Below are 57,671 nucleotides of genomic sequence, written 5' to 3'. Positions count from 1 at the left end.
AATCCATAATGGCTTGTTGATGGAGTTTGTCCGTCATGTCGAGCCCTTCCCCTGTATAAACCAGGTTCAGCATCGTAAGAGGGACACCCAGCTCATCCCGCAGTTGAATTAGGCCACGATCGGACTCACTTCCTTTAGGCGTAAAGCCGTTGTCTTTGAGCATACTCGGTGTTTTCTGTGCAAAAATAGCAAAGCTGAGAAGCAGAAGCACGCCAATAACTAGTACGAGCCATCGGAAACGATGCATCGCATATCCCCATCTCCAAAACTTCCCTTTCACAGCTGTTTCTCTCACTTGCATCCCCCTAATTTGCAAAAAGAACCTGGATGCCCAGGTTCTTCATGCTTGTTATCTATATTTTATCTTAAAATATGGTCGGCATACTTTCATCTGGATCAAATTCGTCTACATTAATTTCCCCAATTTCAGAAATTAATGTAGAAAGCTTCGTTGACAGGTCAATTTCGTACGGTTCCTTTAGCTCTTGACCAGCTTGATCCTGCAGTACGCGAACGATCGGCCTATGAGGCACGGTTACGTTTAACTTAGATACGATGCCAAACTCCCCGGTATTCAATCGAACGGTTATGCCTAATGGGTAAATCGCGATTTTATCACGAAATAAGGCAATCTGACTTTGATCATACATTGTGCCCGAGCCCGCGAACAATCGTTCCATAGCTTCATGCGGCAATAAAGGTCTTCTATATACTCTTGTAGTCGTCATAGCATCATAAGAATCGACTAACCCAACCCATTTGGCAAATTCGTTGATTTCTGTACCTTGAATCCCACGCGGATAACCGCTTCCGTTAATTCGCTCATGGTGCTGAAGAGCACAATGTGCAGATAGAAGAGGAATGTTCGGTTCGTCTTTCAAAATGTTAAAACCGTATGTCGTATGATTCTTCATCTCGGTAAACTCTTGCTCGGTCAATTGCGAAGGCTTGCGAAGAATACCAAGTGGTACTTTCGTCTTACCAATATCGTGAAGCAAAGCGCCTAATCCGAGTGTTTCAAGGTTCTCACGACTGTACCCAAAGCTAATTCCCAGCATGATGGCATAAATACTTACATTCACAGAATGTTGAAATAAGTAATTATCTTTCACATTCATATTATTGAGCATAACCATAGCCCCTTGATGAGCGCTTAGATCGTCAATAATCATTTTCATCACATCACGGAAATTACGTCCGATATCATAATAATTAACGGCTCCGCGTTTGTTCGAATCTTCCATTACCTTCTTAAAAGTATTACGGATTTCGAGAACAGCCTTCGTTCTCGTTTCATCTTGAATAATATCCTCTTGAATGATGTCATTGGTTCTAGAATCTTGAATATATATGTAGTCGATTCCGTATGTAAAAAGTCGATCAATGAGTCTCTGAGAAAGCTCAACATTAACGGCCAGCAGGACCATACCATCGTCGTTGTAAATATTCTTGGCCAACCTCATTCCAGGATGACACATGTTGATCGGCATTAACAGCATTTCAGGACCCCCGAATAGGTGAGCGTTACTTTCTATCTAAATGTAATAGATTTCACAAAAAAGTTCAATATAAAAAACCGCATCATTCGACGCGGTTCGATAAATGAAACAGTTATTGTTACTTTAAGAACATATAAAGAGCGAAAATGATGGCTACCGCAAACCGATAGTAAGCAAAATACGTTAATTTCATATTTTGAACAAACTTGATGAAAGAAACAACAGCCAACAAAGCAACGATGAATGCAACGATAAAACCGACTACAAAGAAACCTAAGTCACTCGAAGAAAGTGCTTCGTAGTTTTTAAGAAAGTAGACACCTGAAGCTCCAAACATAATTGGGATCGCCATAATGAACGTGAAGTCAGCAGATGCAGCGCGGCTTACGCCGGACAGCATTCCACCCGCAATTGTCGATCCAGACCGGGAGAAACCTGGCCAAATGGATACCAATTGCCACAAACCGATGAAGAACGCTTGACGATAAGTCAAATCATCCAGAACTACAGCACTCGGCTGTTCCTTCTTCTTCTCTGCAATGATTAATAGGATACCTCCTAAAACAAGTCCAATCAACACGGTGGTTGCGTTAAAAAGCTTCTCGTCGACGATATCATTAAACAAGACGCCGATGATCCCTGCTGGTATGATCCCAATAAGAATATGCAGCAAGTTCAGTTTCTTTCCTGTCCTACTCTCGCTTTTCCTTTTCACTAACCCGAATAAAGATAAAATCCGTTTCCAATAAATGAGGACGACGGCCATAATGGCGCCAAGTTGGATGACAAAATCAAAGGTTTTCATTACTTCATCATTTTGGGTATTTAATAGGCTTTGTGCTAGAATCATATGCCCAGTAGAAGAAACCGGTAAAAACTCGGTCAATCCCTCTACGATCCCAATGATGATCGCTTCAAAAATAGTATGCATGGTTTCCCCCTATGAGTTGAGAGTTTATAGATGTACTCCTGTCCAATTATCTATTCTACCTGTAACTTGGTAGATCTGACAACTCCTTCGACAAAGGTCGTGGTTGTTCGACTTATTCGTTATTTGCATTAGGTCTTCTTTCCGTAAATCTTAGGAAATGACTGCTTACTATCGCGTCTTCATCGCGAAGCTCAGAAGCTAGTACATCACGGATAAATTCAGGCAGCATGTACGTTACCTGCTTACCGCGACCAAGTGATAAATAACCTGAGCCGAAAGTAAACATGTCGATCGTGCCAACTACATAATCACGGCTAAGGTCTAAAGGCTCATCGCCAACATTCACAGCGATGATACGTTCGTAAGGTGCACGAGTGCTGTCGGTCATGACGGTCAATCCGTCGACACACAGCACGCCCAGCACCTCGCCACGGAAGCCGAAGCCGCGGATCGGCTTCTCCATGAACTCGCCAAGCAGCGACTCTTCGAGCGCTTGGAGCAGGTCCGACCCGCTGAGCAGCTGCCGGCAGGGGTTGATCGGACCCGGGCAGATTTCTAGCAATCTGCCGCGTGTCAAGCGCCCCTCCTTCAGTCCCTGAAGGAGCTGGCCGCTATTGACCAGCCCGATCTCGGCGCTGGTCCAGCGGCGAATCCCTGCGGCAAGCAAGTTGCCGAGCGGGGATTCGCCGTACCAATCGAGGCGCAGCGGCTCCCGCAGCTGCGCCACCTCCGCATTCAGCGCCGCTGCGCTGGCGATGCGGTAGTGCTCCAGCAGCTCGGTAACGCTGCTGTCTTCTTCACTTGCGTCCGTCATAGGGACGACGCGGCCTTGGAGCTCCACGATCCGGCGCTTCGCCGGATCATAGGCAAGTTCAATATGACCGGCATACTGACCGAACTTGCCGGCCGCGCAAATATAGGTGCCGCTGAGCAGAAGCGGCTCCTCAAGTACATGATGCGTATGGCCGCCGAGGATCACATCGATGCCTTCCAGCTCCTCAGCCATACGTTGATCCGAACGTAATCCCAAGTGGGACATGACAATAATGATATCTACCTTTGGGCGAAGGAGCCTAGTATAGGCCTTTACAGCTTCGATGGGGTCCGTTACATGCCATCCAAGCAGTTCATAGTACGCTTGATAAGCCGCTGTTACCCCAATGATTCCTATGGTGAGACCCGATTTCTCAATCGTAAGTGTAGGAAGCATCCAATCCGGCGTCTTATTCGTCGCCACTTCTATAATATTGCTGCCGATAATTGGGAATTTGGCATGCTCCTTCACAACTGTTCTTAACAATTCCGGTGTAAACGTTAGCCCTTCATTATTACCCATGACCATCGCTTCGTAGCCGGTCGCGTTCATAATTTCCAAGTTAGCAGAAGCATTCGTGCCTTCCGTTTCAGGGCGCATCCGGTCCATATGATCGCCAATATCAAGTGTCAACACCTGATCAGCCGGCCACAGTCGACGTACGCGATCAAAGTACGCGCTAATTTTGGGCATCTGTTCAAAATGACTATGAATGTCATTCGTATGTAGAATAACGAGTCGTTGCAAGAGCTCGGACACACCGTTCACCTCTTTTCTTTGTAAGTCAGATCCGAAGCATGTCTAATCTTATGCAGCAGAATGTCCTCTCATTTCTTGAATTTCAGCTCATCAAGTGCCACTCTGTTTTTGAAGCCGAAAGTCGCTTCTTCCCCTAGCGTCTGATCATGAAGAAACCACACTTTGATAACACTTTTGACATTGAGACATTCACTGCTGCCATCTGGCACATAAAGACGAAGCGGATAACCTTTCTTGAGCGCCTGTCCATCTTGAGCATATAAAAATAAGGCGGAATCTAATTGTGACCAAGGCATCAGTGCTTCAAATTCGTCTACTGCCTCCACTTTCAGATGCGTAGGTTCTTCAACATGCTCCCCATTACGGCTGCTCTTCCAGCTCCGATACCACGATTTCAAATCAAAGGCATCTCCCTGCACATTCGGTACACGCTCCTGGAGCGATAACTGCTGCTCAGCAAGAGCAACCATCTCGGATATCGTGAATGCATCATTCTTTATATGTAGGTCTGACACTTGTATGCGCAAATCTTCTTGCATGAATACATTTCCCCTTTCATCCCTAGCGCCATTTGTCATCCAAATGCTCTACCCATTATACCATTTTCAGGTCAAAATATGATATGCTGTAAGGGATTCCAACAACTAAGCCATTAGGAGCAGAGCCGTGAACATACACATCCAACTCTTTGCAGGTTTGGTAGACCTATTCGGGACTTCCGTCCTAATTATAGATATCGAACAAGAATCCATTTCTATTGAGCAGCTCAAGAAGCAGATCACAGCAGCCTATCCGGCAGCTTCCACTCAACTTGCGACCTGTTTTTTTGCTAAAAATCAAGCCTATGCCGGAGATCAGGAAATCGTCACAGCTGCAGATGAAATTGCACTGATTCCCCCTGTGTCAGGCGGTCAACCATCTAAGTATGAAATCACCCACGATACGATTGATCCAGCCGAGGTAGCTTCTAAAGTCAACCACCCTAATCACGGCGCTTCGATTGCCTTCATAGGGACAACGAGAGAGATGACCTATGGGCAGCGGACCGTCCTTTTGGAATATGAAGCCTACATACCAATGGCACTCAAAACCATGGAAATCATCGGTGAAGAGATAGAAAATCAGTGGCCAGGCACGCTTTGTGCAATTACACACCGTTTGGGCAAGGTCGCTATTGCCGAAGCAAGCGTCGTTATTGCCGTTTCATCCCCGCATCGCGTCCATTGCTATGAAGCGAGTCGGTATGCGATTGAACGCCTGAAACAAATCGTACCCATTTGGAAAAAAGAGATATGGGAAGATGGTTCGGAGTGGAAAGGCAGCCAAACAGGTCCCTGGAACCCGCTCCAAACGCCACAATTCGAATAACCCAGACTGGAGATGACCACACTTGGACACACATTTACATATAGATCAAAATGATGACGTTGATACGCGCTATTCCAGACAAGTCCTGTTTTCCCCCATCGGCAAAGAAGGACAGCGCAAACTCGGAGGAAGTCGTGTTGCTATCGTAGGAATGGGTGCTTTAGGCACCGTTCTTGCCAACCATATGGTTCGTGCAGGGGTCGGTTACGTACGACTGATTGATCGTGATTTTGTCGATACTAGCAACTTACAACGACAAATGCTCTACGATGAAGAGGATGCAGCTTCCACCACACCCAAAGCGATTGCAGCTGCAAAACGGTTACAACTCGTGAATTCACAGGTAACGATTGAGCCTCATGTAACCGATCTGAATTCCTTGAATGCTGAACAGCTGTTAAGTGATGTAGATTTAATTCTAGATGGAACCGATAACTTTTCGGTTCGCTTCCTGATTAACGATGTGAGTATCAAACTAGGGATTCCTTGGATTTATGGCGGTGCGGTCGCCTCTAGAGGAGTCTCTTTGACGATCATTCCGGGACAAACACCATGCCTTCGCTGCCTTTTCACACAAGCCCCCGCTGCTGGCACGACTGAAACCTGCGATACTGCTGGCGTTATTGGCGGAATCATTCATGTTGTAGCTTCCTTTCAAGCAACGGAAGCTCTTAAATTGCTTGTTGGCGCGAACGAACAGCTTAATCTTAGAATGCAGCAATGGGACTTATGGTTCAATCAGAATTCAGCGATTAGTGTAGCTGGTGCGCTTAAATCAGACTGTCCCGCTTGCGCAAATAAGCAGTACGATTACTTAGAAGTCGGTGTAGAAAGTGACACGATTCAATCCTTATGTGGTCGTAATTCTGTCCAGATTCATCCGGTAATTCCTTCCGATAAACCGCTTGAATATTGGGAAGAACGATTAAAACCACTTGGTCCGGTAGAGAAAAACCGCTTCCTTTTGAAGTTCCAAGCAGCCCCGGATCTGCACATGATCATCTTTCCGGATGGCCGTGTTCTCATCCAAGGAACTGAAGATTTAATTCAGGCTAAAAGTCTTTACAGCCGATATATTGGGATGTAGTATAACTATATACCTACGGATTATAGGACTAGGAGAGGAGCTTCTATGCGTATACATGTGCTTCAACTTATTGTTGGTGATAAACTTATTTCTGATTCCTACAATATGGTAGGACTTCATCTTCTTTCATCAGGCACTGTCGTTGATAGCGGAGATATCTTGATGCTCAATCGCCACAATGTAGAATATGTAGATATACATCCTAGAGGGAATGAAGCCGTAAATGTGCTTGAAGAACCTACAATCCGACAAGCAAATAGCACGCAATTACACTCTTTTAACGATGCTATCACCGGTATAAAAGATTTATTTGCTGCCGTCGAAAACGGGGAATCTATTCATAATGAATTTATAGAATCCGCTTTCAATCCGATGATAGAGAGCTTTCAGGAGGAGAAAGACGTTGTTTCGTTGCTGCTTTCTTTGAACAGCAAAGATGATTATACGTATCAGCACAGTGTGCAAGTAGGTATGTTATCCTACTATATTGCCAAGTGGATGAATAAAAGTGAGAAAGAAGCCCTTCATATTGGAAAAGCAGGATATCTACACGATATCGGCAAAAGCAAAATCCATTCGGATATTCTACATAAACCCGCAAAGCTAACCAACGATGAGTACAATGAAATTCAGAAGCATACAATATATGGTTATGAAATCATCAAAAAATCCTTAAATGACAATACCCTTGCTCTCGTTGCTCTAGAGCACCATGAACGAATGGATGGTACAGGCTATCCTTTACGCAAAAAGAGTACAGAAATCCATTCGTACTCACTTATCATTTCGGTTGCAGACGTTTACAGTGCTATGATCTGCAACCGGGTTTACCAGCAAAAACGTGATCTACTGATCGTTCTGAAGGAACTACACCGCATGAGTTTTGGCCAGCTTGATCCGAAAATCACGCAAGTATTTATCCGCAACATGATTCCTAATTTTATCGGTAAGAAAGTGTCACTCAGTGACGGACGCGTCGGTACGATCGTCATGACAAATCCATCTGATTTCTTCCGACCGCTCATTAACATTGATAATCAATTCTTGGATTTATCACAGCTTGGCGACGTAGAAATAACGAAAATTGCGATTTAATTAAATAATAAGACTGCTGACTGCAATTGCGATTCCAATATAGACGGCAGCTAGCAGCGTGCCAACAGCTACATTCCCTTGCTTTAGTTGATCAGATAGCTTCACTCCGGGTGTAAGCCAATCAAAGATCCAATACGTAGCAAGCAAACATACATACCCTACCGCGAACCATAAGCTCATATGCCAAATCGAAGAATTCGTATAAGCCGCAATGCCTAATATTATCGCCGTAGCTACAAATTTACCACCCATGGTAATGCCTACGGCTACATTGCCGTTGTTTATTTCCTCCATATCGCGGTAGGGCGTCATTAAACTAAACACATACATACCTGCGAATTGCAGCAGGACAATCACAAATAAACTAATTACTATATCCAAAACTATCATTCTGCCCACCCCCGAAATTTCGCCATGGATTGATCAAAATTGCTGTAATCGTGTACTTCCTCTAGAATAACCTGTACTTCCTTCTTGTTTTTAAAGCTTACATAGCGTTCCTCTGGGATGGGCTGCTTCACTTTTTGTCCTGTTGGTAGATCAGCTACCGCGAAATAGCGGAATTTGCCATCCTGCTCCGTTTTGTAAACCCCCACTAATTTCACATCCGTCTTAATTTCTATTTTTAACTCCGCCAAATCTTTTTCAGCTTCTTCTTTCGTTTTAAATGTCTTAATTGGCTTCCATTGCGAAAGTGTCACATCGTTCTTCCCTTGATTGTCCGTTTTCATTGTTGCCTGCATATAGCTCAGAACCCACACTTGGTCCCCTGTAGCAAAATTCTGATCGTTCGAAATCCGTTCATTATTCGGCAGCAGGACCATATCCCCATCCAATAAATCCCCGACTTTTGCCTGCTGTACTTGATAATCCCACGGTACTTCACCACTCATATTGCTTGTGATTGACGGACTTCCAACTGTAGTCTTACTCAAAACAGCTGGTTTCTTATGAAGTGCACTGCTAATGGCCCAAATGATTAGGATGCATACAACAAAGCCACCTGCCATTAGCCAAAATCGTCCTTGTTTCAAGGTGCTTTCACTCCTATCGCTACAAATTGACTAGCATTTCCTGTAATTATCCCACCTGCTCTACCTAATAGCCCACACGGTGTTCCATTAAGGACAAAGAGACCTGTTAATAAATGTTTATTTCCATGAGCAAAAGGTAGCTCAGGCAAATCGGCTCGCTGCTGATAAACACGCTTGAAAAACACACTCGTATCAAAGCCAACTTCATCTTTGACCTCTAATTCCCCCTGCGTGTTATACAACTCAACCGAGCCGCCTTCCCTACCGAACATGGATTTGGACACATAATCACCTGTAAGATCAGGCGTCATATAAGTAGGCAGCATATAGGCCCTTATTGCCTCATGCTCATCTGAGGTGAACAATTCTGCGCCTTCCTCATGCAAGCCCCATATGATGGCTTGCAAGCCTTTTGACTGCAAGATGACCGCATGTAAGGGATTGAAAAGTTGTATGAATTGTTCTTCAATTGCATAAGAGAAGGCCTCTCCTCCATCATCAATGCCCATCCATTCCTTCGGATACAGCGCAAACATTTTGCTGATGATTTGGTTCTCTCCGACCTTAACGACGCCTTCGTCAATCCATAAATCCAAACAATCGACACAGGTCACCCTTCTTCCACTATGCGCTACAAGAGCATCTATGGTTCCTGTATCTTCAACATGCTTTCCATATGCGATGCAGGCAGCAAAGTCAGGCGCTTCGATCTCCCACGCCGAGCGAATTAGTTCTTTCATAGCACGGTTTGGCGTTTCTATTCCCATTTGATCACATAACCAGGGTGTAGCTATCGCTGCTTCTACATACCCTGTGGGTGTATCTGCGTTCAGCTCTAAAAGCTTAATTTCGCCTTTCTGATTCACGGTAAAATCAAATCTTGCATATCGGCTAATGAAGCCAGCGGCAGCCGGTTCGAGTCGATCTAACCCATCCCACAGCACTTCAGGAATAGACAAGAGCTCATATAACTCCCTCTTCCCTTTCACATAACGAACCGTCTTATCAAACACACGCCACAAAGCTCCAGCCGCATGGATAAGTTCTTCGTATGCATGTCGCTGCATGACCACAATTTGGTCAATCCAGTAAGCTTCCTCTTCCATATCTGCCCATGTAAAACCAAGGCTCGCCAGCTGCAGCACCCTGTGATCTCTGTCGGGAGAAGGCGTCCCTATGACTTCATATATCACAGAAATTAACCTCCTGAACTTGAGCTTGACGAAGAGCTGAAACCACTTGATTTACCGCCAATACTACCGGAAGAGGTTGAGGTCGATTTGGAGCTTGATGTTGTTCCGCCGCTCGTACTGTTTGACGATGACTTATTGGTTGTAAACGAGCCGGTTCCACTCGAGGTTGTTGGTGTCTTCGTTGTCGATCGATTCGAAAACGAACTCGGTTGATAGGTTTTCGTCACATATGGTGTATTGGAACGATAATAAGAGGAACGGTGATTGCTTCCCCAACTACTTGATGAATAAGGACTTACCGTATTAAAGATCAAATGGTACAGTAATAGATCATCCCACCCAAAACCACCGCCGCCGGTTACCTGGTTCACAATGATAGGGGTCGTACTTCCTCCAGAGCCTGTTGAACTCCCCCCTGCTACAGGCGTAGGAGACGGAGAAGGCGACGTCGCTTTATTATCCGATAGAACGGGTACGGGCAAACTCCAGTCAATTGAAGGGTCGTAATAAGCTTTGACGTCTTCTGATGACCATTCAACCAGCTTAGATGCTCCGGATCCAGCAGCACTCGGATTAGGAGACTCTACAGCATGCGCAGATAGCAGCAGCATATGACTAACCAGCATGATGCCTATAGAGGTTGAAAGCACTTTAAGCGGTCGTTTCACTACTTGTTCCCTCCCCCTCCTGAGCTTACCGTAACCAATAGAAGCTCAAAAACATTAAGATCTAAGTTTAATCTTCCTTCGATCATTTCATATTCTTTACCTCCAATAAGAACAAAGTTAGCTACATTTAAGGCTTGAATGAGCTGCTCATCCCATGGGCGTTCACTAATTTTTTGCAGTTGTCCGTCCACCAATTTTTCGAAGAGCGTAATATTCATCGATTCATCTTCCTCCATCCAAATCTGTATACTAGATAAAACGCGTGAACAGACCATTTGTTTCAATTTAGTGAAAATAAATAAAGCCTATCCCTAAGGATAGACTTTATTGGATTAATATGCGATGCGTTTTGCTCGTAGAAACGTTGATTTCCAATACGCTTTATCGATATTAGTAATCTGAACACCATCCTTTGGTTTAGGTGAAGCATGAAGCATTTGCATGTTGCCTATATAAATACCAACATGTCCAATTGTTTTATTGGTTTTGAATCGACCTGGTACATAGAAAAACATCAAATCACCTTTGCGCAAGGATTTTCGGCTAACCAATTGTCCTTGCGCCGCTTGTTGACGAGCAAGCCTCGGTAGCTTTACACCATATTTTCCATAGACATATTGGGTAAACGTCGAGCAATCAAATTTTCCTGTTTGCGGATAAGCTCCTGTACCGAATATATATCTCACACCTAAATATTGCTTGCCTTTGTTAATCATTGCATTAATATCAATGTTCCTAATAACTGGAATTACTTCTTCATGATTAGTGGATGCCCACACCTCAAGGTCACCCTCATCTTGTGGCATAGATGCCGGTTTAGCTCCCGTACCTTCACCTTTGAAAGGATCCGTTGGATCATCGCTAAACTCAAGCTCAGCTGTGTTACCGCGGGGGTCGTTGTCATCTTCATGTTCAATTGGAGCAACCGGAGCAGCATGAATCAACAATTGGCCATTCTTCACTTCATATGACATATCTTCTTGAAACAAATCTGCCAAAGCGGAGACTGGCAAGTAGGCCGAATTCCCCTCCTTGATAAAGGGTTCGCTAACTTGAATTTCTGAACCATCCTTCATGGCTTTCTTCGAATTCATGGTCACTTCGAAGTTTGCGTCATTATCGCCAATTAACAGCCTCTGATTACTTTCTTCCTTTGACTGGAACTTTAGGGTTTTGATGAGTTCACTTGCAGCTACATAATTTACATTGTTAATCACTTTAATGGGTACAACAGCGTTATCATTACCTAATGTCGTTCCTTGTCCTGGTTGTGACAAGCTCTGAGACTGCATATTGCCTGTACCTGACTGTGTGGTAGGATTCTTCGTTGGTGCCGCTTTATTCGGGCTGACATTACCCCTCCCACAAGCGGTTGTAGTTGCCATCATGACTACTATGCTACCAATTGCTACTACTTTCAGCCTTTTCCACATCGCTTCTATTCTCCTTTAGGGACACATAATTATCCTCTATAGATTGAGACAAGCGGCTTGCAAATATGCATAAAAGGCCATTTGAACTACTTGGATCATCTTGGAAGCTTCTAGATTAGAGCGTATACTAACTAAACCATCTCATATGGAGGGAGGGAGAAAAGAAGGTTATCCCATTTTATTTGTCGAATATGGGAATATATTGAATGAAGGAGTGATCGAGATGGCAGGCTTTTTGAATGGACTTTTAGGCAATTTTTCAGAGGTTTCCGTAGATGAGCTCACAAAGCAGTATGGCATCTATCTCATGCCCAGCGAAAAGGTGACAACAGGCTTTAAGTTAGTCAGAGATACATTTATCGTTACAGATGAAAGAATTATTCTTATTGATCATCAAGGTGTTACTGGCAAAAAAACTAGGATCGCTTCCATTGATCTTGACTCTATCTATGATGTTACGATGGAAACAGGCGGCACAGGCTTCGATGATAGTGAATTAACGATCCATTACATTACGTCTCCTTATTACAAAGCCAACAATGCTGTCACGACTTCCTATAAATTTGAGTTCGGTAAAAAATTCAACCTCCAACCTTTCTATGTTGCCATTCTGACTCTAGCAACACAGAATCGCAAACGTATTAACGCTTAATTAGAGAGACTTATTTGCTAGAAAAAAATTTACTAAAAAAAGCGTGCCCGAGAAACTCGGGCACGCTTTAAGTTGTGCATATCGATTAACCGATGGAACCTTCCATCTCAAACTTAATGAGACGATTCATTTCTACGGCATATTCCATTGGAAGTTCTTTCGTGAACGGCTCAATGAAGCCCATAACGATCATTTGTGTTGCTTCAGCCTCAGTAAGACCGCGGCTCATGAGGTAGAACAATTGATCCTCAGATACCTTGGATACTGTTGCTTCATGCTCAAGCGTAATGTTATCGTTCATGATTTCATTATATGGAATCGTATCTGACGTTGACTCGTTATCAAGAATCAACGTATCACATTTGATGTTCGCTTTGGAACCTTGGGAGTTGCGTCCGAAGGAAGCCAGACCACGGTACGTTACTTTACCACCGTGTTTGGAGATCGATTTGGATACGATCGTTGAAGTTGTGTCAGGCGCCAGATGCGTCATTTTCGCGCCAGCATCTTGGTGCTGCCCTTTACCAGCTACAGCGATGGAAAGAACCATCCCTTTAGCGCCGCGGCCTTTCAGCACAACAGCTGGGTACTTCATTGTCAGCTTGGAACCGATGTTACCATCGACCCATTCCATTGTAGCGCCTTCTTCTGCAACCGCACGTTTGGTAACGAGGTTGTAGATGTTCGGTGCCCAGTTTTGAATCGTTGTATAACGTGCACGGGAGTTTTTGAGACATACGATTTCAACTACCGCACTATGAAGGGAGTTTGTGCTGTAAATAGGAGCTGTACAGCCCTCTACGTAGTGCACGAAGCTTTCCTCATCGGTAATGATCAATGTACGCTCGAATTGTCCCATGTTCTCGGAGTTAATACGGAAGTAAGCCTGCAATGGAACTTCACATTTTACGCCTTTAGGCACATAGATGAATGAACCACCGGACCATACTGCACTGTTCAACGCAGCGAATTTATTGTCGCTAGGTGGAATAATGGTTCCGAAATATTGTCTAAACAGCTCTGGGTACTCACGAAGCGCCGAATCCGTATCTGTGAAGATAACGCCTTGGTCTTCGAGTTCCTTTTGCATGCTGTGGTAAACAACCTCAGATTCATACTGAGCGGATACACCAGCTAAGAATTTTTGTTCTGCTTCAGGAATACCGAGTTTATCGAAAGTTTCTTTAATTTCTGTAGGAACTTCTTCCCACGTTTTTCCTTGCTTTTCAGACGGTCTTACATAGTACTGGATATCATCAAAATCCAAGTCATCCATGTTTCCGCCCCAACGTGGCATTGGCATTTTGAAAAATTGCTCCAGGGATTTCAGACGAAACTCTAGCATCCACTCAGGTTCGCCTTTAATTCTGGAGATTTCTTCAACGATTTCACGAGTTAAGCCTTTACCCGATTGAAAAATCGATTTGTGCTCATCTCTAAAACCATATTTATAATCCTCGAGATCTGGCATTTGTTTAGCCATGGTTGATTCCTCCTTAGAATTTTTGTGCAATAAAAAACAGCTTTTCTAATCTATGCATCGCTTTTGCGTTAGTTATCGGTTTTTTGAGAATGTTCAATCCCTTTGCGAAGTGCGTTCCATGCCAGGGTTGCACATTTAATACGTGCTGGGAATTTATTTACGCCAGATAACGCCTCAATATCTTCGTATTCAAATTCAACAGGTTCGCCCTTCATCAAGCCAGAAAAACCATCAGCCATCTTCAGTGCCTCTTCGATGGTCTTACCTTTGACCGCATCCGTCATCATGGATGCAGAGGATAAGCTAATCGAACAACCTTCGCCTGTGAACTTAGCCATCTTCACGATTCCATCTTCAACCTGCATTTGCAGCGAGATTTTATCACCACATGTTGGGTTATTCAGATCAATCGTAACAGCTTCGCCAGACTCAAACTTCCCACGGTTGCGCGGTGTTTTATAGTGATCCATAATCACTCTACGGTATAAATCATCCAATTGCATGGCCGAAGTACTCCTTTGTTTTTTGTAAGGCCAACACAAGTCGGTCAATATCCGCTTCTGTATTGTATAGATAGAAGCTTGCACGAGCCGTAGAACTCACCTCAAGCCATCTCATTAAAGGCTGACAGCAATGGTGACCGGCACGCACAGCAACTCCTTCCGCATCCAGAACGGTTGCCACATCATGAGGATGCACATCGCCTAGATTAAACGTTACGAGTCCTGCACGGTTCGCAGTAGGTCCATAGACAACTAGATCTTCGATCTGGGTCATACGGTCCATTGCATAATTCGTGAGCTGAATATCGTGTTTATAAATATTGTCCATACCGACTTCTTGAAGAAAATCGATTGCCGCGCCGAGGCCAACAGCTCCTGCGATAATTGGTGTTCCACCTTCAAACTTCCAAGGCAGTTCTTTCCATGTTGACTCATAGAGATCCACATGATCAATCATCTCGCCGCCAAACTCAACGGGCTCCATATTCTCAAGCAAGGCCTTCTTTCCATACAATGCCCCGATTCCGGTAGGGCCACACATCTTGTGACCGGAAAGCGCGTAGAAGTCGCAATCCAAATCTTGTACATCCACCTTCATATGTGGTGTGCTTTGTGCGCCATCGACCATCATCTTCGCACCATGTTTATGGGCGATTTGGGCGATTTCTTTGATCGGATTTACGACACCCAGAACGTTGGAAACATATACAACCGAAACGATTTTCGTACGATTGGTTATCGTGTTTTCAACATCTGTAAGCGAAATCGAACCATCAGGCTGTAAAGGAATATATTTTAAAGTAGCACCTGTTGCCTTGGCAGCTTGCTGCCATGGAATCAGGTTGCTGTGATGCTCCATCGGTGTAAGGACGATTTCATCGCCTTCACGCAGTACAGATTTCGCATAACTGCTTGCTACAATATTGATTGCCGTTGTCGTGCCTCTAGTGAAAATGATTTCCTGCTCACTGGATGCACCAATGAACTTAGCCACTTTGGCTCTAGCTCCTTCGTATGCATCCGTTGCACGGGAACCTAGGGTATGAACCCCGCGGTGAACGTTCGCATTGTCCCACTCATAGTAGTGCTTCAGTGCTTCAATCACCTGAATAGGCTTCTGGGAAGTAGCAGCACTGTCCAAGTACACCAGCGGATGACCGTTCACTTCTTGCTTCAGAATGGGAAAAAGTTCACGTATCTCCGAGGTATTCATTGTCCCAGCTTCCTCTCCACTAATCTTTGTAGCTGTTCTTCAACGCTCTTAATTGGAATTTCGGAAACGACTGGCGCCAAGAATCCGTAAATAATTAAGCGCTGAGCTTCTTCCTTCGTAATCCCACGAGACATCAGATAGTGAACTTGCTCAGCATTGACTTGGCCAACACTCGCCGCATGACCAGCTTTAACATCATCCTCATCAATAAGAAGAATTGGATTCGCGTCGCCGCGTGCTTTCGGGCTGAGCATAAGTACTTTCTCTGTTTGTTGACCGTTACAGCCTGTTGCGCCTTTTTCGATCTTCGTAATCCCGTTGATGATCGCTGTTGAGCCATCTCTCATTACGGCACGAGTAATCATGTCGCTTGTCGAAGCCTTGCCCCAATGCACAGCGCGTGTTGTCAGGTTCAACTTCTGCTCCTGAGTTCCTACACAGATCACTTTAGCATCGGAGTCGGAACCTTTGCCTTTAAGGATCGATGTTGTATCAGAAAGTGTGTTGCCGTAGTTCATTTCACCAACTACCCACTGAATGCTCGCATCGTTATCGATGATCGCACGGCGGTAAGTCAAGTCCGTAACGGATTCTTCCAAGTTATGAACAGATGCATAGTTAACTCGCGCACCTGGCTTCACGAATACTTCAACGATCCCGTTCTGTACCATCGGAACACCTGATACGGAGGATACAAAATTATCTACATAAGTAACAGAGCTGAACTGCTCTGCAACAATCAAGACATGCGGTGCAAAAGTCGCTTCGGCATCATCTGTTACAAATAACGCTTGCAGCGGAAGGGTCACTCGAACGTCTTTCGGTACATAGATGAAAATACCGCCATTCCATAGAGCAGCATGTAAAGCTGTTAATTGATTTTCATTGGCTTCTACAGCTTTCATGAAGTATGGCTTCACCAAATCCGCATGATCGCGAATTGCTGTTTCCAAATCGGTGAAAATAACGCCTTGCTGTTTCAATTCCGCCGATACTTGATTGAACACGATACCGGAGTTGCGTTGTACGATCAAGTTTTCGGAATTAGCTAATCCTTTGGCAACTTCGGGTAAAGCATCGAGGGATGCCAAAGGAGCTTGCGTTTTATATGAACCATAGGAGGAGATGCTCCAACGGTCAATTCTCGTCTTTTCTAGTGCAGGTAATTCCAAAGAATTCGCTAACGCTAACCCTTCTGTACGAAGGGCAGTCACCCACTCCGGCTCTTGTTTGCTGCGGGAGAGCTCGATGACAGCATTAGTATCTATGGAAAGTGTTGTTTGACTACTCATGGTATTCCTCCTAATATATGGACCTTGGGTCGTAGACCAAAGTCTCTCCTCCTTTAGTACTTCGGTCCAGGCGTGTTCATTGGAACTTTAAATTCTTCCGTATCTTGGCCAACAGTTTCATCCACGATACCGAGTTCTTCTTTGATCCAATCGTAACCTTCCGCTTCCAGACGCTCTGCAAGCTCAGGGCCACCGGATTTCACAATACGACCTTGCATCATAACATGTACAAAATCAGGTTTAACGTAGTTCAGCAAACGTTGGTAATGCGTAATGATCAAGAAGCCGCGCTCTTCGCTGCGCATAGCATTAACACCTTCAGCTACGATGCGTAATGCATCGATGTCAAGACCGGAGTCAATTTCATCAAGAATGACAAACTTTGGCTCAAGCAAAAGCATTTGTAGAATCTCGTTACGTTTCTTCTCACCACCGGAGAAGCCTTCGTTCAGGTAACGGTGCATGAACTCTGGGTTCATTTCTAATTGCTTCATCTTCGCTTCCATTTGGCGAATGAACTTGATCAACGAGATTTCGTTGCCCTCACCGCGGCGAACATTCATTGCGCTGCGCAAGAAGTCAGCGTTTGTTACGCCTGTGATTTCGCTTGGATATTGCATAGCTAAGAACAAACCAGCGCGTGCTCTCTCGTCAACAGCCATTTCGAGAACATCTTCACCGTCTAATGTTACAGTACCCTCAGTTACTTCATATTTCGGGTGACCCATCAGAGCAGAAGCCAATGTACTTTTACCTGTACCATTTGGTCCCATGATGGCATGAATTTCGCCGCCTTTGATTTCCAGGCTAAGACCCTTCAAAATTTCCTTTCCTTCGACGTTCGCTTTTAGACCGTCTATTGTAAATGTTGATGAATTCGCCATTTCTTAAGCCTCCATAATGTGTTTGAATGTACAAGATAAACGACAACCATTTCAAATGATTATCATTGATTCTCATTAGAATAATTCTATTATAACTTACTATGCTAAATCAAGAAAGGGCATTTGTATGAAAAAGATGGTCATTTTCTGAAAATGCAACCTTTTAATTACGCCAAAGTATGCTTAATTTCAGCAACCCTCGCAGCAAACGCCTCATTACTCAACACTGGAACCAAGGAAGACTCTTCCGGTATAGCAGCCCCAAGCTCAATCCATGATTTGCAGCCTATGTAGGCTTGTTCGATCGGAATTTGCAAGGGCTGCACCAATGTATATACCCTTAACAGCATGATATGAAGCGGATTTTTGCGTTTCCACTTTAATCTTTCTTCCGTGAAATTTTCAGTCCAAATGTGATAAGGATACAGTTTATTCAACTGTTCTTGATCACTGACCTCAATATCTTCAACCATTCGAGCAAAGCTGCTAATCGTTACGTGTGTATCCTCTGCACGCCAGCCTATGAGGGATTCATCGATAACCCCGCGATAATCTTCCTTCAATAATTCTTTTCTCTGATGTTCATACGTCGGATAGAGAAAGAAATCAGCGGATTCCACTTGAAAATCTTTTGTTTCCTCAACAATTCCTCCCTTGCGCATAATAAAAATTTGCGTTCCATCTTCCAATGCTTTAACAGCCGATGCCCATTCCTTCAGGGCCTTTGGTTTCCCCATGACGCAAACACCTCGTTCTCCTCATTAATCTTATTTATTATAAGGAATATAAGGAAGCAAAACAATGTGACATAAGGAGGTGAAGCAATTTCGCTCTAGATTGAGGTGTATTAAATCAGATCAATCGTTTATATGCTCATTGGTTTGCTCAGGCGAGATTTAAGCAGCAATTGTTGCACTTTCTACAACATCATTCACCGCGAATGTGAATTTATTCAACATGGCAACCACTATAGCCCATCTACTATTTTCCAAGTCGCTCCATATAAGTGAACGCAGCATAAAAAAAAGGGATGGCCTTTACGAACCAGGGGCCATCCCTTTACTCTCACTTTTATTTCGAAGTTTCAGCGTAATACGTTGGTTGCATACGGGTAAACTGGTCTTGATTTTGCTTCATGGGATTAGGATCAGCAGTCACGCTAGGAGCATCAGCATCGAAAGCGATCAGGAGCAAGAAGAAGCAAGCAGCCACAACAAGCAGCAGATTCAGGATTTTCATCACAATGACATCCTCCAGAACTGTTTTGCTCCAAGTATAGCCAAGTTTCATCATCCACATGTTTGTTCAGGTTAAAGATTTTGTAAATATCGATTATCCTAGGAATGACTGAAGCATCCAGCGATGCTTTTCCAAGGAAGTTTGAATGGCTAGAAGCATGTCGGACGTCGTATCATCTTGAACTTCTTCACAAGCCAGCATACCCGCTTTTAATTCTTGCGTAAGGATCGTGAAATCTTCTATAACAGCTTCGACCATTTTTGTGGCGGTTTCTGTACCCAAAGCCTCTTTTAGGGACGATAATTCCATAAAAGCTTTCATTGTGGCCGCCGGCTGACCACCTATAGAAAGCAACCGTTCAGCCAGCTCGTCCACGTGAAGGGCAGCTTCATTATATAACTCTTCAAATTTAACATGCAGCGTGAAAAACTGATTGCCTTTCACATACCAATGAAAGTTGTGCAGCTTGACATAAAGTAAACCCCAGTTTGCAATTTGCTTATTCAGAACAACTTGGATAGATTGTGTTAAGGACGTTGTCACCATATTAAGCCTCCTCATCTTTATTAATCGGTTATATTCTGTTCATGTACGCGTTAATTTACGTAAGAAGCACTTATTTTATGTAATTTGTGCAACATTTCCAAAGTTAGTATTTCAAGCAGCTACATTTTGTCTTATACTAGGAAAAGACGATTAAAACATAGTAAGTTAGTTGGAATTAAATCCAATGAATCATAGGAGGTTACTACATGTCCACTTATCATCCTTTAAGTGAAGCCCAAGCCATTGAATACGCACGTAAAATTCCAAATCTGTTTCAACCGGGATCAGACTTAACTAGCCATGAAATCGGCGACGGCAACTTAAATCTCGTTTTTCGCATATCGGAAACAGCTACAGGAAAAAGTATTATTTTAAAACAAGCCCTTCCTTATGCCAAAGTTGTCGGCGAATCCTGGCCTTTAACACTGGACCGTGCACGAATTGAAAGTGAAGCGCTCTTGATTGAAGAAAGTTTGAATCCAGACCTTGTACCTCACGTTTATGCCTATGATGCTGATTTGGCGCTTACCGTGATGGAAGATCTGAGTGACCATGTCATTATGCGCAGAGGGTTGATTGAACGTAACCAATACCCACTCTTTGCTGAGCATATCGGTCGCTTTCTAGCAAATACGTTATTTTTCACTTCGGATCTAGGCAAAAACCAGCAAGAAAAGAAAATCCAACAGGGTCGATTCATCAACCCCGAGCTTTGCAAAATTACAGAAGACTTAATCTTCGATGATCCGTATCGCGATGCAGAAACGAACAATATCGAAGCGCACATCCGTGATGCGGCAGAACAGCTTTGGGCGGACAGCGAGCTTCACTTTGAGGTAGCTATCCTTCGCAACAAATTCCTTACGAGTGCACAAGCGCTCCTTCATGGTGATTTGCACACAGGAAGCATCTTTATCAAACCAGATTCCACGAAGGTGATTGATCCTGAGTTCGCTTACTATGGGCCGATGGGCTTCGATATTGGCGCTGTACTCGCGAATCTGCTCCTCAATTTCGCTGCTCAAGAGGGCTGGAGTAAAGATACTGAGAGCCGTGCTTCCTATCGCGCGTATTTATTACAAACCGTGAAGGATGTATGGACCCATTTCGAAACGAATTTCCGCGCGTTATGGAATGAGCATGGTGTAGATCGTGTATTCCAAACACCTGACTATCAAGACTACTTCCTATCCAATCTACTCCAAGATACTGTCGGATTCGCGGGAGCTAAAATGGTTCGCCGTATTGTCGGACTTGCACATGTGGCTGATATTGATAAAATCGAAGATGCAGCTGCAAGAGAGCGTGCACAGCGCTTGGCGTTAGCAATTGGCACTTCATTCATTCGTACCAATCGTCAAGTGAAATCCATCGATGAACTTATTGCCATCGCCACCCAAGAATCTGCTGCAGAAAGAGGATTTGTCCTATGACGAACACGAACAACAAAGATTTAGAAGTACAAAACCTTGAGAACCAAGGTGCCTTGCAATCCTTGCGTTGGAATGGCAAGCAGCTTGATCTGCTAGATCAACGGCTGCTGCCGGAAGAGATTGTGTATTTGCCGCTGGAAACACCGATAGAGGTGTGGGAAGCGATCCGACATTTGAAGGTTCGCGGCGCACCAGCGATAGGAATCGCCGCCGCGTATGGGGTATACCTCGGCATCCGTGAAGTGGATGCTCAGATGGAAGGGCTTCTGGCGGAAGTCCAGAAGCAAGCGGACTACCTGGCGACATCGCGTCCGACAGCTGTGAACTTGTTCTGGGCGCTCGATCGTATGAGAGCGCAGGCTGTTGCTTTGGCAGCAGCAGGCGTAAGCACAGCTGCCTTCAAGGAAGCCCTCCTGGACGAAGCGCAGAAGATTCAAGCAGAGGACGAGGAGACGAACCGCCTTATCGGCGAACATGCGCTAACGCTGTTCGAGGATGGATTCGGCGTGCTGACGCACTGCAACGCCGGGGGCTTAGCGACAGCCAAGTACGGCACGGCGTTAGCGCCGTTCTACTTGGCTAAGGAAAAAGGCATGAACATCAAAGTGTTCGCGGATGAGACCCGCCCGGTGCTGCAAGGCGCACGGCTGACGGCCTTTGAACTGCAGCAAGCAGGCGTTGATGTGACGCTGATCTGTGACAACATGGCCGGCGCGGTCATGTCGAAGGGTTGGATCCAGGCTGTCATCGTAGGAACAGACCGCGTAGCGGCTAACGGTGACGTTGCCAACAAAATCGGCACCTACAGCGTAGCCGTACTGGCGAAAGCGCACGGCATACCGTTCTACGTGGCGAGCCCGCTCTCCACGATCGATCTGAATACGCCTACGGGCGGAGACATCCCCATTGAAGAGCGTCATGAGGATGAGATTACACAAGGCTTCGGTAAACGCACAGCTCCTCTGGGTGTGAAAGTATTTAATCCCGCCTTCGACGTGACACCTAACGAATATGTGACAGCCATTATTACAGAAAAAGGCATTATTCAAGCTCCTTACACGGAAAACTTGCGGAAGCTGTTCGAATAAGAAAAAGGCTGTTCCCTGCGTAGTAGATCATCACTCTACGAGGGAACAGCCTTTTTATTTTATCCATGATTCAATAGTTGATCACGATATTGATTCGGAGTGACACCATGTGCTTTCTTAAAGACATAGTGCAAATAATTACTAGATGCAAAGCCATTGCTTTCCGCAATTTTGTCAAGGGTTAACGAGGTTTGAAGCAACTCGCTGCATACATGTTTCAATCGTACCTGTTCCAAGTATTCGCTGAACGAGATGTTCGCCTGCTCCTTAAAGATACGCTGAAGCTGTCTTGAACTGATCTGTAAGCGTTCAGCTACTCCTTCAAGCGTAAGTGGACGACGGAAGTTATCCTCAATAAATTGAATAGCAAGCTGATACCGATAGCTCTTCATATCACGCGCAGGCAGGTTCAACCCTTGCTGATCCGCCTTATAGGCCCCCACTGTCCTTAACAACATTTGCACAATGGATTGCTTAATAATCGTGTACTGCCCTAGCTGATTGCTTCGCCAAGCTTCATAAGCGATAAGAAAGCACTTCATGGCTTCCTGTCGGTCTAAAGCAGGGACATGAGGAAGCTCGCTCAGCTGCCTTAGGCATGCATCTGCCTCAGCAATCTCCCAAGCTTCTCCCCATGCTTCAGAGACTGGCACAGAACCTCGCTCAGCTTCACCTTGATCCAGCTTTACGATATCCACATGCAGACAAAGTTCGCCCATCGCTTCCCGCTCATCGGCTTCTTGGCGATGACTGACGCCTGGTGCCGTTACATAAAGCATGCCTTCATGAAGGGGATGCGTGACACCGTCCAGAATCACCCTGCCTTTGCCATAGGGGATATAATGAATTTCATACTCGGAATGTTGATGAAAATCTATGATCATTCCTGCAGGAAAAGAAGTCAGATGACAGCGCAATACTCGAAGTCCATAAGAACCCCATCGAAAGCTTAACTCCAAGCGATCCAATGCCATTGGATTCTCGACCATGGGTTCGAAGTAAAATGGCTGGCTCATCCGTAGACCCTCCTTTCATACCTGCTAAAATTATTGGTTTAGTGAATCAAGTCGCACTTGTTGTTTGGCTGCAACGGAACGATTAGAAGCCTCCATCAGCTTCGTTAAATCCACAGCAAGCCCAATATTTTCAACCGCTTTTGTCCCATTTTGAATATGAGCTACCCATTGATCGAACGCAGATGGCTTCGCTTCTGGACCGTTCTCATACGCTACCCATTGCGTGCTTGCATCTGCAAGCTTTTTCGTACGAAGTAAGACTCTTCCATCATGATCGGAATAAAGGACACTGCCATCCGTACCGTGAACTTCAATCACAAACGGTGAAGCTGCGTTCACAAAACCAGCTTCCACGATGCCTAATGCACCATTTGCATACTGAAGGGTTGCTACGGCATTATCTTCAACTTCTCTACCTGTTACATAGCCGTAAGAAGCGCTTACAGCTTCAGGCAGCCCCAATAATAAACGAGTTAAATACATAGGATGACAACCGAGATCAATTAGGGCGCCTCCGCCACATTGCTCTGCATTATAGAAGTGCTCTGGCAACCAACCGTTCGGATTTTCATTCGTGGAAATGCCGCCATTGTGTGATAAGCGTGTTCGAACGAGTGTAATCTGGCCCAATAATTCTTTCTGGACAATTTCTTGAATCGCTAACGTATAAGTTGGATTCAGACGAGGCAATGAAACTGTCAATGTCACACCTGCTTCATTAACAGCGTTCAGAATCTCATTAACTTCATGTAAGGTTGGTGCAATTACTTTTTCTGTGAAAATATGTTTACCTGCCTTCGCAGCAGCGATCATTACGTCTCGGTGTAGGTTGGTCGGTGTATCCACAACAACAGCATCAATTTCCTTATTTGCTAATAACTCCGCTAGATCTGTGTAAAAGCTCACTCCGCGCTTAGCCGCTTCCGCTTGCCCACGTTCTGGAAGCTCATCCCAAACCGCAACAATCTGAGTATCTGGATGCCCCTCTACTTGTTTTGCATAGTCATTTGCATGCACGTGCCAAAAACTTAACATCGCTACTTTAATCATGTTAACCTCCAAATAAGTGACTTGGCTTCATTGTAACATGCCATAACGTCTTGATAAATTTCGAATTAGCGACAGAATAAGGTGCAAAATAACGACATCTTTTATTACTTGGTTACAGGCACCGCATTATAATACTCTTCCATTGTCAAGCTTTTGCTTACTATTTCTTTCGCAACATCTATACCCACATAACGAATATGCCATGGCTCGTATTGATAACCGGTAATCGTTGTTTTCCCTTTGGGATAACGAATAATAAAACCGTACTCCGCCACATGTGTTTCAAGCCATTTCGCTTCCTTGGTCCCACCAAAGCAATCTTCCGCCGCACACTTCCCGTCACTTCCCGTTACATCTATGGCTAGTCCAGTTTCATGCTCACTCGTTCCAGGAACAGCACTGTACATTTTGGCTTTCTCTTCGCCATCTTTAAGTACATAGCGCTGGAAAATAGATTTCTGCGTCGCATAAGAGCGATATGCCGAAACTCCAGATAGGCGGATACCGTCCTTCTCAGCTCCAGCAAAGAGTTTTTCGATCGCACTGGCAGCGGCTTTACGCATTTTACGTTTTTCATTTTTCTCAGCAAAAATAAATGGAATATCAGGATATACCAAATCAGTCGGCTCGTAGCTCGAGGGCAGTGAATTTTGCTTATTTACTAGAACAGTTATACTCTCCGGTTTCGCAACAACTTGGATAGCTCCGCTCTTTGGCGGAACGGCAGAGGTTGATGGGGAAGCCGTAGGAACAATTGAGGGTTTCGGGGTTATGACAGGCGATGGAGAAGGGCTCGAAGAAGCTGTAGGACTTCCCAAACTAACCGGCGGAGTAGCCGTTGCAGTGGAACTACCTGAAGGAGCTACTTCCCCCTTGCTGCATCCTGTTGCTATGGATAACGCCAAGAGTATGGCGAGCGCATATTTCGACTTGTTGTTCATGATCTTCTAGTTGCCTCCTCAAATATGAAAAACTTACACAAGAAATAGACTTCTGATCTCATGCAAAAGTTGCATCGCAAATGAGAAAACCTCTATCGAGGCCTATCAAGGATGTGCGACCGCGTTTAGAGGTAGGTTTTATCGCCAATAAGAAAGCGGTTTTCGGGATCCGAAAACTTATACTTTCTTATGTGGACAAAAAGGCTGCAATTTTAGGTTTTAAGCCTAGATCACAGCCTTCTTATTTTATGCGTATTCGTGTATGGTTACAAGTTTAGAATTCGTAAAATAATTCCTTTGCTCTTCTAGCCTTGACTTGATGCAATCGCTTGTTCCAAATCATAGATAATATCTTCGATCGCTTCCGTACCAACGGACAATCGAATAAGTCCTGGTGACACACCGGCAGATACTTGTTCCTGCTCATTCAATTGTGCATGCGTCGTGCTTGCAGGATGAATAATCAATGACTTCGAATCACCGACATTCGCCAAATGAGAGAATAATTTAACGGAATGTATCAGCTTCTTGCCTGATTCAATTCCGCCTTTAATACCAAAGCTCAAAATAGCACCTTGCCCCTTCGGCAAATACTTCTGAGCAAGTTTATAGGAAGGATGGCTTTCTAAGCCAGCATAACTAACCCATTCTACGGAGTCATGAGACTCTAAAAATTGAGCAACCTTAAGGGCATTGGAACTGTGGCGCTCCAAACGCAGATGCAGTGTCTCAAGTCCTTGCAATAAAAGGAACGAACTGTTAGGAGATAACGAAGCCCCTAAATCTCGAAGCAGTTGAACCCTTGCTTTAATGATGTAGGCAATAGGACCGACAGCCTCAGTATAGACGACGCCGTTATAACTTGGATCAGGTTTCGTCAAACCAGGAAATTTACCGCTTGCAGCCCAATCAAATTTACCACTATCTACAATAACACCGCCAATCGTTGTTCCGTGTCCGCCAATGAATTTGGTTGCGGAGTGAACAACAATATCGGCCCCGTGCTCAATCGGTCTAAGCAGGTAAGGACTCGGGAATGTATTATCAATAATCAAAGGAATCCCATTTTCGTGTGCTATAGCCGCTACAGCCTCAATATCGAGAATATCCCCCCTAGGATTACCGATCGATTCCGCATAAATGGCTTTGGTCTTGTCGGTGATCGCACCTCGGAAATTTTCCGGATTGCTCGGATCAACGAATTTCACTATAATACCTAGTTTACGTAATGTATTTGAAAATAAATTATATGTACCGCCATATAAGGAAGAAGCTGAAACGATTTCATCTCCTACCTCAGCAATGTTCAGAATTGAGAAGGTAATGGCTGCCTGACCGGATGCTACAGCAAGAGCGGCTGGGGCACCTTCCAACGCGGCAATCCGTTTCTCAAATACATCGGTCGTAGGGTTCATTATACGCGTATAAATATTGCCAAATTCTTTAAGCGCAAATAAATTTGCAGCATGGTCCGTATCGTTAAACACATAGGAAGTCGTTTGATAAATCGGTACAGCCCTTGAATTGGTCGCCGGATCAACTTGTTGACCTGCATGAATTGCTAACGTTTCCGGTAAGTACTGGCGTTCTGAATCTGACATTGCACATGCCTCCTAGGATAAAAATAAATTGAATCAAAGAAATCATTTACTATAAATCTGATAATTCCCACTGGAATAGTATACAATCATTCTAATGGAAATATCTAGGTAAAGTCAATATAACACATTGAGATTTTTTTCTATAGTACATGCAAGCAAGAGCGGGCCTTTCTCAAGATTGGTCTGGTGGAAGAAGAACAATTCGACCATCCTCCATCGCAACGCGAACTTTATTCGTATTGGAAGCACCAATCGATTCGAGGAAGTTAGCAGGAATTTGCAGTCTACCCGCCTTGTCAACGACCGCATATTCCACATGAGAGTCACCATCAGCAGAAATGATGCCTTGCTCAAGCTCCAGCAATTCCTCTTGATACGATTTGCGCCGCAGTATCTCCGAAGAGGTTTTGCCATCACGAATGGCAACGACGCGGTCTACTTTCTTAGCTAGAAGCGGATCGTGTGTGACGATAACAACCGTTAAACCGAAGCTGCGGTTCAGCTCACGAAATAGATCGAGAATTTGATTCGCCATCTTTGTATCGACAGACCCTGTCGGTTCATCAGCGAGCAAGAGCCTCGGCTGATTAGCAAGCGCAATAGCAATAGCCACACGCTGCTGTTCTCCGCCAGAGAGCTCATTTAGCTTATTTTTTCTTCGGTGGCTCAAACCTACAGCTTCCAGTAAATCTAGTGCTCTATGGCGCTTACGTCGTCCCTGCAACAAGATTGGCAGCTCTACATTTTCTAAAGCTGTCAAATAGGGAATCAGGTTGCGGGCATTATTTTGCCAGACGAAGCCCACTGTTTCCCTTTTATACTTCACCAGATCCGATTCTTTAAATTTCAACAGATCCTTCCCATCTACATGGAGATTACCTGCTGAAGGTCGATCTAACCCTCCGAGCATATTCAACAGCGTTGATTTGCCACTGCCACTGTTGCCGATAATCGCCATCAGCTCTCCCTCCTCAATGTGGAGATCAAGCCCTTGTAAAGCGACGACTTCAATGTCAGCCGTTTTATAGATTTTAACTAGATTTTCACAGTGAATCATCCTTAATCCTCCCCAAGCTTAACGGCTTGATGAATCTTAATTCTGGACAGCATCGTGCCGAGTAGTAATAGACCCGTCCCTATCATCAAAGTGACAATGACGTACAAATGCAGCTGATCATTCGGATCAAAGCTCACTTGAAAAGGCGGTACTTGACTGGATGAATCGAATGTTAATTGGAATAACGGAACAAACAATCGGCTGGCCGTATTCCCCGTAATCATGCCTATTAGAACAGCTGCGCCAGAAGTTAATAATTGTTCAGCTATCAGCATTCCGATCAACTGAGCAAATGAAATTCCCATCGCCCGAAGCACACCGAATTGCAAGATCCGCCCGGACAACGAAAGCACCCAGTACAGGAGAAACCCAATAAAGCTTATGCCAATAGCAATCAGGAAGCCAAGCGTCATAACGCCATTCACAGCCAGTTGGAATGGATCATTCTTGGAAAGAACCAACATTTGCTTCGTATCCATTAAACTTGTGAGGGGAATATGTTTAAGCTCTAGCTCTTCATACAAAGCTTGACTGGTCATATCCGGTTTTAGCTTTAGCCAAACATCATACGGCTCTACAGCCATATTATTTTGAATGTAGGATAGATGACCAATAACTAACTTCGGTGCATCCACTTTACTTTGCTTCGTCGTGTCAGAACTGCTCCCTGTTTTGGTTCCAGCGGTTAGGATCGGATTGGGATTCCAACTCGGCCAGTAATCAATAATCCCATACACAACACAAGTGGCTCCCTCCACATCATTCCATCCTAAATGCACCACATCGCCCACTTTGGCTCCAGTTTCCTCGGCAATAGACTTGGAAATAAGTACGGCTTTGGAATCGGCAGCCAATAGGTTTAAGTACTCATAAAAGTGATGATCGAGCAAATGGTCACGGAGCCAGGCCGTTTGACCAAATTCATCGGTATCAATGCCCATGAACGCTGTTTTTTTCGTTTCTTTGCCAAGCGCGAAATAAGCATCTTTCTTATTAAACACTCGAGCCGCTGATTCCACACCTGCCATCTGTGTGAAGGGCAAGAACGGAGGCTCCGTATATTGGACTCGCTTCTTAATAACTGGTTGACTAGCATTGGAACTCGCTTCTGACTGAATGCCAGACGGACCTGACTCTGGGGGCGGAGCATCATTGTCCCATTTGGTTTGCAGAACAATATCGGCCCCATTCTTATAACGGATCTTCTCTTCTATATTTTTGTTCATCGTCCTTGCTGCGCTGGCACTAAACAACCCTGTTGCAAGTGTCATGATGATAAACAGCATAATGAATTGATATTGTGTGGTTGATCTGCCAACTTGGAGCAGCGTTGAATATAAATAGGGAGGCCACCATTTTCGGCCAATGAGATAGAATAATTGAATAACCCATGGATATATCCGCAGTAGGAATAGGCCCATGGCGAAAATGAATAAAGCCGGTACTACGAAAAGGAGTGGATCGACTTTCATATCCATAGAGTCCAGCCCTAAGGCTACGAGATCATTCATCCGTCGGTTAAAGCTTTGTAGTAAATAGATAGAAACTGCCAATAAGACAACATCGAGAAACATTTTATGTACAAAAGAGAGCTTGTTCTTCCTCGCCATGGTTTGTTTATGACTAACAATTGTAGCGCGAGTGGCGAGTACAGCGGGAATAAGAGTCATACAAACCGATGCGGTTACGGCAATTAAAGCGTATTGATAGGCCTCTTTATTCAGCTTGACTTCCATCGCTGTGCGCTGAACAAACGTTAGGAATCCATTCGATGCACCTAGTATTTTTGTTAATTGTAGGCCAATTAGAGGACCAACCAGAAGGGCAACTCCTCCTAATAAAATCCCTTCTAACACATAACCTAGCAGAATCTGAGTCCGGCTTGCTCCTCTGCTGCGAAGCACGGCAATCTCTGTTTTCTGTCGTTCTGTAATCAAATTGGCAACCATGAATAAATAGAAGGCTAGTAAAATACTAATGGGCACATTAAGCGACCACAGCATAATTCTGAGTTTTTTCTCTTTCTCACCATACAATTTCAATGTGGTAATCGCTGGATTTTTGACCGTGTACGTGTTGAAATGACTGCTTAAATAGCTTGTTATCCTTTCATGTGTGCTGGTGTAGGCTTCAAGCCCTTCCAACTTCAATTGATGATAATCCAGAATGTAATCCCAATAGGAAAATGTATTGGGAAAACTGTTGTTCTTCGTAAAATCTTTCTCAAATAAGGCAAAAGGAATGAAAAATTTTGTGCGCGAGTCGCTCGTATTATTCGTCCAATAAAGATCGGCATAATCTGTACGATCAATAACAGCAACAGGCTTTATTCGAATGTTTTGTTTTAAATCTTTGTCAGTGATGGTCAATTCATTACCTAGTACAATTTTTAATTGAGTTAGCAGTTCAGGGAATACCCACGCTTCATATACACCATCCACAGGATCCTTAGAAGGCATGACACCGTCAACAATGCGAATATGCTTCTCCAACTCCGACGTCGCTGTTAGTTCAGCTGAACGGTTCACTTTAGGGTCTACTTTACTTGGATCGCTAGGTGTAAGCTCGAAATTTACTGTACTTCGCGTTATCGTGGATAGGAGAATCGGTAAGCCGAACTGCTGGCTTTGTTCTGCCATAAATGCATCCGTTTCCGCTAAAAGTTGATCTCCGCTTTCTCCCATTAAGTAGGCAGAATTATAGGCATGCCCGGGGTATTGCTGCGTGTTGGTTTGTAGAACTTCCAAATCTTTGATCAGCATGCGCTGTAAAATGGCGTGTGTATAAATGGGCATTGAGCTGGCAAGTGCAACCGAAATAATTAGCCCCACAAGTAAACTAAGCTCTAGCCAGCGGTTTTTGACCATTTTACGGAGAATCATCAGAAATAAAGCCATTGCTATCCTCCTACAGATGCTAGTTATTTAAAATAACATTCTGACCTTCCTTTAGTCCGGTTCGTATTTCCACTTCTGTCGGTGTTACAAGCCCTTTCTCTACATCGACTTCCTTCCGACTTTCGCCAATCAACACCTGAACGTAATCCCTACCTAGGTAACTCCGAAGACCTGTTCTTGGTAGGACTATGACATTTTCTCGTTTCTCAACGATGATCGTTATGTCTCCGGATACACCGATCGCTGCACCTTCAGTTCCATCGGGAACCCCAACAATAATCGTTTTAGCATTTCTTTCAGCTTGCGCTTTGTTGTCTGATGGAGGTGAGCTTGATGGCGTTCGCAGCACTTTGCCTTGTATCTTATTTCCAGGGGAACCAATCTTCACTTCAACATCCATGCCAACTTCAATACCGGAAAGAGTGCTGGTATCTGAAGATTCGTAAGATAGCTGCAGCTTACTAGGATCAGCGATGACGACAAGCGTACTGAAGGCATCCACGACATTTCCCTGCTGTGCATCGGTTAAGTAAGTTACCACTCCTGCGGAATCAGCCGTGAGCCTCGTCTTGTCTAACTCAGATTGAAGGGATGCCAATTGAAGCTGCGCGGCTTCGACATCTATAGCCTTCAAACGATTCACTAGCACTTGATCGGGGTCAACCTGCCTCGTTTGCACACTAGCAATCTGGGCTTTCTCCAGATTCAGTTTTTGAAGGGCAATCCGCGTTTCTAAGTCGCCTTTTTCCAGTTCAGCAAGTACATCCCCCGGCTTAACGGTATCGCCTAGTTTAACGCGCAATCCAGCTAACCGATGACCTGACTCTTTAAAATAATAATTTGTCGTTTTACTAGACTTAAAGGTCCCAACAACGCTGACTTTCCTCGTTATACTGCCTTTCTTCACTTCGTAAAGGTCGAAATTTTCTTTCACGGGTTTGATTAAAGGCGGTTTAAGCGCTTCCTCTTCTTTGGGCAACAGAGAGCATCCTGCTAGTAAAAACACAGCACTTGTTAGTAGAACGAGCTGAGAAGCGAATTTATTAACCTTCATCGACAATGGTACCATCCTCCAATGCATACACTTCATCTACAATTTCCATAATAGCGAGATCATGCGTGGTCAAAATAATTGTCATTCCTTCTTGCACCAAATCTTTGAACAGTTTAAGCACCTGGAGGCCCATTCTGCTATCTAACTCAGCTGTAGGCTCATCTGCTAATATCAACTTAGGCTTATGCGCAATGGCCCTGGCAATCGCAACCCTCTGCTGTTCTCCGCCAGAAAGCTCGTAGGGACGATGCTTCATTCTCGGCTTCAATCCAACGAAATCTAGCGCTTCTTCTGCCAAACTCTTATATTGATTGGGGTGAATACCCGAAATGCGTAATCCAAACTCTACATTCTCGTAGGCTGACATATAAGGCACTAGGGCAAAAGATTGAAAAATAAGACCGATCTGCTTCCGTCTGACTTCATTGCGCTTGGACTCGGATAGACGGCTAATCTCCAAGCCTTCTAAATAAACGGTTCCTTCCGAAGGATGGTCGAGTGCCCCTAATATATTGAGCAGCGTTGTTTTACCAGATCCGGATCTTCCGCGCAAAGCAACCAGTCTGCCTCTGGGAATACTTAAATGAGCTCCCCGCAATGCGTGAACGGCTCCCGGCCCTTTCCCAAAAACACGCGTAACGCCAATAGCTTGCACCATGGGCATTTGATCTTCATACGTTTTCAAAGTTAGCACCTCTTCAGAAATGGAATCAAACTGACAAGCGTAAATATAGAGGAATACACCTCTTTGGAAGCGCTTAAACAAATGAGTAAAGCTATGGAATAAATCACCTTTATTTTCAATGTAAGATAGTTACCTTCATTATAAATCTATCTTTTGCCAAAAAGATACAAATAAAAAAACCAGCTCCCGCGCCATCGCTTGAGCTACTTCCACACCCGCAATAAAGTCTGAATATTAAAATATCTTGACATTCGGTGTCCCAGTGTCCCTATAACCGTCATACACAAACTTCTTGACGCTACCTTTTTACACCTTGAAAGCGGGAAATAGAGGCTCCTCGTTCCACGAAAATGTGAAATACGCTGTTTTGAGCAAAATAAAGCTTCTACGTTCCGCTAAAATCTGGTGATGCCGGGTGCGTGTTGAGTTTGGGATACAAATATAAGAGAATATGTTCACAGGTGGATGAACAATTATGGTTTGGCTACTTGGTAGAAGGAGCGGCTGGGAAGATCACCCTGACGGTCCTTTTAGGTTTTAGAAGATATCCGTAATTTGTATTCACGTCCCCGTGGGACTGCCTCTCCACATGTATCCTTTCCATTTCCGTTTTCATTTTACAACACTTATCCACAGATCGGCATTTATCATAATTTCCTATACAATAAAAAAGAGGATCAACATGTGATCCTCCCTGCTTACTTCTATGGCTTTTAAAAAGTGCTATAGCACTTTAGACAAAAATGATTTCGTCCGTTCCTGCTTGGCATTTTCAAAGATTTGCTCTGGCTTTCCTTCTTCTACAATAACGCCTTGTTCCATAAACATAACGCGGTCACCGACTTCGCGGGCGAAGCCCATTTCATGCGTTACGACAACCATGGTCATCCCTTCTTTGGCCAGTTGCTTCATTACAGCAAGCACTTCGCCGACCATTTCAGGATCAAGAGCCGATGTTGGCTCATCGAACAGCATGATCTTCGGCTCCATAGCCAGTGCTCTTGCAATAGCTACACGCTGTGCCTGACCGCCCGAAAGCGAGTCTGGAAGGGCATTGGCCTTATCTGCAAGCCCAACTTTATCTAGAAGCTCCAGCGCTTTCTTACGCGCCTTATCCTCTGACCATTTTCTCACTTGAAGAGGTGCTAACATGATATTATCAATGACTTTCATATGCGGGAACAAATGAAACCGTTGGAAGACCATACCCAGTTCCATACGGATCTCGTTGATCTTGTTCATCGGATCCATAATCGATTTGCCTTCAATCAAGATACTGCCGCTATCCGGCTGTTCTAACAGGTTCAGACAACGTAGGAATGTCGATTTCCCTGATCCGGATGGTCCTATCACAACAAGAACCTCTTGGTTCTGAATATCTGCACTAATATCTCGCAGGACGACATTATCCCCGAACGATTTTTTAAGATTTCTAACTTCGATCATAGCCGTCATATCTCTACACTTTCCTTTCCAGATAAGCAAGCAGCTTGCTTAAAGAGTAAGTGAGAATGAAATAAATAAGAGCAGCCGTTAAATAAGGTTCCCAGACTTTAAAGTATTGGCTGCGCATCGCATTGGACCAATACATCAATTCTGGTGCAGCAATTACAGCGAACAGGGAAGAGTCTTTAATCAGCACGATAAACTCATTGCCAAATGGAGGAATCATTCGTTTAATCGCCTGAGGCAAAATAACCGATTTCATGGTTTGGTAATGGGTCAAACCTAGCGAATGCGCGGCTTCTGTTTGGCCTTTATCGATGGATTGAATACCGGCCCTGAAGATTTCGGCCATGTAGCCTGCTGAATTCAGAGATAAAGCAACGATTGAAGCGATGATCGCATTCGTTGTTCCTATGAATAAGGGAACGATTCCAAAGTGGACGAGTAGTATTTGAACGAGCAGCGGTGTGCCGCGGAAGAAGTTTACATAAATACTAGTTGGCCATCTTAGGTAGCCACGGTGAGACATTTTACCCAACCCAACAGCCAACCCTAAAACCGAGCCAAAGAGGATGGAAAGAATGGATATGCCAATAGTCCAAAGCGTACCCTTGAGCAATAAAGGTAAATATTCAATAATGATGTCAAAACGAAAATCCATTCCACACTTCCTTTCTTCAATTATTTTGCTATTTAAAGAACAAAAGCATGCGCAAGGTTGAAGTCACGCATGCTGTTGACCTATTATTTTTGTTCAAGTAATTTCTTTGTATCAGGCTCTTGACCGAACCATTTTTTGTACACTTTTGCATAAGCACCGTTCTCAATAACTTTCTTGATCGCCGGGTCTAGCTTTGCTTTAAGCTCGCTGCCTTTAGGAAGCAGAATACCGTAGTATTCGGACTCAAAGTTTTTCGGATCAGAAATCGTGACGAATTTCTTGTTCGGATTATTTTTCACGTATTCGCGAACAATAGCAATATCAGCAACCACCGCGTCAACACCGTTACTTTCAAGCTCCATCAAAGCTAATGTGTTATTATCCAGACGTTTCAAAGATGGGTTCTTCTCACCCATAATTTTGCTCATCAGCGTATCCGCCGTTGTAGAAATTTGAACAGCAACTTTCTTGTCTTTCAAGTCTGCTGCGCTTTTGATCGGGCTGCCTTCTTTAACAAGAATCATGTTCGTAGATTCGAAGTAAGGGATGGAGTAATCGTAAGTCTGTTTACGCTCATCCGTAATCGAAACGCTGGAAATTCCTGCTTGAAACTCTTTACCTTGCTTCACACTTGTTAGCATAGTATCCCAGCCTGTATTCGTTACCTCGTAGGAAAGACCTGCTTCCTTCATCACTTCAGCAAGAAAATCGATATCAAAGCCAGTCATCTTATCTTTATCCATATATTCCATTGGTGCATAGGCAGCATCAGTAGCAAATTTGTACTTCGTGCCACCACTTTCCTTAGAACCACAACCTGCTAGCGCCACAACTAAAACTACAGTTAGTACAAAAAATAATAATTTTTTCAAAATAATTCCCCCCGTTCTATGTAATGGACGAATCATATTTTAACACTTGGTCAATAAAATAACAACGCCTTCATTGAGAAAATTCGCTAGAAATATATTGAAAATGGCTATTTTTTCACCTTTTTAGATATGTGCACAATGGACAGAAGGTTGGTTGGTCATCGTGCTCAAACAAATAAAAACGCCGAGATCCTAAGATCCCAAGCGTTCTAATTTCGTCATTCAAAATACCTTTACATCATTTTCAAAATGGCTTCCCGTCCCGTCATCCCAGCAACAATGCCCAAATCTTCTGCCGTGTGTGTCACCGATTCAAGCGGCGCTTCCAGAAGTTCTTCAATCGTACGAACCCCCGTTGCCCGTGCAGCTACTATATTCCTGTCTCTCAAGCGTTCATTGAGCAGCGCAACATCGAGTGCACCACACATAATGTAACCTTTATCCGTAGTCACAACCAGCAGCGTTGTTTTCGGCAGTTTAACCTCTATAGCGATTGCTGTATGTCCTTCAAGGAGAATGGGTTCTACGCGCATCATGCTCTGCACAGCTCCTCTTCGCAGTCTTACGGTAGTATATGCGCGGTCGGCTAGTACGGTGTGAGAAAGCTTTGAAAAACTTCAGCTAAATTTCCAGATTCGTGTAAAAAGCAAGCTATATTTGGGTATGATATCATGATATAGTATGTGCAAGAGCAGTATTTGGACAGCAAGGAGGCTATATGAGTCAAGGAAAAGCAGACACAAGTCCAAATGGACATTTATTTACCGTAGAAATTCTGATTGAAGAAGCCACAAATGGCCTTGCCATGGAAAAGCTCCTTCATCTTTTGAATGTGGATACAGTCAAGGATTACCAAATTATTAATGGCATTCAACTTGGCAAGTTGATTGAACTTAACACCAAAAAAGAGAGCCCCCCTCCGTTACAACCAAGCAAAATAACTGCTGTTGTCCCACCTTCAACTGTAACTGCGACGGCGAAAGCTACCACCAACAGTGGAGCTTCAGATAAAATTATTGAGCAATTGGAAAGTTTCAAAGTGAATAATACATTAATCCGTTTAACGGTTATCAAAAGTCAAGGAATCAAGCTTAATCTTCCGTGTCGTATTTTGAATTTTGATAGCAGTACTCAAAATGTATCGGTGTACCATGTAGATGAGAAGAAGGTCTACTTATTCAAATTGAATGAAATAGATGATTATGTCGCGTTCTAAGTAAAAGTAAGAGGGTATCCTTGAATAAGGATACCCTCTTACTTTTATTTGGCATGGACAGACGCAGCAGCTGAAGCATTCGGGATACCCGTTCTTAGCATTTTCTCTAGTTCATCCGCACTTACGGGTGGACTAAACCAAAAACCCTGCACCTCATTACAGCGATTCTGATGCAGAAAATGCAGTTGATCTTCGGTTTCTACGCCTTCAGCAATAACCTTCAAGTTCAGATGGTGCGTCATGGCAATAATCGTGGCCACGATGGCCGCGTCATTCGGATCCACCATGATGTCTCGAACAAAGGAACGATCGATCTTCAGCTTATCAATCGGAAATTTCTTTAAGTAGTACAGCGAACTGTAGCCTGTTCCAAAATCATCAATGCTTACATTCACACCTAGCTCCTTAAGCTCAAGTAAGGACTGAATAGCGTGATCAACATCCATCGTCATGCTTTCGGTGATTTCAAGTTCCAAGTACTGCGGATCAAGTCCTGTTTGTTCTAAAACATGTCTGATCTTGCCTTTGAGATTGTGCTGAAAAAACTGCCGCATAGACAAATTCACTGATATTGGCATCATCGAATACCCTTGGTTCTGCCATGCTTTATTTTGCTTACATGCAGCGCGCAGTACCCATTCACCGATTGGCACGATCAATCCGGACTCTTCAGCAAAGGGTATGAAATAGTTAGGGGAGATGAGGCCTTTCTCTGGATGATCCCAACGAATTAAGGCTTCGACACCGACAATTTTCCCCGTCTCAATGTCAACCTGTGGCTGATAGTATAAGACGAACTCATCCCCGACAATCGCCCTGCGAAGCTCACTCTCCAGCTTGAGTCGGTTTATTGAAACTGATTTCATGTCCGTATTGAAAATCTGAAAGTCGTTGCGCCCCTTCTCTTTGGCTCTGGCTAATGCAATATCAGCATATTTCATAAGTATATCCGCATCATCGGCATCATCCGAGGATATCGCAACGCCGATACTAGCTGTAATATGTAGTTCATACTGTTCTAAAAGAAACGGCTTTTCGAGGACACGATTAATCTCTGCGATAACCGCAATTACGTCATTAGAATCGGCTACATTCGTATAGAAAAAGGCAAATTCATCGCCTTCCGTGCGAGCCAAATAATCATTATCCGTTACACATCTCGTGAAACGCTCCGCGAGCTGCAGCAGCAGCATGTTTCCGTAATCATAACCGAAGCTGTCATTGACCAGCTTGAAGCGATCGATGTCCAAATAGAAAACGGCTACCTTTTGTCCAATGGATTTGGAAATACTAAGCCGCTCATTCAAGTTATCTCTGAACATGCGCCTATTCGGCAGCCCTGTCATATCATCATAATAAGCCATATAGCGAACTTGCTCATCGCCGCGCTTACGCTCTGTGATATCCTGGCAAATGAGAATATTGCCTTTGGAATTAGGCTGTAAATCAACAGGAACAGCTGTAACGTTCAAATCCACCCTGTAGCCGCTTTTATGTATAACGGCAGTTTCAAAGGTAACTGGGGTCCCGCTTCTCACTTGTTCAAGTTGGCTACCTGTCCGCTCCAGCTGCTCTTGTGTAACAAAGCTAATAAAAGGTTGATTGAGCAGTTCTGCTACGGAGTAACCGAGGATGGTTTCTGCCGCAAAATTAATCCGAATAAATTTGCCCTCTTGATCAAAAATACCAATCGCATTCGGATTGTGCTCGAATAAGGAATCAAGCACATTTAAATACGTGTGATCCCGCGGAATTTCCTTTATTAAGGACTGTGTACTTCCACCTTTTCTAAGCAGCACGATAAGCAGCACTAGTGAGGCAAGCAAACAAATCCATGCAGCATACGGCTTTACGTAAAAGCTTACGAATATGGCGACTAACAGATATCCGCCAATATAGAGCCGGTTTTTCACAAATTAGCCTCCTCTTACTGCTCACTCTAGGTACTAGGAAGCGTCACACTGACAACCGTTCCTTCTCCCACTTTACTCTCAACCACAAACTGGCCATGATGATCCTCAATGATTTTATTCGTAATCATAATACCAAGCCCTGTCCCTTTTTCCTTCGTTGTAAAGAAGGGCTCTCCCAGTCTAGCCAATGCATCTTGCGGTATCCCCTGCCCTCTATCTTGAAACAATACACGCACCGCTTTGTCTCCAACTGAAAATAGTTGAATATCGATTTGTCCGCCATCTGGCATTGCTTCCATCGCATTCTTGATCAAATTAATGAAGGATTGCTTCAGCTGGTTTTCCTCACAAAGAACAAGCGGCAAATGATGCTCCATTGCGACAACAAACTGAATGTTGTTAATAATGGCCTGTGTTTCAAGCAGGGTCATGACACTTTTGACAATATTCTCGATACTTTTGGGCTGGTAGTGTATGAATTGCGGCTTAGCGAGAACGAGCATTTCTGTAGTAATCAGTTCGATCCGCTCTAGTTCGGACATCATAATATCGTAGTATTCTTTCTTATTTACAGCACCTTGGTGCAGAAATTGCATGAATCCTTTGAGCGTAGTCAATGGATTGCGAATTTCGTGAGCAACCCCAGCAGCAAGCTGCCCGATAAGGGACATCTTATCTGACCTGTGGAGCAGCTCTTCCGTACGCTGCCGCTCAGTAATATCCTTGAATGATAGGACAACACCAATAATTTGATCTTGATCCAAGATCGGCGAAGTCATGTATTCAACCGGAAACGAGTCTCCATTTTTTTTGTAAAAGATCTCGTTCGAACAATCACAAACCCCTTTAAACATCATTCGATATAACACAGTTTCATTCTTGATTTGCAAATCATCATCGGTTCCACTAGCACGTGTCAAAACCAGATAAGGATCCTTCCCCACCATATCTTCATAGGTGTAACCCGTTAAGCTCTCCGCCGCTTTATTCCAAAACGTAGTGCCAAAATGCTCATCGATGCCAAACATACCATCTGAAACCGCATTTAGAATGTGATGATTTTGGTTATGATTCAGCAGGGATTGATAACCACGTCTACTTTCCTCAAGCTTGTGCTCCAAACGCTTTCTTTCTGATACATCTTGAATCTGAAGCACTGCAAGATGGGGATTGGCATCCGTATCACGAACGAAGGAAACTTGAACAATTCCCCATATTATGGAGCCATTCTTATGGACATAGCGATTCTCTTTTTGAGATGATTCCCGCTCACCACAAAGGATCTGTTCACATAGTTCTGCATAGGTCTCCACATCATCAAGATGCGAAAACTCCTGAATATGCAGACCAATCAATTCTTCTTCTGTGTAGCCTAAGAGGCGGCATAACGATGTATTCACCATAAGTAACCTGCCGTCCAGACTAACGATTGCCATTGCAATGACTGTGCAACCAAACAATTGATGATATAGCTCATGGCTTGTGAGTAGCTTTAGTTCCGAAGCAATTGGCTTACCCGTTTCTGATTGGTTCCCCATGAAATCAGCCATGCGCAACATCCCTTCAATTAAGGAAGAATGATCGTAAACGTCATGACTACTTTCTACATGATCCGAGCTTTTTCCTGCTAAGAAGACACAATACAATGAAAAAAGAGTCAGATTACCTGACTCTTTCCATTTTTTTATTTGTAAGCGGCCACGGCCAGAAGTATCCATCCAACCAAGAAACTCAGCCCGCCTAGCGGAGTAATGGGTCCAAAAAACTTGAGTCCAGTCAAACTCAGGGCATATAGACTACCTGAGAACAGGATAATACCGATAAAAATGGCCCACCCCGATGCATTCACCATAGAGCTATTTGCCAGCTTATCTGACAAAAGTGCAATAAGGATGAGGGCTATCGCATGAATCATGTGATATTGTACGCCGGTCTGAAACACATCTATCTTATCCGGAATCCTTTGTTTCAAGTAATGAGCCCCAAAAGCGCCTAGAGCGACTGAAAGAAACGCATTCAAACTGCCTAACAGCAAAAAAAGTTTCATCATCTCGTCTTCTTTCCTTTCCCAAACGATTTATTTTATTCCACTTCACCAATATCATGCTGACCGACAATTAACCGCACGGGCTCCAAAAACACGCGTGTTACCGAAGGCTTTTTGATAAGATCCAGTTCAATGTCTACAACCTTGTTACGAACAGTTCTACCTTCTCTTTTGTCATAAACAACATCAAATTGTTTCAGTCCAAGCTGATAAATCACAACAGATGAACCAATCGTTAATGCATGCGAATCAAAATCACCATGGTCAAATAATACCTCTGACAAAATCTCTTCATTCATATCCACAATCGTAACATACTGACAAAATTGGTAACGCATTAAGGAAGTCCCCCTTTATAGATTAGTATGGTTACCCAATTCGCCGAAAAATGTCGAAATTCCTGCTAACTTCATGATTCCCATCCATGTTCATATAAAATCCAAACAAAAGATAACAACAGGAATTGTAAACATACTAAATAAAGTTGAAGTAAAGACAGCCTGTGAAGAAAACTCCGGTTCATTCTCATATTCAATGGCCAGCAACACACTGCTTAGAGAGGTGGGCACAGCACAAGAGAGAATCAATGCTTTGGCCGTAATTCCTTCAATCCCAAGCAGCCAAACAACGAAAAATCCGAGCAGCGGTCCTGCAGCAAGTCTAAGTATATTAGAAAGGAGCACATTAGAAAAATGAAACTCCCATTTCATACCGCCAAGCTGCACACCTAGAGTCAGTAAGGCCGTCGCCATAAAAGCGTTTGAAATATACTGCAGCGGTATATGAATCGATCCTGGAACAGGTAAATGGAAATATCGCAGCAGCAGAGCAATCGGAATCGCATAAATGACCGGTAAGGATAGAATGGTTTTCATCGTTGCTTTCCAGGTTGATTTATGTGCATTTAAGGTATAGATGCCATATGTATTGGGAATTAGCGTTTGCATTATCATGATCACGATTTGGATAGATAAGGTATAAGCATTCCCACCAAAAACTGTTTGATTCAGCGGCAGTGCGTAATTAGCACTATTATAGAAAATAACACTATTACGCATGGCAATACGCATACCGCGCTGCATCTTTTTCAACCGAATTATAACCTCAATGCTGGCAAAAAGGAGACTAAAGAAAAGGACAAAAAACAAGAGAACCTGCATTAAAACATGCAAGTTCATTTCGGACTCATACAGCTTAACAAAAACGAGCGCGGGTGAAAACACGTAGAAATTAAGCTTCGATAATGTCTTAATATCAATGTGGAAAGCACGATACATCGCCGCGCCGATCGCAATCATAATACTAATAGGTACAATGTTATTCACTAAAATGTATATGAAATAACTCATTCCAGATCCTCACTTCAAAAACCTATAGTCGTTCCTTAATCGAACGCATTTACGCTGCTGATAATACGTTTTAACTGTTCATTGAAAGTGTAAATTTCTTCAGGAGATAGCCCGCTTGACGCAAGCAGCGACTGTGGAATACAAAGCGCCTTCTCGTAAAGGGCAAGACCCGCTTCTGTGATTTGAATATTCACGACACGTTCATCTTCCGAAGATCGTTTCCTTTGAACCAATTGCTGAGCTTCCATCCGCTTAAGCATAGGTGTCAAAGTACCCGAATCTAGATCGAGCTTCTCGCTAAGCTCTTTGACTGTGCTTTCCTTTTGATCCCAGAGAACCAATAGTACTAAGTATTGCGGATAGGTAATCCCCAAACCTTCAAGAAAAGGGCGATACATGCGAGTAATGGCTCTCGAACTTGCATATAGACTAAAGCACAGTTGATTTTCTAGCTTTAAAAATTCACTGCTGCTCATTGGCTTGGTTTCCTTTCTGTTCAGTCATATTGTGAACAATCGATTTGTTTCAAATGTATATAAAATTATTCCCTCTGTCAATGTGAATAGTTAAATAAGTTCATAAATGTTGTATGATTACATCTTGTGTCTATTTCAATTCGGATGATAAGGTAGATATACTTGGCATCACTGTATCGGTTAGTCCGTAAGGGGGGCACGCTGTGAATTTAAAGATTTCGGGAGATAACCGCAAACTGTATATTAAGCTTTTGCTTAGTACTATTTTCGTTACAGTTCTGACTCTGCTTGTATCCTCCACCATTTTCTTCGTTAATTACAGAAATATCAATCTGAACCAAGTGTATCAATCGGACTTAGAGAATTTAACCCAAACGAGCAGAGAAGTCATCTCCATGACGGAAAGTGCGCAATCGCTTACATTTCAAATGTACCGGAACGGTAATATTAGTAAATTAATGTTTTATGAAAATCCGGATATTTATGACACCACAGCTGCAATGAGAGAAATGAACAATTATTTGAATTCCATGCCTTACATCGAATCGATTTACGTTTACAATCCGAAAGCGCCAAATGTCTATATTGCGTCAAACAAAGGACAGAACGGCTTAATGACCAAGGCGGAGCTCGTTGATAAAGACATCTTGAATGTCTTAGATCACTTCCAGGAATTCAAGCCCTTCGTGCCCATTCCGCGTACTTATCTAAAAAATGCTGACAGTTCACAGAAAAGTAATGTCTACACCTATCTATGCTACGATGCTATTGGCAACAACAATGCCTTGAATTCAGCCATTATCGTTAATATTACGACAGACTGGATTAATAAAGATATCGGCAAGCCTACGGGGAACGAACCAAGCAGCTCGTTTATTCTCGATAATACAGGCAGAATGCTTACGGGTGATCAACCTATTTCTTCTCTAGCCCTGGCGTCTGATTCCACGATAACGAAGCAAATTATGAGCAATAAGGGCTCCGGATATTTCGTTGGCAAAGTTGAGGGCATGAAATCATTAATTTCCTTTACTGCGCCTGACACTCTGGAATGGCGGTATGTTCGTATTACCCCATATGAGAATATTACGAAGAAATTAAACAAGATTCGTACAACCACCATTTATATTGGCATATCGATTCTTGTTGTAGGATTGCTAGTGTCATGGTTGTTATCTCGTAAGCTCTACGCTCCTATTAATCGTATTGTCAATAAAATGAAATCACTGGAATCAGAAAAACGAAATTCTTTGTTTACGTTAAAACAAGATTTACTGCGCAAGCTGCTTCAAGGACATGAACCTATTACATCTAAAATAATGAGGGATAAGCGCAGCGAGCTTGGCATTTCCTTTGACTTCCAAAGTGATTATCGGCTTGTCTTGCTTCGTATCGATCACTTCCAACCCTTTCTGCAAGCCCATCAAGACGATCTTCATGTATACAAATATGCCATTATGAATATCAGTTCGGAAATCGCCTCTCAAGCCTTCCAAGTGGAAACGGTGGATATCGGCGATGACAGCACTGTGCTTTTCATAAATGCTCGAAATATACCTAGCGACGGGGATCAGAGCATGCTGCAAACCTTATTAAAACAAATTCAAAAGGCAGTTAACGAGCTGCTTAAAATCAGCTTATCCATCACATATAGTCCGCTAAGCTCTCAGCCACAAAGCCTTGTACCCATGTATCGCAAGGTTGTAGAAGCTTCTGAACAGCGTCTGTTTCTTGGATCAGGCTGTCTCATTGCTTCGCAAGAGCACCAGTATCCAGAAACGGACGACTACATGTTCACCGTTGAGAAGGAGAAGAAGCTGATAGATGCTTTAATGGCTGGCAAGGTCGAAGAAGCTAAAAAGATGTACACCGTCATCATCGAGGAAACAAAGCCTTATCCGATTAGCGTGTTCCAATCAACGCTTTCACGATTAACCATCACCCTTAGCGGTGTCATGCAGACTATTCTCAAAAACAACGCCCTTGAAATCCCTAGCGGATCGCAATTATCCAGACATGCACTGGCGAAGCTGGAGACGACCCAAGAGATTGAAGCTATTTTTTTCGAATCGTTTGATGAAATTAAAAAGAAACTCGATGATAAAAGAAGCATGAAACAAGATGATCTTATTCGCAAAATTAATGACATGATTGAGCTTCATTGCGGGAATCCAAACTTATGCTTGAACTGGATCGCAGATGAGATCGATATGTCGCCGATTTACATAAGCCGCGTCTACAAGCAGAACACAATGAAAACCATTGTCGATGTCATCAATGCCATGCGTATGGATCGAGCCAAGGATTTACTCAAACAGTCTGACCTTCCAATCTCTGATATTGCTGAACGCATTGGTTATACCAATAGTTCGTACTTCTATCGCATGTTTAAGAAAAACTTTGGTGTAACGCCAACCGATTTCCGAAAGACAGGTCTATTAGAACCTGGTAAACAAGCGTAAAAAGGATCGCCCTGCACATATCATGCTGCAGGGCGATCCTTTTTTTGTGTTTTATTTAATTCCTTTATCACTTACATATTGAAGCCATTGCTTCTTGTACTCTACCTGAACTTTTTCCAGACCTGCCTGTTTGGCTTTCTCCATAAATGTCTTCATACCCGCTTCTACATCGGCGACAAGACCAAGTTGCAGCGGCCATAGGTACTGCTTCTCAACTTGCTCCAACGCTGCTTTCTCCGCTTGATATGAACTGAAGTCTTCGGCAAAGCCAGTAAAGATATCCGGTTTTTGAATTTTATCGAGTTCTTTGTAGATGGCTTTAACACCATCAAAGCTTTTCTCGAACAACATCAGCTCCGGGTTACGCCATGCCCAGCTGTTCATAGCCTCGCGTGGGAAGCCATTGGAGTTATTATCACCAATCATTTTGTAATAGCCATTTTCAACTTGGAAGTTCTTCCCTTCAATGCCATACGAAGTGAGCCAATTGTACGTTTTATCAGTGACCATTTTCTCATAGAATTCTAGAGCCCGCTCTGCGTTCTTACTGCTCTTCGGAATAGCAAAGCCGTTATGAATCGGATGTACAGGCTGTGCATACCCTTTGGCGATCGGGAATGGATAGTAATCCAGGTTCCAGTCCGGATGCGTTGATTTCATTTTGTTCAAGGAATCATTGAAACGAGCCGGATTATCTCCGAATTCACTTGCTGCTTTCCCACTCACAAGCTGATCCCACGTCGAGTCTTTCACATTCAAGACGTTTTTCGGGATGAAGCCTTTATCCATCCAACGTTTGGCGATTTTAATGTCGCCTAAGTGTTCATCTGACCCCCAGTAGGAGTAAGGCTCGCCAGGTTTATTATAGTTGATTCCAACACCGTAAAGTGGAGCACCTGCGCTGTTATGAACGACGTCTCTTAGGCCATTAACAATCAGATTGCCATCTCCGCCGCTGGCGAAAGGCAAAATGTTAGGTTCATTTTTCTTGATGCCATCCATGTAAGCCTCGAAGGTTTCAATCGAAGTTGGCTTCGGCAAATTGTACTTCGCTCTCAAGTCTTCGCGCCAAACGAAACCATTGGTTACGTATTCCTTAAAAGTCGCCGGTACCGTGTAGATTTTACCGTCGATTTTCACTGCCTCCCACATGTCCTTTGGCACATATTTGTTCAAGGTTGGTGCTGCTTTTGGAAGAATATCATCGAGCGGCAGGAAGGCGCCTTTTTTGGCATAGGATTGATATTGCGTCCAGTCTGCGGTGAAGATTAAGTCAACTTGCTGACCAGAGGAAAGCAAAAGCTTATACTTTTGATCCCAGTCCGTCCATGTTGTGTAGTTGAATTTAACGGTTGTGTTCAAGTCTTTCAAAGCAAGCTTGTTCACTTCGTCCTGAATAATTTGAAGATCTTTGGGAGCATTACCGAGCATATAGAACTGAAGCTCTACCTTGTCTCTCTTAGGCGCTTCAGCCTTCGCTGATGCAGCCGGTGCAGCCGCGCTCGCTGCTGGTGCAGCCGTTTCTTTCTTAGGCTCTGAAGTGCTGCAGCCTGTAAGAGCAGTGATAACTAGTACCCCCGAGAGTATAGCAGAGAATCGATTTGTTGCTATCATTTTCATGTGAATCCTCCCTTTATGATGTTTGTAATCTATGTCAGCCGAGAAGGTTTGCTAATTTGCTCCTTCTACGGTTCTAACCTTTGACAGCACCGATTGTCAATCCCTTCACAAAATAACGCTGAACGAACGGGTACAGGAACAGGATAGGTCCTGTTACGACAATGGCCATTGCCATCTTCGTCGATTCTGTCGGCATTTCTCCCGTCATCACAACACCTGTGCCAGCACCCATTTGGGACACAAAGCGCATCGTATTGATAACGTTATACAAGTAGTATTGCAGTTCATACTTGTTCGGATCGTTGATGAAGAGAGATGAGAGCAGCCAACCGTTCCAATAATGAAGCGCCAAGAATAAACCAACTGTCGCGATGCCGGGCATCGATAATTGAAGCACAACGCTGTAGTAAATCTTGAAATCATTCGCCCCATCTATTTTGGCAGATTCAATCAATTCCTCAGGAATGGCTGATTTAATGAAGCTTCGCATCAAGATGATGAGAAAAGGACTCATAAGTCCCGGTAATATAAGAACCGCGTAGGAATCCGTCAGCTTCAAGTAATTAGCCAGCAAAATATACCAAGGCACCAAGCCGCCGCCGAACAACGTCGTGAAGTAAATATAGAAGGAAAAATGGTTGCGATACTTGAAATCCTTGCGCTGCAGGACGTAGCCTGCCATTGTCATCAGGAATAAACCGATAAAAGTTCCCAATAAAGTAACTAAGATGGTCACTCCGTATGCTTTGAGCACCTGCTCAGGAAACCGAAACACCGTTTTGTAACCTTCTATGGAGAAAACTTTAGGAATGAGGTGGTAACCACTGCGGATAATCGACTCATTCTGTGTAAGCGATGCCGAAATAATCATCAGAAAGGGAAATAAACAAATGACGAAAGAGAAGATAATGACGACATATGCGATGGTTTGAAACAAATACGTGTATTTCTCATCCTTGACTCTCAAGTTCCCAGCACCCCCTTCCCTAAAATAAGGCGTAATCGTCGTTAATTTTCCGAATGATGTAGTTAACGGAGATGATTAAGATAAACCCAAACAGTGACTGATAAAGACCAGCTGCCGTTGCCATTCCTACATCAAAGGTGACCTTCAATGAGCGATATACATACGTATCGATAATGTCTGTCGCGTTAAACAAGATTCCGTTATTCCCAATTAACTGATAAAAGAGATCGAATTGTCCCTTCATGATGCTTCCCAGAGAAAACAATAAGAGCACAACAAACGTAGGCTTCAGCATTGGAATGGTAATGTGCCATACACGCTGAAAGATATTAGCTCCATCGATTTTCGCTGCTTCATAATACTCCTCGCTGATCCCCGTAATCGCAGCCAAGTAGATAACCATGCTGTAACCGAGATTTTTCCATAAATAGAACAGGATGATGAGGAAAACCCAAGCCCACGGCGTATTGTACACATCGACGGGATTCGAGCTCAGCTCCTTCAATGTTGTGTTTAGGAAGCCGCTCTCATAATTAAATAAGTTGTATACAATGACACTTAGAATTACGAAAGAAATGAAGTAAGGCAAGAACATGACAGACTGAGCAATTTTCTTAAACCATGCGCTGCGGATTTCGCTTAGCAAGACGGCACAAATAATCGCGAAAACATTACCGAATAGAATGAAAGCCAAATTATAGCCCAGCGTATTCAGCGTCAATTTCATTAAAATGCCGGATTTCCAAAGAAAGGAGAAATTGTCCAAGCCCACGAATGGACTCCCGAACAAACCAGCATTGAAATCGAACCTCGTAAACGCATAATAGATGCCAACCATCGGAATGTATGAGTTAATGAAGAAGAAGATCAGTGTCGGCAGCAGCATAAGAAACATGATTTTGTTCGTCATTAATTCATAGAGAAAACCTCGTCGTTTGACCATGTGTAGATCGATCCCCCTCAAGCAATATGTCTTGAGATGATCATAAATCGGGCAGCAGATGTTGGATAGTGAAGCCTGCCGAAGGTATGTGAACTATTCTGTGAATGTGGAAGTGAACAATATGAACTTCAGTGAACAAGAGTGAATAATTGCGTTGTTAAATCGCGGAAAAATAGTATTGTGTACTCCTTGAATTCGTGCTAGTCTAGTTTCAAGAATATACCAATAAAGGGGTTAATAACCTATGAACTGGTTCCTTGCTCATAAGAAAGATCTTGCTGACGTATTTGCCGAGGCAGAAAGCATCGTTAGCGCATTTCCAGCACCGTTAGATCACCTCGGACTTGCCTATCTAGCTACATTTGACGGGAGAAAAGAAGAAAGCACTAAAAATTATATCTGTTACCTTCTTCCGTATTGGATGAAAGACATCACTGAATTGCCACCAGCGTCGATGAACAAACTCTCATTAGCGAATGTATTCGTAATGCTCTACTATTTTATACAAGACGATATCATGGATTCAGCCAAAGGTGAGCATAAGGACAAGCTGCCGCTCGCCAATTTATTTCATATGCAGTTCCTCTCCATTTATAGAGAAATGTTCCCTGCCGGGTCGCCTTTCTGGAGTTACTACGAGACGTATATCACGGAATGGTCTGAAGCTGTTTCCAATGAGCAGCAATCCGATTACTTTCATCACGACATTGGCAAAGTCGCTAAGAAAGCAAGTCCAGTCAAAAATGCCAGTACAGGAGCACTTCTATTAGCAAATCAAGCTCACCTTATCCCTGTCGTCACAGCGGCTGTTGAACAAACGCTTATCACTTTACAAATGCTGGATGATTGGGCTGACTGGGAAGAAGATTTGGAAGAAGGTTCTTACAACTGCTTATTAGCTTCACTGCGTAAGCATATGCAGCTTTCAACGGATAGTCCGGTATCGCCTGAAATGGTGAAGCAGCAGTTGTATGTTCATGACTTTTTGGAGTTCTATGGACAAATCGCTATTACTCATCATGAGCAATTATTAGGTTTACAAATAGCCATGACACAAATGATCAATTTCCATGATTCACTTGTGCAAAACATTCAAAAAGTAGCCCTTGAAGTCAAAGAAAATAGAAAAATGTTAACATTAGGTGGATTCTATTATTTTTTGTCGAAAACTAGTTAATTTTGATAGATTATTCTGAATATTCGTGCTATAATTTTTCTTGTAGGTAAAATTACCCAATTGATAAGGAGTGATTCGTAATGTCGAACAATGGAATTTTAAAAGAAAAAATTATTCAAAAAGCTTGGGAAGATGAAGCATTCAAGAATCAACTTATCGCTAATCCTAAAGCCGCGCTAAAACAAGCATTTAACATCACTCTTCCTGATGACATCAAAGTTAAAGCGGTTGAAGAAACCTCAACTGAGTTTGTACTCGTCATCCCTACGAATCCCGCAAAAGTATTAGTTACTACGGATGCCGTTGAAAGCATCTGGTAAGAACAAAATATAAAAGAGGTGCCACGCATTTACGCGCAGCACCTCTTCTTTATTTTACAGCTATTGATGGAAACCTAAGGACTACCTCGGTACCTACGTATTTTTGACTTTTAAATTCAATGTGTCCCTTCATAATTTCAATAATTCGAAAAGTAACCATGAGTCCTAATCCGGTCCCCTTCGTTTTCGTGGAATAGTAAGGCTCTCCTAATTTGGTTAACTGCGCAGGTTCAATTCCTTCTCCATTGTCTTTGAAATGAATATATACTTCTCTATCTTTCTCATATCCCCATATATGAATCTGGCCATCAACCTGAAAGGCTTCGATACTATTTTTGATAATATTAATAAGCACTTGCTTCAACTTTGATGAATTCCCTTGTATAAACAAATCATTAGGAACACTAACCGTAATCCGCCCACCATGTAATGTGGCCAATGGTACAATAATACCTTCAATTTGACTAATTTCCTTCGAAACATTTAAATCAACGAGTTCATCCAGCTGTGGCTTTGCAAATGTCAGGAAGTCCGTAATGATTAGCGAAGCCCGATCTAATTCTTCTATCGCTATTCCCATGTATTCTTTGTTCTTATCATCTGTTCTAGCTGCGACAAGCTGTAAAAATCCTCTCGTTACTTGCAAAGGGTTTCGCACCTCATGCGCGACAGATGCCGCCAACGAGCTTATCATCTCCATCTTATCCGAGAGCTGAAGCTGATGGTTGTAAAACTCTAATTCCTTAGAATAGTTGATCATATGCTCCTGATTGATTGCAAAGCGTCTACCTAATACAACAATGAGAGCAATTATAAATCCTACTACGCCCCATTTCCACAAGAAAAATTGATATTTTTGAGAACTGGCATAGTAGCACATTAGATCTAGGACACTCATTAGAGCCAATAAGGCAAAACCGGTTGAAAAAATAACAGCTTCCTTGTTCCCTCTTTTCACGAATACAATGGATAAGCCAATAATTAAAATGAATTGAATAATCATAATAGACCCCAAAACGGTAACAGACGCAAAGAAATATGCTTTGATAAATCGATAATCATTGAGTTGATTAATAAACATAAAGGCAATTGAAATAGCGGAATAAATAATCTGGAATTTCCTAAACGCTTTAATCCACTTAAAATTCCCATTATCAAATATTTTTTCAAAGAAATAGGTGAGTGTTGGTAAAAAAACAGCAAGTGAGATATCAAATAAATCAAGAAATAGGTCGCCATAACTCGTGAAATTTGCGTACATGAAAGGCGAATACGTAATAAAAATAGTTCCTAGAGCTAAAATAAGTAAACTAAGTGAAATCCAGCTTGCAAGTTGAATTTGCTTCAAAAAGAAAGAACATATCAGCATAATCGCTGCAATAAAGAGAAATGCACAGCCTAGAATGATGTTCTGCAAATCCCGAAATATAAATGATCGAGTCAAAGCTGAATAATGATCCAGTTTAATTTCTGAATGTAAACCTAATCGATCCATTGATGTCCCCAGCTTTAAATATACGAATTCCCCCCCATCTTCACTACCTACAGGAAATAAGCTTCTCTGTTCATCAGTTGGAAAATCAAAGTTTATTTCTCGAACTAATCGATCGCCAATATATACCCAGAGTTGCTGGGCATAAATTTGTTCAATGTAAATACCATAGTCTTTGGGTACATCAGGCGGAAGCTGGAATCGAACCCATGCCGAGGAAACTTCTTTCGGTTTCTCGGGAGGCAAGTCGCCATTCCTGACTGTTATCCATTTATTGGTAGGTAAAGGAATCACGACATTATCAATTCCTTCGGCTGAATCAATCCACAATATACTCCACGCTGGAATCGGTTTCAAATCTGCTTGCTCATCGGCATAAGCATGGGAAGACATGAATCCATAACAAATAATTATAACCAACATCGTTTTCCAGAGTACAAGAGATATCCGTTTCATTCATTTTCCTCCCCCGAAGAAAATTGTAAGTAATTAACAATATTATAAATTCGACAGGTTCTAAAGCTTTCCTTCTTATTTACTGGTAAACATAAGAAAAACAAAACATAAACAACCCCCTGTGAAATAACATCAGGGGGCGCTGCTTATTGAATAAATTTTTACAATTATAAGGTAATGAACAATTGACTCCTTGCAGGCACAGTTTCAGCGACAATGCGGCCTCGGCTCACAACATACCGACAACCAGGCTGATCACGAACAAGATCCATAGCATCATCTCCTGGTAGCAGGATAAAGCTGGCAGGATGACCAATCTCGAGCCCGTATTCCTGAAGCTGCAGGGTGTTTGCTGCACGTGTCGTGATCATACGTACAAGCTCCGCCACTTCCTCGCGCCCCGTCATATGTGCTAAATGAGCAGCGATGTGAGCTGCTTGCAGCATATTACCAGTACCCAGCGGATAGAAAGGGGTCTGAATATCGTCATGCGCGATGCTTACATTAACGTCAGCCGTCCATAATTCCTTGATCCGGGTGATCCCTCGGCCTTTGGGATAGCCGTCGTATCTGCCCTGCATAGCACTATTGATTAACGGACAGCAAACGATATTCACGCCTGAGCGTGCCAGTATTCCTTGCACCTTCTGGTAATAAGCTTCCCCATAATAGGCTGCAGCGTTCGCATGCGCAGCTGTTACTCGCTCGCGTAGTCCAGAACGAATCGCGAGATGGGCCACGTTTTCTAGGAACGTGGAGTGAGCATCGTCCATTTCATCACAAAAAACATGGATAAAACAGCCATATTTCTCTGCTATATTGAAGCAAATTTCAAGTGATTGTAGACCTTCCTCATGCGTAGGCTCTAGATGCGGAATCGCCCCAATACCATCTGCGCCAAGCTCCAAAGCCTGCTCCAGACGGCGTTCATTATCAGGACAGGCGCGAATTCCATCTTGAGGAAACGCGATAACTTGCAGGTTCATGTATGGTTTTACACGCTCGCGCAAGGCAAGAAGTGCACGTAGAGCAGTCAGATTCGGATCTGAGATATCTGCTTGGGTACGCACATGCAGGATACCGGCTGCCATCTGCATCCGAAGCACCTTCTCTGCTCGTTCCGTCACGTCTTCGTAGGTGAGCGCTTGTTTCCGCTTTTGCCATAATTCGATGCCTTCGTATAGGGTCCCGCTCTCATTCCATGCGGGCTCCCCCGCTGTTAGGACGGTGTCCAAATGAATATGGGACTCTACAAACGGGGGGAGCAGCAGGTGACCAATCCCATCGATTTCGCGTTCCCCATGTTCGGCAATACTTCCAAGCATATCGATTTTGCCGTTTTTTACACCGATATCTACAAGGCCTCGGCCCTCCGATTGTCCAAGCATACGCACATTACGAAATACAATATCCAGCAGCTAACTCACCCTCTTTACCTTGTGCCGTTTAGTTATCTTTTTTCATCTCAGATTCATGCCAGGAACTAAGCAGCCATTTGGCGAAAGCGTTGACTAGTAAGAAGAAAATAATGCCTAGTGCTGATGCTGAAAGTCCACATGCGAATAAATAAGGTGTTTTTAAACGAGCTGCGGCATACGTTATCGCATAACCAAGTCCACCTTGACCTCCGCCGATACCTGCAATATACTCACCGACAATAGCCCCGACTACGGATAACGTACAGGAGATTTTCAGACCGGCTACGATATAAGGCAGGGCAGCTGGTATGCGCAGTCTCCACATCGTTTGAATCGCATTTGCATTGTATAAATAAAACAGGTTACTCATATTTTGATCCGTGGAATTTAGACCAATTAACGTATTGGAAAGCATGGGGAAGAATCCGATTAAGAATGTAATAATGACAATCGCATTCACACCCGCATCGAACCATATCACAATGAGAGGGGCAATGGCGACAATCGGAATGGTCTGTAAAATAATCGCATATGGATAAACACTCTTCTCAATCCATTTGGAGCTTGCCAATAGAATGGCACCTGTAATTCCTAATATAATGCTGAGGAAAAATCCAAGCACAGCTTCCAGCGTCGTTGTCCTTACAGATACCCATAGTCCATGTCTGTTTTCGACGGCTGCTGCTACGATATCGGAAGGCTTAGGTACGAGATAAACAGGAGCTTTCACTAAATACGCAATGAGCTCCCAGCCTCCGATGAACACAACAAAAGCAACCATGGGTGGCAAAAGATTCTTAAGCAGCATCAGGAGTCGACGCCCTGGCGAGGCCCCATCTTCCAATCGATTAGCCCAGGCCGCCCGTTCGCGGGCAGGGAATATTTCATCCGGTAGTATTTGCAGGTATTTAGAATCTACAGCCATTGTACGTCCCCCTTCATTTACATCTCATAAATGATTTTCCCTGGATTCAGCAGCCCTCTTGGATCATTCTCACGTTTCTTACGCTCCATGCTGCCAACTTCACCACGTCCGCCATGATCCAACACCCAAGTATGAGGATCAAATATTTTCACGCCGATGGATTCACAATAGTGAATGATCTCGTATAAGCGTTCTTCGCTTTCAAAGCGAACAACCGGAAGCGAATTTGGCGAGATTTCCCCACCGCTGCGTACCCATTCAAAATGCAAGTAAACTTCTTCCCCATATTTGTCTTTAATCTTCTGTATTTGTTCCATATAGCAATCCAGCTTAAAGCCAGCTTGCAGATACGTCATGGAAGAGTCCGTCTTCATTGCCCATAACGTCGTATGATTCCATGTAAAATCCGATACCCCGATCGTTTTCCGGTAATTCTTAGCCTCAATAAGATGGCCGATGTGGCCGCCAAAACTTTGGGCAAGAGCCTCGACTAGCGGCAGCGTATCCTCAGCAAATTCAAGCATGACAGCTGCCATGCCAGGCTTAATCACTTTGGCAAACGGAACGAAATACGAGGGAATTGGCCACTCCATGGGAGCAATGAGTCGTTTCAGAATAGCTTCCTCTCTGGCAAGAGCCTCTCCGAATCGCATCGACTGCTCGAAGGTATCGAAATTAGCAATTGCCTGAGCCCACTCTGTTCGAGGAGAAAGCGGTATGGTTACCTCGGTCAAAATGCCGGTTGTCCCATAATTATGAATATAATCAAATAAATCTCGGCCTTGGATAACCAAGCGCTGCGGAGATTCTTCCATCGTATAAATAACGGCTTCCAGCACATTGCCATCCCATAGGTTTCCGTGGGTAATCGAGCCGATTCCGCCGGAACCCCCACTCACAAAGCCGCCCACCGTCGCTTTAACATAAGTACTGGGGTATATGCGAATTTCTTGTCCGACTTCGCGAGCCTTTTTATCAATGACACCTAGACGAACTCCACATTGTAAACGAGCAAACCCAGGCCCGATTTCAAGAATTTCATCCATTCGGCTTAAATCTAAGACAATGCCGCCCTGCAGAGGGACCGCCTGACCATAGTTACCTGTACCAGCTCCACGAACGGTAACTGGAATGTTATGGCGGTAACCGAAGGCCAATACTTCTGCCACCTCAGCTTCATTGCGCGGTATGGCAACGACATCAGCCGTCTTCATATTTTGCAACTGCCGATTAAGTACAGGAGAGTACCAGTAATAATCTTTAGAGAGCTTTTCTCTCGTTTCGCCATCGACAAACACGATTTCTTTAGCAAGCTGCTCCTGTATCTCTTTCTCCCAGCTAATATTCATGGCCATGAGCTTATTCACCCTTTCGTATCAATGATCCAAAGCGGCAGATACTTCACGAACTAAATCACTGAACTGCGTTGTTGTACGGAAGTTTTCATCTCGAGGAAAAGGGACAGGAATATCAATCCTTGCCGATATTTTACCGGGACGCGGTGTCATCACAACAACACTTGTGGATAAGAACACCGATTCGAATACGTTATGCGTGACGAATAGCACGGTCATCGATTTATCCTGCTGCCAAATATTGAGCAGCTCCATTTGCAAGGTTTGACGCGTAATTTCATCTAAGGCGCCGAAGGGCTCATCCATGAGAAGCAGCTTAGGTCTCGAAATGAGTGCACGCGCGATGGAGACACGCATCTTCATCCCCCCAGAGAGCTGTCTAGGCAGCACCTTCATATAGTCCTTCAAGCCGACCAACTCCAACACGCGCTGAGCCTCTTTTTTCTGTGTTTTCTTATCTACACCGCGCAATTCAAGCGGCAATCTTACGTTAGCTTCTACCGTAGACCAAGGCAGCAGCGTATGATCTTGGAAAACAAAAGCGATATCACTTTGCTTGCGCGCTTCTTTGGGTGTCGTTCCAAACACATCTAACGTCCCTTTACTCGGCTTGGCAAGACCTGTGATCATCTTGAAAATCGTTGATTTCCCACACCCAGATGGTCCAACAAAACAAAGGAACTCCCCTTCTTGTATGGTTAGATTCACATCCTGCAAGGCAATCGTTCCATTAGGATAAGTCTTAGAGAGACTCTCCATACTTACGAATTTTGGACCGGATACTTGTGAATTGGATGTATGGATCAGAGAAGAATTCATAGCCATTTTCTTCATCTCCTGTATTTGATTTTTGGAACTTTCCTCCGTTATTGTTCCTTTTTCAATGACTTCATTTCAAAGGCTTGAAAGGTGAGCAACGCCTCGGCGATATGTATACCGTACTTTTCAGCCATCGCATAGCCTTTCTTTATCGTTGCTTGCGTGGCATCACCTGAAATGCCTGAATGAGATAAATCATCCATCACCCAAGCAAAAGCACGACTGCGAAGGCCCAAATAACGCGAATCCGGGTAATTCGGATATTCCGTAGGAGCCAGCTCCATATGAACCCAATGTGGCTTAGCAGACATCACTAAGGAAGTTTCCATATCACCAGCATGAATACCAGCCTGCTTCTCCAGCGGCGTTATCCACTCATCAGCGGCACCGAGTCCACCAGGATCTAATCGAAATACAGCCAGCCCCGTTTCAATACGGATTTCCCGGCCCATCATATTTAATAAATCCGTGTTACCCCCGTGCGTGTTCACCAGTACTAATTTCTGAAATCCGCTTTTACACAGGCTTTTCGCTATATCCATCACGACAGCAATTAATGTAGTAGCTGATAACGTTATGGTTCCTGGATGACCAAGGTGTTCTGTACTTTTCCCATACGGAATGGCCGGCAGCAGCCATATATTCGCATCATCGGGAAGCTGTTCGAAAGCCTCGGTCAATAGCACTTCGGAAATTAATGTATCGGTAAACACTGGCATATGCGGACCATGCTGCTCAATCGCGCCAACTGGCAGAACGATGAGCGCATCATCTTTGGGAACTTGAGCAACCTCGAGCTTACTTAAGCGGGGAAAAAAGCAGCGATCCCACGCCTTACCTTGATAGCGACTGAATGACAAGCTGAGCACCTCCAGATGATGGACATTATAGTACGCATAAGCTCTTATGAAAAAAGACCCGGACTCAAAGGGAAGAGCGGATCTTAAACTTTCAAGTTAGCGTCTTTCAAAAATTAAGCTTATCTTGCTTGGAATAGCTGTAAAGCAGCGGCTACATCAGCAACCCTCTCTCCTAATCGAGCTGCCATCAGAAGCTCTCTTGGATCCGGAGATAGCGAACTATCCGGCCCAGCCAATGTCGATGCCCCATAAGGCGAGCAGCCAATCGCATCAGCCGTTAAATATTCGGGATTCTCCGAATAAGGAAGTCCCACGAATATCATGCCAAAATGGAATAAGGGAACCATAGCGGTTAAAATAGA

General features: G+C 43.7%; 56 protein-coding genes and 1 pseudogene (2 of these 57 cut by a window edge). 10 read left to right on the top strand and 47 right to left on the bottom strand.

The genetic code is table 11. The features are described from left to right. From AC58UU_RS00505 to AC58UU_RS00485, 5 genes are all read right to left on the bottom strand, one after another. Positions 1–301, bottom strand: partial view of an MMPL family transporter gene (locus tag AC58UU_RS00505; RefSeq protein WP_497312012.1) — the 5' end (the start) only. The gene continues 1,928 nt to the left of window position 1, outside the view; only the first 301 of its 2,229 coding nucleotides appear in the window; its start codon is at positions 299–301; the stop codon falls past the left edge of the window. A 64-nt stretch (positions 302–365) separates the two neighbouring features. Beyond that, entirely contained in the window at positions 366–1,499 is a 1,134-nt protein-coding gene (locus tag AC58UU_RS00500) for an HD-GYP domain-containing protein (RefSeq protein WP_497312010.1), read from the bottom strand. Positions 1,500–1,617: 118 nt separating this feature from the next. Continuing rightward, on the bottom strand, positions 1,618–2,430 hold the full coding sequence (locus AC58UU_RS00495) for an undecaprenyl-diphosphate phosphatase (protein WP_497312008.1): 813 nt from the start codon (positions 2,428–2,430) through the stop codon (positions 1,618–1,620). Between the two features lie 112 nt (positions 2,431–2,542). Next, complete coding sequence (locus AC58UU_RS00490) at positions 2,543–4,003, bottom strand: bifunctional metallophosphatase/5'-nucleotidase (protein WP_497312006.1); 1,461 nt, start codon at positions 4,001–4,003, stop codon at positions 2,543–2,545. Between the two features lie 68 nt (positions 4,004–4,071). After that, a complete protein-coding gene (locus tag AC58UU_RS00485; protein ID WP_497312004.1) occupies positions 4,072–4,542 on the bottom strand; it encodes a hypothetical protein in 471 nt (156 codons plus the stop codon). A gap of 127 nt (positions 4,543–4,669) precedes the next feature. Here AC58UU_RS00485 and AC58UU_RS00480 point away from each other — a divergent pair, with 127 nt between their 5' ends. Genes AC58UU_RS00480 through AC58UU_RS00470 form a run of 3 tightly spaced genes read left to right on the top strand, consistent with a single transcriptional unit; the run spans position 4,670 to position 7,553 of the window. Then, positions 4,670–5,371: a molybdenum cofactor biosynthesis protein gene (locus AC58UU_RS00480; protein ID WP_497312002.1), complete on the top strand. Its 702-nt coding sequence runs from the start codon at positions 4,670–4,672 to the stop codon at positions 5,369–5,371. Between the two features lie 22 nt (positions 5,372–5,393). After that, a complete protein-coding gene (locus AC58UU_RS00475) occupies positions 5,394–6,458 on the top strand; it encodes a ThiF family adenylyltransferase (RefSeq protein ID WP_497312000.1) in 1,065 nt (354 codons plus the stop codon). Between the two features lie 45 nt (positions 6,459–6,503). Further along, on the top strand, positions 6,504–7,553 hold the full coding sequence (locus AC58UU_RS00470) for an HD-GYP domain-containing protein (protein WP_497311998.1): 1,050 nt from the start codon (positions 6,504–6,506) through the stop codon (positions 7,551–7,553). Here AC58UU_RS00470 and AC58UU_RS00465 read toward each other — a convergent pair whose 3' ends face one another. From AC58UU_RS00465 to AC58UU_RS00440, 6 genes are all read right to left on the bottom strand, one after another. Continuing rightward, a complete protein-coding gene (locus AC58UU_RS00465; RefSeq protein WP_497311996.1) occupies positions 7,554–7,943 on the bottom strand; it encodes a DUF350 domain-containing protein in 390 nt (129 codons plus the stop codon). It lies immediately after the preceding gene. Then, positions 7,940–8,587, bottom strand: a complete 648-nt coding sequence (locus AC58UU_RS00460; protein WP_497311995.1) for a signal peptide protein — start codon at positions 8,585–8,587, stop codon at positions 7,940–7,942. The genes AC58UU_RS00465 and AC58UU_RS00460 overlap by 4 nt, the downstream gene beginning before the upstream one ends. Continuing rightward, a complete protein-coding gene (locus tag AC58UU_RS00455; protein ID WP_497311993.1) occupies positions 8,584–9,780 on the bottom strand; it encodes a glutathionylspermidine synthase family protein in 1,197 nt (398 codons plus the stop codon). The genes AC58UU_RS00460 and AC58UU_RS00455 overlap by 4 nt, the downstream gene beginning before the upstream one ends. 5 nt (positions 9,781–9,785) lie before the next feature. Next, positions 9,786–10,448: a hypothetical protein gene (locus AC58UU_RS00450; protein WP_497311992.1), complete on the bottom strand. Its 663-nt coding sequence runs from the start codon at positions 10,446–10,448 to the stop codon at positions 9,786–9,788. Then, positions 10,448–10,666, bottom strand: a complete 219-nt coding sequence (locus tag AC58UU_RS00445; protein ID WP_497311990.1) for a hypothetical protein — start codon at positions 10,664–10,666, stop codon at positions 10,448–10,450. Before AC58UU_RS00445 ends, AC58UU_RS00450 begins: the two co-directional genes overlap by 1 nt. A 114-nt stretch (positions 10,667–10,780) precedes the next feature. Beyond that, positions 10,781–11,881: a C40 family peptidase gene (locus AC58UU_RS00440; RefSeq protein WP_497311988.1), complete on the bottom strand. Its 1,101-nt coding sequence runs from the start codon at positions 11,879–11,881 to the stop codon at positions 10,781–10,783. A 223-nt stretch (positions 11,882–12,104) separates the two neighbouring features. Between AC58UU_RS00440 and AC58UU_RS00435 the strand changes: the two genes are divergently transcribed. After that, on the top strand, positions 12,105–12,533 hold the full coding sequence (locus tag AC58UU_RS00435) for a PH domain-containing protein (RefSeq protein WP_497311986.1): 429 nt from the start codon (positions 12,105–12,107) through the stop codon (positions 12,531–12,533). Between the two features lie 85 nt (positions 12,534–12,618). Here AC58UU_RS00435 and sufB read toward each other — a convergent pair whose 3' ends face one another. The 8 genes from sufB to AC58UU_RS00395 form a co-directional block, all read right to left on the bottom strand. Next, positions 12,619–14,016: a Fe-S cluster assembly protein SufB gene (gene sufB / locus AC58UU_RS00430; RefSeq protein WP_047676683.1), complete on the bottom strand. Its 1,398-nt coding sequence runs from the start codon at positions 14,014–14,016 to the stop codon at positions 12,619–12,621. Between the two features lie 68 nt (positions 14,017–14,084). Then, positions 14,085–14,519, bottom strand: a complete 435-nt coding sequence (gene sufU, locus AC58UU_RS00425; protein WP_171642966.1) for a Fe-S cluster assembly sulfur transfer protein SufU — start codon at positions 14,517–14,519, stop codon at positions 14,085–14,087. Then, on the bottom strand, positions 14,506–15,732 hold the full coding sequence (locus tag AC58UU_RS00420) for a cysteine desulfurase (RefSeq protein ID WP_497311983.1): 1,227 nt from the start codon (positions 15,730–15,732) through the stop codon (positions 14,506–14,508). The genes sufU and AC58UU_RS00420 overlap by 14 nt, the downstream gene beginning before the upstream one ends. Continuing rightward, entirely contained in the window at positions 15,729–17,024 is a 1,296-nt protein-coding gene (gene sufD / locus AC58UU_RS00415; RefSeq protein ID WP_497311981.1) for a Fe-S cluster assembly protein SufD, read from the bottom strand. Before sufD ends, AC58UU_RS00420 begins: the two co-directional genes overlap by 4 nt. 53 nt (positions 17,025–17,077) lie before the next feature. Continuing rightward, positions 17,078–17,908 (bottom strand): Fe-S cluster assembly ATPase SufC, encoded by an 831-nt coding sequence (sufC, locus tag AC58UU_RS00410; RefSeq protein ID WP_060645665.1) that lies wholly within the window; start codon positions 17,906–17,908, stop codon positions 17,078–17,080. Positions 17,909–18,075: 167 nt separating this feature from the next. Next, the gene (locus AC58UU_RS00405) at positions 18,076–18,645 is read right to left on the bottom strand and encodes a DUF1802 family protein (protein WP_497311979.1); all 570 of its coding nucleotides are present in this window, start codon (positions 18,643–18,645) and stop codon (positions 18,076–18,078) included. A 334-nt stretch (positions 18,646–18,979) separates the two neighbouring features. After that, a complete protein-coding gene (locus tag AC58UU_RS00400; protein WP_497311977.1) occupies positions 18,980–19,147 on the bottom strand; it encodes a hypothetical protein in 168 nt (55 codons plus the stop codon). A 93-nt stretch (positions 19,148–19,240) separates the two neighbouring features. Then, positions 19,241–19,693, bottom strand: coding sequence for a Dps family protein (locus tag AC58UU_RS00395; RefSeq protein ID WP_497311975.1), 453 nt, complete (start codon positions 19,691–19,693; stop codon positions 19,241–19,243). Between the two features lie 206 nt (positions 19,694–19,899). Here AC58UU_RS00395 and mtnK point away from each other — a divergent pair, with 206 nt between their 5' ends. Both mtnK and mtnA read left to right on the top strand, forming a co-directional pair. After that, positions 19,900–21,126, top strand: a complete 1,227-nt coding sequence (mtnK, locus tag AC58UU_RS00390; protein ID WP_497311973.1) for an S-methyl-5-thioribose kinase — start codon at positions 19,900–19,902, stop codon at positions 21,124–21,126. Beyond that, entirely contained in the window at positions 21,123–22,214 is a 1,092-nt protein-coding gene (gene mtnA / locus AC58UU_RS00385) for an S-methyl-5-thioribose-1-phosphate isomerase (protein WP_497311971.1), read from the top strand. Before mtnK ends, mtnA begins: the two co-directional genes overlap by 4 nt. Positions 22,215–22,273: 59 nt before the next feature. Here mtnA and AC58UU_RS00380 read toward each other — a convergent pair whose 3' ends face one another. The 12 genes and pseudogenes from AC58UU_RS00380 to AC58UU_RS00325 all read right to left on the bottom strand — a co-directional run bounded on the left by AC58UU_RS00380 (position 22,274) and on the right by AC58UU_RS00325 (position 36,030). After that, positions 22,274–23,230, bottom strand: a complete 957-nt coding sequence (locus tag AC58UU_RS00380; RefSeq protein WP_497311969.1) for an AraC family transcriptional regulator — start codon at positions 23,228–23,230, stop codon at positions 22,274–22,276. 30 nt (positions 23,231–23,260) lie between these two features. Next, positions 23,261–24,280 (bottom strand): Gfo/Idh/MocA family protein, encoded by a 1,020-nt coding sequence (locus tag AC58UU_RS00375; protein WP_497311967.1) that lies wholly within the window; start codon positions 24,278–24,280, stop codon positions 23,261–23,263. Between the two features lie 178 nt (positions 24,281–24,458). Further along, positions 24,459–24,843 (bottom strand): annotated as a pseudogene (locus tag AC58UU_RS00370) (M15 family metallopeptidase); the annotation flags it as partial. Between the two features lie 683 nt (positions 24,844–25,526). Then, entirely contained in the window at positions 25,527–26,822 is a 1,296-nt protein-coding gene (locus tag AC58UU_RS00365; protein ID WP_497311965.1) for a homocysteine synthase, read from the bottom strand. 172 nt (positions 26,823–26,994) lie between these two features. Further along, positions 26,995–27,879 carry an ABC transporter ATP-binding protein gene (locus tag AC58UU_RS00360; RefSeq protein WP_497311964.1) on the bottom strand — a complete coding sequence of 295 codons (885 nt, stop codon included), beginning with the start codon at positions 27,877–27,879 and terminating at the stop codon, positions 26,995–26,997. Positions 27,880–27,881: 2 nt separating this feature from the next. Then, positions 27,882–30,776: an ABC transporter permease gene (locus AC58UU_RS00355; protein ID WP_497311962.1), complete on the bottom strand. Its 2,895-nt coding sequence runs from the start codon at positions 30,774–30,776 to the stop codon at positions 27,882–27,884. Positions 30,777–30,795: 19 nt separating this feature from the next. Continuing rightward, the gene (locus tag AC58UU_RS00350) at positions 30,796–31,830 is read right to left on the bottom strand and encodes an efflux RND transporter periplasmic adaptor subunit (RefSeq protein WP_497313110.1); all 1,035 of its coding nucleotides are present in this window, start codon (positions 31,828–31,830) and stop codon (positions 30,796–30,798) included. Beyond that, complete coding sequence (locus AC58UU_RS00345) at positions 31,820–32,494, bottom strand: ABC transporter ATP-binding protein (RefSeq protein ID WP_497313108.1); 675 nt, start codon at positions 32,492–32,494, stop codon at positions 31,820–31,822. The genes AC58UU_RS00350 and AC58UU_RS00345 overlap by 11 nt, the downstream gene beginning before the upstream one ends. Positions 32,495–33,238: 744 nt before the next feature. Next, positions 33,239–33,961, bottom strand: coding sequence for an amino acid ABC transporter ATP-binding protein (locus tag AC58UU_RS00340; protein WP_497313106.1), 723 nt, complete (start codon positions 33,959–33,961; stop codon positions 33,239–33,241). Positions 33,962–33,974: 13 nt separating this feature from the next. Next, a complete protein-coding gene (locus AC58UU_RS00335; RefSeq protein WP_497311960.1) occupies positions 33,975–34,622 on the bottom strand; it encodes an amino acid ABC transporter permease in 648 nt (215 codons plus the stop codon). Between the two features lie 83 nt (positions 34,623–34,705). Beyond that, positions 34,706–35,494, bottom strand: a complete 789-nt coding sequence (locus AC58UU_RS00330) for a basic amino acid ABC transporter substrate-binding protein (RefSeq protein WP_497311958.1) — start codon at positions 35,492–35,494, stop codon at positions 34,706–34,708. A gap of 233 nt (positions 35,495–35,727) precedes the next feature. Continuing rightward, a complete protein-coding gene (locus AC58UU_RS00325) occupies positions 35,728–36,030 on the bottom strand; it encodes a YunC family protein (protein ID WP_029194411.1) in 303 nt (100 codons plus the stop codon). A 182-nt stretch (positions 36,031–36,212) separates the two neighbouring features. On the opposite strand from AC58UU_RS00325, the gene AC58UU_RS00320 reads away from it, so the two are divergent. Continuing rightward, on the top strand, positions 36,213–36,710 hold the full coding sequence (locus AC58UU_RS00320) for a hypothetical protein (RefSeq protein WP_497311956.1): 498 nt from the start codon (positions 36,213–36,215) through the stop codon (positions 36,708–36,710). 44 nt (positions 36,711–36,754) lie between these two features. Here the strand turns inward: AC58UU_RS00320 and AC58UU_RS00315 are convergent, their stop codons facing one another. The 6 genes from AC58UU_RS00315 to AC58UU_RS00290 form a co-directional block, all read right to left on the bottom strand. Further along, positions 36,755–38,623, bottom strand: coding sequence for a putative bifunctional diguanylate cyclase/phosphodiesterase (locus AC58UU_RS00315; protein ID WP_497311954.1), 1,869 nt, complete (start codon positions 38,621–38,623; stop codon positions 36,755–36,757). A 26-nt stretch (positions 38,624–38,649) separates the two neighbouring features. After that, positions 38,650–40,173, bottom strand: coding sequence for a PAS domain-containing sensor histidine kinase (locus AC58UU_RS00310; RefSeq protein ID WP_497311952.1), 1,524 nt, complete (start codon positions 40,171–40,173; stop codon positions 38,650–38,652). Positions 40,174–40,307: 134 nt separating this feature from the next. Then, positions 40,308–40,670, bottom strand: coding sequence for a DUF423 domain-containing protein (locus AC58UU_RS00305; protein WP_497313104.1), 363 nt, complete (start codon positions 40,668–40,670; stop codon positions 40,308–40,310). A gap of 35 nt (positions 40,671–40,705) precedes the next feature. After that, positions 40,706–41,008, bottom strand: a complete 303-nt coding sequence (locus tag AC58UU_RS00300; RefSeq protein ID WP_497311950.1) for a hypothetical protein — start codon at positions 41,006–41,008, stop codon at positions 40,706–40,708. A 90-nt stretch (positions 41,009–41,098) separates the two neighbouring features. Next, a complete protein-coding gene (locus AC58UU_RS00295) occupies positions 41,099–42,019 on the bottom strand; it encodes an AEC family transporter (RefSeq protein ID WP_497311948.1) in 921 nt (306 codons plus the stop codon). A 35-nt stretch (positions 42,020–42,054) separates the two neighbouring features. Continuing rightward, positions 42,055–42,495 carry a MarR family winged helix-turn-helix transcriptional regulator gene (locus AC58UU_RS00290; RefSeq protein WP_047676650.1) on the bottom strand — a complete coding sequence of 147 codons (441 nt, stop codon included), beginning with the start codon at positions 42,493–42,495 and terminating at the stop codon, positions 42,055–42,057. A 203-nt stretch (positions 42,496–42,698) separates the two neighbouring features. Between AC58UU_RS00290 and AC58UU_RS00285 the strand changes: the two genes are divergently transcribed. Next, complete coding sequence (locus AC58UU_RS00285; protein WP_497311946.1) at positions 42,699–44,957, top strand: helix-turn-helix domain-containing protein; 2,259 nt, start codon at positions 42,699–42,701, stop codon at positions 44,955–44,957. 51 nt (positions 44,958–45,008) lie between these two features. Here the strand turns inward: AC58UU_RS00285 and AC58UU_RS00280 are convergent, their stop codons facing one another. The 3 genes from AC58UU_RS00280 to AC58UU_RS00270 form a co-directional block, all read right to left on the bottom strand. Continuing rightward, the gene (locus AC58UU_RS00280) at positions 45,009–46,577 is read right to left on the bottom strand and encodes an extracellular solute-binding protein (RefSeq protein WP_497311944.1); all 1,569 of its coding nucleotides are present in this window, start codon (positions 46,575–46,577) and stop codon (positions 45,009–45,011) included. A gap of 73 nt (positions 46,578–46,650) precedes the next feature. Continuing rightward, positions 46,651–47,544: a carbohydrate ABC transporter permease gene (locus AC58UU_RS00275; protein WP_497311942.1), complete on the bottom strand. Its 894-nt coding sequence runs from the start codon at positions 47,542–47,544 to the stop codon at positions 46,651–46,653. A 19-nt stretch (positions 47,545–47,563) separates the two neighbouring features. Further along, positions 47,564–48,487: an ABC transporter permease gene (locus tag AC58UU_RS00270; RefSeq protein ID WP_171642990.1), complete on the bottom strand. Its 924-nt coding sequence runs from the start codon at positions 48,485–48,487 to the stop codon at positions 47,564–47,566. Positions 48,488–48,731: 244 nt separating this feature from the next. On the opposite strand from AC58UU_RS00270, the gene AC58UU_RS00265 reads away from it, so the two are divergent. Both AC58UU_RS00265 and AC58UU_RS00260 read left to right on the top strand, forming a co-directional pair. Continuing rightward, entirely contained in the window at positions 48,732–49,664 is a 933-nt protein-coding gene (locus AC58UU_RS00265; RefSeq protein ID WP_497311940.1) for a hypothetical protein, read from the top strand. Between the two features lie 80 nt (positions 49,665–49,744). Beyond that, positions 49,745–49,984, top strand: a complete 240-nt coding sequence (locus tag AC58UU_RS00260) for an NHLP leader peptide family RiPP precursor (protein ID WP_497311938.1) — start codon at positions 49,745–49,747, stop codon at positions 49,982–49,984. A gap of 49 nt (positions 49,985–50,033) precedes the next feature. Here AC58UU_RS00260 and AC58UU_RS00255 read toward each other — a convergent pair whose 3' ends face one another. The 7 genes from AC58UU_RS00255 to AC58UU_RS00225 all read right to left on the bottom strand — a co-directional run. Beyond that, the gene (locus AC58UU_RS00255; protein ID WP_497311936.1) at positions 50,034–51,932 is read right to left on the bottom strand and encodes an ATP-binding protein; all 1,899 of its coding nucleotides are present in this window, start codon (positions 51,930–51,932) and stop codon (positions 50,034–50,036) included. A 167-nt stretch (positions 51,933–52,099) separates the two neighbouring features. Then, entirely contained in the window at positions 52,100–53,320 is a 1,221-nt protein-coding gene (locus tag AC58UU_RS00250) for an amidohydrolase family protein (RefSeq protein WP_497311934.1), read from the bottom strand. Between the two features lie 58 nt (positions 53,321–53,378). Next, entirely contained in the window at positions 53,379–54,158 is a 780-nt protein-coding gene (locus tag AC58UU_RS00245; RefSeq protein WP_497313102.1) for an ABC transporter permease, read from the bottom strand. 134 nt (positions 54,159–54,292) lie between these two features. Continuing rightward, positions 54,293–55,642, bottom strand: coding sequence for an FAD-binding oxidoreductase (locus tag AC58UU_RS00240; RefSeq protein WP_497311932.1), 1,350 nt, complete (start codon positions 55,640–55,642; stop codon positions 54,293–54,295). Positions 55,643–55,651: 9 nt separating this feature from the next. Continuing rightward, positions 55,652–56,449: an ABC transporter ATP-binding protein gene (locus tag AC58UU_RS00235; protein WP_497313100.1), complete on the bottom strand. Its 798-nt coding sequence runs from the start codon at positions 56,447–56,449 to the stop codon at positions 55,652–55,654. Positions 56,450–56,496: 47 nt separating this feature from the next. Then, positions 56,497–57,318, bottom strand: a complete 822-nt coding sequence (locus AC58UU_RS00230) for a creatininase family protein (RefSeq protein ID WP_497311931.1) — start codon at positions 57,316–57,318, stop codon at positions 56,497–56,499. Positions 57,319–57,428: 110 nt separating this feature from the next. Beyond that, positions 57,429–57,671, bottom strand: partial view of an NAD(P)H-dependent oxidoreductase gene (locus tag AC58UU_RS00225; protein ID WP_497311929.1) — the end only. Its footprint extends 474 nt past the window's final position; 243 of the gene's 717 nt are visible here — the last part of the coding sequence; its start codon lies beyond the right edge, outside the window; it ends in the stop codon at positions 57,429–57,431.

It is taken from the genome of Paenibacillus sp. JT22N1 (assembly GCF_059692155.1).
The sequence above is the reverse complement of the archived record's forward strand: the minus strand, read 5'-3'. Positions and strand labels throughout refer to the sequence as shown.

Bases quoted from the DNA above. Each gene is read 5' to 3' on its own strand.
- AC58UU_RS00280 (WP_497311944.1), bottom strand. From the start codon at position 46,577: ATGAAAATGATAGCAACAAATCGATTCTCTGCTATACTCTCGGGGGTA.
- AC58UU_RS00255 (WP_497311936.1), bottom strand. From the start codon at position 51,932: ATGAAACGGATATCTCTTGTACTCTGGAAAACGATGTTGGTTATAATT.
- AC58UU_RS00335 (WP_497311960.1), bottom strand. From the start codon at position 34,622: ATGGATTTTCGTTTTGACATCATTATTGAATATTTACCTTTATTGCTC.
- AC58UU_RS00290 (WP_047676650.1), bottom strand. From the start codon at position 42,495: ATGAGCAGCAGTGAATTTTTAAAGCTAGAAAATCAACTGTGCTTTAGT.
- AC58UU_RS00435 (WP_497311986.1), top strand. From the start codon at position 12,105: ATGGCAGGCTTTTTGAATGGACTTTTAGGCAATTTTTCAGAGGTTTCC.
- AC58UU_RS00420 (WP_497311983.1), bottom strand. From the start codon at position 15,732: ATGAATACCTCGGAGATACGTGAACTTTTTCCCATTCTGAAGCAAGAA.
- AC58UU_RS00250 (WP_497311934.1), bottom strand. From the start codon at position 53,320: ATGCTTGGACAATCGGAGGGCCGAGGCCTTGTAGATATCGGTGTAAAA.
- AC58UU_RS00300 (WP_497311950.1), bottom strand. From the start codon at position 41,008: ATGCGTTACCAATTTTGTCAGTATGTTACGATTGTGGATATGAATGAA.
- AC58UU_RS00295 (WP_497311948.1), bottom strand. From the start codon at position 42,019: ATGAGTTATTTCATATACATTTTAGTGAATAACATTGTACCTATTAGT.
- AC58UU_RS00495 (WP_497312008.1), bottom strand. From the start codon at position 2,430: ATGCATACTATTTTTGAAGCGATCATCATTGGGATCGTAGAGGGATTG.
- AC58UU_RS00470 (WP_497311998.1), top strand. From the start codon at position 6,504: ATGCGTATACATGTGCTTCAACTTATTGTTGGTGATAAACTTATTTCT.
- AC58UU_RS00245 (WP_497313102.1), bottom strand. From the start codon at position 54,158: ATGCTGCTTAAGAATCTTTTGCCACCCATGGTTGCTTTTGTTGTGTTC.
- AC58UU_RS00265 (WP_497311940.1), top strand. From the start codon at position 48,732: ATGAACTGGTTCCTTGCTCATAAGAAAGATCTTGCTGACGTATTTGCC.
- sufC (WP_060645665.1), bottom strand. From the start codon at position 17,908: ATGGCGAATTCATCAACATTTACAATAGACGGTCTAAAAGCGAACGTC.
- sufU (WP_171642966.1), bottom strand. From the start codon at position 14,519: ATGCAATTGGATGATTTATACCGTAGAGTGATTATGGATCACTATAAA.
- AC58UU_RS00465 (WP_497311996.1), bottom strand. From the start codon at position 7,943: ATGATAGTTTTGGATATAGTAATTAGTTTATTTGTGATTGTCCTGCTG.
- AC58UU_RS00485 (WP_497312004.1), bottom strand. From the start codon at position 4,542: ATGCAAGAAGATTTGCGCATACAAGTGTCAGACCTACATATAAAGAAT.
- AC58UU_RS00310 (WP_497311952.1), bottom strand. From the start codon at position 40,173: ATGGCTGATTTCATGGGGAACCAATCAGAAACGGGTAAGCCAATTGCT.
- AC58UU_RS00400 (WP_497311977.1), bottom strand. From the start codon at position 19,147: ATGAAAATCCTGAATCTGCTGCTTGTTGTGGCTGCTTGCTTCTTCTTG.
- AC58UU_RS00500 (WP_497312010.1), bottom strand. From the start codon at position 1,499: ATGCTGTTAATGCCGATCAACATGTGTCATCCTGGAATGAGGTTGGCC.
- AC58UU_RS00270 (WP_171642990.1), bottom strand. From the start codon at position 48,487: ATGGTCAAACGACGAGGTTTTCTCTATGAATTAATGACGAACAAAATC.
- AC58UU_RS00360 (WP_497311964.1), bottom strand. From the start codon at position 27,879: ATGATTCACTGTGAAAATCTAGTTAAAATCTATAAAACGGCTGACATT.
- AC58UU_RS00235 (WP_497313100.1), bottom strand. From the start codon at position 56,449: ATGAATTCTTCTCTGATCCATACATCCAATTCACAAGTATCCGGTCCA.
- AC58UU_RS00380 (WP_497311969.1), bottom strand. From the start codon at position 23,230: ATGAGCCAGCCATTTTACTTCGAACCCATGGTCGAGAATCCAATGGCA.
- AC58UU_RS00440 (WP_497311988.1), bottom strand. From the start codon at position 11,881: ATGTGGAAAAGGCTGAAAGTAGTAGCAATTGGTAGCATAGTAGTCATG.
- AC58UU_RS00405 (WP_497311979.1), bottom strand. From the start codon at position 18,645: ATGGGGAAACCAAAGGCCCTGAAGGAATGGGCATCGGCTGTTAAAGCA.
- AC58UU_RS00445 (WP_497311990.1), bottom strand. From the start codon at position 10,666: ATGAATATTACGCTCTTCGAAAAATTGGTGGACGGACAACTGCAAAAA.
- AC58UU_RS00375 (WP_497311967.1), bottom strand. From the start codon at position 24,280: ATGATTAAAGTAGCGATGTTAAGTTTTTGGCACGTGCATGCAAATGAC.
- sufD (WP_497311981.1), bottom strand. From the start codon at position 17,024: ATGAGTAGTCAAACAACACTTTCCATAGATACTAATGCTGTCATCGAG.
- sufB (WP_047676683.1), bottom strand. From the start codon at position 14,016: ATGGCTAAACAAATGCCAGATCTCGAGGATTATAAATATGGTTTTAGA.
- mtnK (WP_497311973.1), top strand. From the start codon at position 19,900: ATGTCCACTTATCATCCTTTAAGTGAAGCCCAAGCCATTGAATACGCA.
- AC58UU_RS00305 (WP_497313104.1), bottom strand. From the start codon at position 40,670: ATGAAACTTTTTTTGCTGTTAGGCAGTTTGAATGCGTTTCTTTCAGTC.
- AC58UU_RS00260 (WP_497311938.1), top strand. From the start codon at position 49,745: ATGTCGAACAATGGAATTTTAAAAGAAAAAATTATTCAAAAAGCTTGG.
- AC58UU_RS00345 (WP_497313108.1), bottom strand. From the start codon at position 32,494: ATGCCCATGGTGCAAGCTATTGGCGTTACGCGTGTTTTTGGGAAAGGG.
- AC58UU_RS00365 (WP_497311965.1), bottom strand. From the start codon at position 26,822: ATGTCAGATTCAGAACGCCAGTACTTACCGGAAACGTTAGCAATTCAT.
- AC58UU_RS00340 (WP_497313106.1), bottom strand. From the start codon at position 33,961: ATGATCGAAGTTAGAAATCTTAAAAAATCGTTCGGGGATAATGTCGTC.
- AC58UU_RS00325 (WP_029194411.1), bottom strand. From the start codon at position 36,030: ATGATGCGCGTAGAACCCATTCTCCTTGAAGGACATACAGCAATCGCT.
- AC58UU_RS00395 (WP_497311975.1), bottom strand. From the start codon at position 19,693: ATGGTGACAACGTCCTTAACACAATCTATCCAAGTTGTTCTGAATAAG.
- AC58UU_RS00355 (WP_497311962.1), bottom strand. From the start codon at position 30,776: ATGGCTTTATTTCTGATGATTCTCCGTAAAATGGTCAAAAACCGCTGG.
- AC58UU_RS00320 (WP_497311956.1), top strand. From the start codon at position 36,213: ATGAGTCAAGGAAAAGCAGACACAAGTCCAAATGGACATTTATTTACC.
- AC58UU_RS00350 (WP_497313110.1), bottom strand. From the start codon at position 31,830: ATGAAGGTTAATAAATTCGCTTCTCAGCTCGTTCTACTAACAAGTGCT.
- mtnA (WP_497311971.1), top strand. From the start codon at position 21,123: ATGACGAACACGAACAACAAAGATTTAGAAGTACAAAACCTTGAGAAC.